The organism is Ruegeria sp. CG8 (assembly GCF_056537165.1).
Window position 1 is genome coordinate 55897 of record NZ_JBQFRA010000004.1, and the last position, 57671, is coordinate 113567.

Here is a 57671-nt window from a genome sequence, read left to right on the forward strand (position 1 = left end):
CGTTCCCCCACCGTTGATGGCCCAGGCCCTGGCCGCCGGTGAGATCGATGCTTTCTGCGTGGGTGAGCCCTGGGGGTCGTTTTCCGTCGATGACCGGGTGGGTGCGCTTCTGCTGCCGGGGAACGCGATCTGGTCCTGTGCCCCGGAAAAGGTACTGGCCGTGCGAACGGATTGGGCACAGACGGAACCACATCTGACGGGCGCGCTGCTGCGGGCGATCTGGCGGGCGGGCCGATGGCTTTCAAATTCCGAAAGCCTGACCACGGCGTCGGAGATGCTGGCGCAAAGGCTCTATCTTGATGTTCCCGCGGACCTGGTCGACCGGGCATTGACCGGCCAATTTGCGATTTCAGCGCGCGGCGACCAGCGTCAGGTCGACCGTTTTGTCACTTTTCATGAAGGCGCGACGGGTTTTCCGTGGCGCAGTCAGGCCAAATGGATCGCGCACCACATGGCGCGAAGATATGGACTGGATCCGTCAGATGCCGAGCGTACGGCAGCCGATGTGTTCCAAAGTGACCTGTATCGGCGCGAGCTGCAGGGAATCGGTGTTGTCATGCCCGCCGATTCTGAAAAGCCCGAGGGTGCCGGCAACGACCCGACGCTAGTGTCCGGCCCGGGTGGAAAGTTGATGTTGCCGCAAAACGTCTTTTTCGACAGTCGGATTTTTGAGCCTTCCCAGTAAGTGCGCCTAATTTTTTTGCACTGCAGCGTCAAATTATGCTGCGTTGCAGAATTTTCACCTGATGGCCGTCAATTTCGGATGACTCATCTGCTCACCGGTGCCTTTATCAGGACAACGGCAGGCAACGTCGCCCACCGTAGGAATTCGCCCGATGTCTTGGGCAAAACTTCTGAGCAAAGCCGCTCGACCAACCGCCTTCTCCTTCCGGCGGTGTGTGTCGGCGGCTTTTTTTTGGCCCGAACGTTGCTCGGGTCGCCACCCAGCCCGGTTTGGGCCGGACCGAAAGGAACAAAGATGAAAAAACTCATTCTGAGTCTTGTTGCGACGACAGCCCTTGTTGCGCCGGCCACCGCAGAAATGCTGGAGCTGGAAAAGGACGAACTGACCTTCGGCTTCATCAAGCTGACCGACATGGCGCCGCTGGCCGTTGCCTATGAGCAGGGGTATTTCCTGGACGAGGGCCTGTTCGTGACGCTCGAGGCGCAGGCCAACTGGAAGGTTCTGCTGGACGGCGTGATCGGCGGCCAGCTGGACGGTGCGCATATGCTGGCCGGTCAACCGCTGGCGGCGACCATTGGTTATGGAACCGAGGCGCATATCATCACGCCCTTCTCGATGGACCTGAACGGCAACGGCATCACGGTATCCAACGAGGTCTGGGCGGAGATGAAACCCAACATCCCGGTGATGGACGACGGCCGCCCGCAGCATCCGATCAGCGCCGAGGCACTGGCTCCGGTGGTCGAGAAGTACAAGGCCGAGGGCAAGCCTTTCAACATGGGCATGGTGTTCCCGGTTTCGACCCACAATTACGAACTGCGCTACTGGCTGGCCGCCGGGGGGCTGAACCCGGGCTATTACAGCCCTGAAAACGTGACCGGTCAGATCGGCGCGGACGTGTTCCTGTCGGTCACCCCGCCACCGCAGATGCCCGCGACGCTCGAGGCCGGCACGATCCATGGCTATTGCGTGGGCGAGCCTTGGAACCAGCAGGCGGTGTTCAAGGGCATCGGCGTTCCGGTCATCACCGACTACGAGCTGTGGAAGAACAACCCTGAAAAGGTGTTCGGCATCACCGCCGAATTCGCCGAGGAATACCCGAACACTACCTTGGCCGTGACCAAGGCGCTGATCCGTGCGGCGATGTGGCTGGACGAGAACGACAATGCCAACCGTCCCGAGGCGGTCGAGATCCTCAGCCGCCCGGAATATGTAGGGGCCGATTACGAGGTGATCGCCAACTCGATGACCGGCACGTTCGAATACGAAAAGGGCGACAAGCGCGAGGTGCCCGATTTCAACGTGTTCTTCCGCTACAACGCGACCTATCCGTTCTATTCCGACGCGGTCTGGTACCTGACCCAGATGCGCCGCTGGGGGCAGATCCCCGAAGCCAAGGCAGACAGCTGGTATGACGAGGTCGCCAAGTCGGTCTACAAGCCCGAGATCTATCTGCAGGCCGCGCGCCTTCTGGTCGAAGAAGGCCTGGCGGACGAGGCCGATTTCCCCTGGGACAGCGACGGCTACAAGGCGCCCACCCCAGCCGAGGACATCATCGACGGCATTCCCTTCGATGGCCGCGCGCCGAACGCCTATCTCGAAAGCCTGCCGATCGGCCTGAAGGGCGACCAGAAGGTCGTCGGGACCGAAATCCAAGGCTGACCCCGAACCGCCCTGCCCGGCTGCGGTCGGGCAGGACCCCTGAAACGCCCCGCCATCGCAAGGACGCATCAGATGACAACGGTCGATCCGGAATTCAACGCAGACGCCGCACGGGACGCGCGCCGCGCCCGTCTATTCACCCGCATCAACGCCGCCGACAAATGGTTCCAGGTGCTGGGCCTCAGCTGGGCCACCCCGGTTCTGAAGGCCGCCGCCGGCGACAATCCCCGCGCCCAGATGGCCGAGATCTGGCGGCTGCTGATCGTACCGATCCTGTCGATTTGCGCCTTCCTGCTGCTGTGGGCGACGCTGGCCCCCAAGGTACAGACCTCGCTTGGGGCGGTGCCCGGCCCGGCGCAGGTCTGGGAGGAAATGGTCAACCTGAATCAGGACGCTCAGGCCAAGGCCGCCAAACGCGCCAAGTTCGAGGCGATGGTCGAAAAGCGGAACCAGAAGCTAATCGAGGCCGGCCGCGCAGACGAGGTCAAGCAGGTCGCCTATACCGGCGCGCCGTCTTACTACCAGCAGATCTGGACCTCGATCAAAACCGTGTTCTTCGGGTTCCTGATCGCCACGGTCGTGGCGGTGCCGCTGGGCATCGCGGCGGGGCTGTCGCCCACCGCAAACGCGGCGCTGAACCCGCTGATCCAGGTGTTCAAACCTGTATCGCCGCTGGCCTGGCTGCCGATCGTGACGATGATCGTCTCGGCCGTCTATGTCACCAATGACGGCTGGTTCGCGAAATCCTTCCTGATCTCGGCCATCACGGTGACGCTGTGTTCGCTGTGGCCCACGCTGATCAACACCTCGTTGGGCGTGGCCTCGATCGACAAGGATCTGGTGAACGTGTCCAAGGTTCTGAAGATGAACACCTGGACCAAGATCACCAAGCTGGTGCTGCCCTCGGCGCTGCCGCTGATCTTCACCGGCCTGCGCCTGTCGCTGGGCGTGGGCTGGATGGTTCTGATCGCGGCCGAGATGTTGGCGCAGAACCCGGGCCTGGGCAAATTCGTCTGGGACGAGTTCCAGAACGGCTCGTCCAGCTCGCTGGCCCGGATCATGGTGGCAGTCTTCACCATCGGCATCATCGGCTTCCTGCTGGACCGGGTGATGTACGCGCTGCAGTCCCTGTTTACCTTTACCAACAACCGGTGAGTGTGATGAGCATCCTCAGCTTCGAAAACGTCTCGAAATCCTTCGGTGAAGGCACCGGGCGCACCGATGTTCTGAACGGCATCGACCTGCAGGTGCAGGAGGGCGAGTTCCTGGTGATCCTGGGCTTTTCCGGCACCGGCAAGACCACGCTGATCAACCTGATGGCCGGGCTGGACATGCCTAGCCGCGGGCAGGTCACCTTCAAGGGCGCGCCGATCAAGGGGCCGGGGCCGGAACGCGGCGTGATCTTTCAGAACTACTCGCTGATGCCGTGGCTGACGGTCAGCGGCAATGTCGGGCTGGCGGTCGATACGGTCTTTCCGGGCCTGCCCAAGGCCGAGAAGGCCGCGAAGGTAGCCCATTTCGTCAAGATGGTCGGCCTCAGCCACGCGGCGTCGCGCCGGCCGGCCGAATTGTCGGGGGGGATGCGCCAGCGGGTCAACGTGGCCCGGGCGCTGGCTATGAACCCCGAGGTCTTGTTGCTGGACGAGCCGTTGTCGGCGCTGGACGCGCTGACCCGCGCCAACCTGGCCGACGAGATCGAGCGCATCTGGGAAGCTGACCGCAAGACCTGCGTGCTGATCACCAATGACGTGGACGAGGCAATCATCCTGGCCGACCGGATCATCGCCCTGAACCCCGACGGCACGCTGGGGCAGGAGTTCCGCGTCACGATCCCGCGCCCGCGCGACCGGGCGGCGATGAACACCGATGAAACCTTCAAGCGCCTGCGCGCCGAGGTCACCAAATACCTGATGGATGTGGGGATCGAGGCCAAGGTCGAAGGCACCCGCATCCTGCCCGAGGTCACGCCGATCCACGGCGTGCCCGCCGCCGTGACCGAGGCACAGAAGGGCATGATCGACAGCCGTTTTTTAGATTTCTCGCAACTGCACAAGGTCTATCCCACGCCCAAGGGGCCGCTGACCGTGGTCGAGGATTTCGACCTGAAGATCGACAAGGGCGAGTTCATCTCGCTGATCGGCCATTCGGGCTGTGGCAAATCCACGGTGCTGACCATGGCGGCGGGGCTGAACGAGATTTCCAAGGGCGCGATCAAGCTGGATGGCCGCCACGTCGAAGGCGCCGACCCTGAACGCGCGGTGGTGTTCCAGTCGCCCAACCTGTTCCCGTGGCTGTCCGCGAAAGAGAACGTGGCGATCGGGGTCGACAAGGTCTATCCGAACGCCAGCCAGGCCGAGCGGCAGGACGTGGTGGAATACTACCTGGAACGCGTCGGTCTGGCCGATGCGATGGACAAGCAGGCCAGCGACCTGTCAAACGGCATGAGACAGCGCGTCGGCATCGCCCGCGCCTTTGCCCTGTCGCCCAAGCTGCTGCTGCTGGATGAACCTTTCGGGATGCTCGACAGCCTGACCCGCTGGGAGCTGCAGGAGGTGCTGATGGAGGTCTGGTCGCGCACCAAGGTCACCGCGATCTGCGTCACCCATGACGTGGACGAGGCGATCCTGCTGGCCGACCGGGTGGTGATGATGACCAACGGCCCGCAGGCCACGATCGGCAAGATCACCCGCGTGGACCTGCCCCGCCCGCGCACCCGCAAGGCGTTGCTCGAACATCCCGACTATTACGCCTACCGGCAGGAAGTGCTGGATTTCCTCGAAGAATACGAACACGGCGCCAAGCCGAAATCGCCCGCCCCCAAGGCCATTGCAGCGGAGTGACCCCATGAAACAGAAACTTGTCGTGATCGGTGCCGGGATGGCGTCGGGCCGCGTGCTGGAACATCTGACCGAGATCGCGCCCGATGCGTTCGACATCACCCTGTTCAACGCTGAACCGCGCGGAAACTACAACCGCATCATGCTCAGCCCGGTTCTGTCGGGCGAGAAGACCTATGAGGACATCGTCACCCATGACGGCGACTGGTACGCGCAGCGGGGCATCTCCTGCCGCTTTGGCGAGCATGTGGTGAAGATCGACCGCGAGATTAAAGTGGTCGAGGGCGAAAACGGTCATGTGCCCTATGACAAGCTGCTGATCGCCACCGGCTCGGCCCCGTTCATCATTCCGGTTCCGGGCAAGGACCTGCCCGGCGTCATCACCTATCGCGATCTGGACGACACCAACGCGATGATCGACGCGGCCGCCAAGGGTGGCAACGCGGTGGTTATCGGCGGCGGGCTTCTGGGGCTCGAGGCCGCGGCGGGGCTGGCCGAGCGCGGCATGACCGTCACCGTGGTGCACCTGATGGGCCACCTGATGGAACGGCAGCTGGACGAGGCCGCCGGATACCTGCTGCGCAAGGATCTGGAAAGGCGGGGGATCACCGTGCGGACCCAGGCCTCGACCAAGGCCATTCTGGGCGAAGGGCGTGCCGAGGCGGTGCTGCTGGAAAGCGGCGAGACGCTGCCCGCCGATCTGGTGGTGATGGCCGTCGGCATCCGCCCCGAAACCCGGCTGGCCACCGATGCCGGGCTGGACGTGGCCCGCGGGATCGAGGTGAACGCGCAGATGCAGAGCTCGGATCCGGATGTGCTGGCCGTGGGCGAATGCGTCGAATTCGACGGCCACCTGTTCGGCCTGGTGGCGCCGCTTTACGATCAGGCCAAGGTCGTGGCCAATACCCTGCTGGGCCAGCCCGATGCCTTCGTGGTCAAGGAACTGGCCACCAAGCTGAAGGTCACCGGCTGCGATCTGTTCAGCGCCGGAGACTTCGCCGAGGGCGAGGGACGCGAGGACATCGTGTTCCGCGATCCGGCGCGCGGGGTCTACAAGCGGCTGGTGATCGAAGACGACCGCCTGATCGGCGCGGTCATGTATGGCGACACCGCCGATGGCAGCTGGTTTTTCGGCCTGATCAAGGACGGCACCGACATCGACGAGATGCGTGACACGCTGATCTTTGGCCCGGCCTACCAGGGGGGCGACACCGCGGACCCTCTCTCAGCCGTTGCAGCATTGCCGCCTGAGGCGGAGATCTGCGGCTGCAACGGCGTATGCAAGGGCACCATCGTCGAGGCGATCGCCGCCGGGGCCACCGATCTGGCCGCCGTGCGCGCCAGCACCAAGGCCAGCGCATCCTGCGGAACGTGCACGGGTCTGGTCGAACAGGTCCTGCGGGTCACGCTTGGCGATGAGTTCCAGATGCCGGCGGCGCAACCGATCTGCGGGTGCACTGACCTGACCCACGAGGACGTGCGCCGCCTGATCAAGGCGCAAGAGCTGAAAAGCCAGGCCGCAGTCTGGCAGGAGCTGGGCTGGGAAACGCCCAATGGCTGCCATGTCTGCCGGCCGGCGATCAACTATTATCTGCTGGCCGACTGGCCGCTGGAATACCGTGATGACCCGCAAAGCCGGTTCGTCAACGAACGCAAACACGCCAACATCCAGAAGGACGGCACCTTCAGCGTCGTGCCCCGCATGTGGGGCGGCATCACCAACCCGGCCGAGCTGCGCGCCATCGCCGACGCGGCCGAGAAATTTGACGTGCCCACCGTCAAGGTCACCGGCGGTCAGCGCATCGACCTGCTGGGCGTCAAGGGCGAGGACCTGCCCGCCATCTGGGCCGACCTGAACAAGGCCGGCCTGGTCTCGGGGCACGCTTATTCCAAGGGTTTGCGTACGGTCAAAACCTGTGTCGGCACCGATCACTGCCGCTTCGGAACCCAGGACAGCACCGGCCTTGGCATCAAGCTGGAACAGATCCTGTGGGGCTCGTGGACACCGCACAAGCTCAAGCTCGCGGTCTCGGGTTGCCCGCGCAACTGTGCCGAGGCGACCTGCAAGGATATCGGCGTAGTCTGCGTGGACTCGGGCTATCAGATCGGTATCGGCGGGGCGGCCGGGATGGACGTCAAGGAAACCGAGCTGCTCTGCCAGGTCCCGACCGAGGACGAGGCGATCGAGGTTGTGATGGCCGTCACCCAGGCCTATCGCGAGGGCGGCAAGTATCTGGACCGGTTGTACAAATGGCTGGCCAAGGTCGGCATGGACTGGGTCAGGGCCAATGTGGTCGACGACCTCGAAAACCGTCGGGCATTGGTCGAGCGGTTCGAACTGTCGCAGAGCATCTATCGCAAGGATCCCTGGGCCGAGCATGTGCGCGACAAGGTGCCGAGCTATGCCCCGATTGCAGATTTCACCCTGGAGGCCGCGGAATGAGCTGGATCGACATCGGACATATCGACGACGTGCCGCTGCGGGGCGCCCGTCTGGTGAAAACCCGTCTTGGCTGCATCGCCATCTTCCGCACGGCCGAGGCGGAACTGTTCGCGGCCAGCAATGCCTGCCCCCACAAGGGAGGGCCGCTGTCCGAAGGCATCGTGCATGGCCAGTCGGTGACCTGCCCGCTGCACAATTGGGTGTTCGACCTGAATACGGGCGAGGCCCAAGGCGCGGATGAAGGCCGGATCACCACCTATCCGGTTCGGCTGGAGGGCGGGCGCATCCTGCTGGACGCCCGCGCCGTCACCGAGCGGAGCGCCGCGTGATGGACGGCTCGAACCTGCCCGAGGTGCGATCCACCTGCGCCTATTGCGGCGTGGGCTGCGGCGTGCTGCTGCGCCCGGACGGGGCGGGAGGTCTGACCGTGCGGGGCGACCCGGACCACCCGGCGAATTTCGGACGGTTGTGTTCCAAGGGCACAGCTTTGGGAGAAACGGTCGGGCTGGAGCACCGCCTGCTGACCCCGTGCGCCTTTGGCCGGGACGTGGGCTGGGACGAGGCGCTGCAACTGGTGGCCGACCGGTTCCGCGAAACGATCGCGGCGCATGGTCCCGACAGCGTGGCCTTCTATGTCTCGGGGCAGTTGCTGACCGAGGATTACTACGTGGCCAACAAGCTGATTAAGGGCTTCATCGGATCGGCCAATATCGACACCAATTCGCGGCTGTGCATGGCCTCGACCGTGGCCGGGCACAAGCGGGCCTTTGGCACCGACACCGTGCCGGGCACCTACGAGGATCTGGACCAGGCCGATCTGGTGGTGCTGGTAGGGTCGAACCTGGCGTGGTGCCACCCGGTTCTGTATCAGCGGGTTCTGGCGGCCCGGCAGGCGCGCGGGACCCGGATCGTGGTGATCGACCCACGGCGCACCGCCAGCTGCGATCAGGCCGATCTGCATCTGGCGCTGAATCCGGGCAGCGACGTGGCGCTGTTCAACGGGCTGCTGACCGAGATTCATCGGCTAGGGGCCGTAGACCCGGGCTTTGTCAAGCAAACCTCGGGTCTGGAAGCCGCTCTGGAAACGGCCGGAAACGACCAGATCTCGGAAACCGGCCTGCCTGCCGAAAAACTCGCCGCATTTTTCGATCTATGGATCAATACCCCCCGCGTCGTGACGGTCTTCAGCCAGGGAGTGAACCAGTCTTCCAGCGGGACCGACAAAGTCAACGCCATTCTGAACTGCCATCTGGCCACCGGTCGGATCGGGCGGCCGGGAATGGGCCCGTTCTCGGTCACCGGCCAACCCAACGCGATGGGTGGGCGCGAAGTGGGTGGTCTGGCCAACACGCTGGCTTGCCATCTGGACATCGAAAACGCCGATCATCGCGCCGCGGTTCAGGCGTTTTGGCAATCCCCTTCAATACCGCAGTCTCCGGGGCTGAAGGCCGTGGACATGTTCCGCGCGGTCGAAGATGGGCAGATCAAGGCCCTTTGGATCATCCACACCAACCCGGCGGCAACCATGCCCGAAGTTGACAGGGTCAGCCGCGCAATCGCCGCCTGCCCGTTCACGGTCGTCAGTGACCTGACGTTGCACACCGATACGGCACGTCTGGCCGACGTCGTGCTGCCTGCCGCCGGGTGGGCCGAAAAGAACGGAACGGTCACGAATTCCGACCGAACCATCAGCCGGCAACGCGCCGTTCTGCGGCCACCGGGCCAAGCGCGTCCGGATTGGGACATCCTGGCCGAAGTTGGCCGCCGCATGGGATGGAAAACCGCGTTCGACTACGCTTCACCGGCCGAGATACTCCGTGAATACGCCGCCATGTCCCAAATCGCCGCGCGGTTCGGGAAAGACTTCGACATTTCGGGCTTCTCCGAAATTGACGAGGAAGGCTATGCCGAACTGGAACCCACCCGCTGGCCATTGGGTCGCAGGCGTGCAGGTGGGAGATTTTTTGGTGACGGACACTTCTTTCACTCCGACAGGAAGGCCCGGATCGTTCCCGTTGCCCATCGACCTCCGGCAGCCCTACCCGGACAGCAATATCCCTTTGTGATGAACACCGGACGCACACGGGATCAATGGCACACCATGACCCGGACCGGTCTTTCAGCCCGCCTGTCCGCCCATCTTGCCGAGCCGTTTGTGGACATTCATCCCCAGGACGCCGCCCGCGAGGGGATATCCAGCGCAGACCTTGTCGAGGTCACCAGTCCCGCTGGGCGGGGCATTTTTCGCGCGCGCATCACCCAAGATGTTCGCATCGGTCACGTCTTTGCTCCCATCCATTGGACTGCGGAAACGGCCCCTTCGGGCCGGGTGGACATGCTGGTTCCCGGCACTACTGATCCGATTTCCGGACAACCCGAAAGCAAGGCAACACCCGTTTCGATCTCGGTCATGCAGGCGGCGTGGTACGCCTTTGCAGTCTCCAGGAACCCCCTGATCCCCTCGGTCGCTTACCGGGCGACGGTCCGAACGGACAACGGTTACAGGACAGAGCTGGCTGATCATGCCCGGATACTGAATTGGGAAAAAACCGCCCGCGAATGGTTTGCGCTGACCGATGCGGACGCGGTCACGGCAGGTGACCCCGCCCGCGGTTCATTTCGCATTGCGTTGTCGCAGAACGGATGCCTGCAAGCGGCACTGTTCGTGTCGCCGCGCCCGCTGCCCCTGATGCGGGACTATCTTGCGTCGATGCCGGACATACCACCCGCACAGTTTCTGACCGGCCGCGCACCCGCAGATGCCAAGGACACCGGACCGATCATCTGCGCCTGTTTTGGCGTCGGGTTGAAGACGATCGTTGACGCGATCTCGTGCGGGAAAGCGATCAGTGTCGACGCTATCGGCGCGGCGTTGAGCGCCGGAACAAATTGCGGGTCTTGCCGGCCTGAATTGGGTGCCCTGATCGACCGGTATGCCCCGGATGCCGCCGACAACCTGAGCCGACAATTGCAGGGAGACGTCGCCTAACCCGGTCGCATTTCTGTTGACAGGTGATCCCGCGATGGGCAGCATTTTTCCATCGGATCGACAATCAGAGTGACCCAGCCGTGATTGACTGCACCAAAGATACCCAAGGCCGCCGGGCAACCGGTTGCGACCTCGTCGTCTGACGAGGGACGGGTTTTTTCGCAGTCTCCGGATGCTGAACCAACAGCCCGGTACGATCTGAAACTTCTGCCCATGGCTTCGTTTTATGCACAATCACGCTGGGCTTCGGCTGGCCGTCGATATTGGCGGCACGTTTACCGATACCGTTCTGATGGACGGGCAATCCAATATCCTCGCAACGACGAAAACTCCGACGACACCGGACATCCCAACCGTCGGTGCATTGACTGGTGCAAAGCGCGTTCTGGATGACGCCAATGCCGGTTTCTCGCAGGTTTCCGGGTTCATTCACGGCACCACTCTGGCCACCAATGCCCTGATCGAGCGGCGCGGTGCCCCGGTTGCTACAATAACCACCGACGGGTTTCGGGACATACTCGAGATTGGGTATGAACGTCGTTACAGCCAGTATGACATCAATCTGGTCAAGCCCGACCTGCTGGTCCCACGCGCTCGTGCCTTCACGATCGGCGGGCGAATGGATGCACGTGGTGACGAGCTGACACCGCTGGATGTCGCCGGAATGAGCGATCTGGTGCGCCGGATTGAGGATAGCGACGCCCAGGCCGTGGCGGTATGCCTGATGCATTCTTATGCCAACCCAAAGCACGAGCTTGCCCTGCGGGACCAGTTGCTCAGGGCGCTCCCCGACCTAGCCATCTCGCTCTCGCACGAAGTCAGCCCCGAGGCGCGCGAATTTGACCGCCTGTGCACCACCATCGCCAACGCCTATATCCAGCCTCAGATGGCAGGGTATCTGGCCGAGTTCCAATCCCGCTTCGCCGCAGAGGGGCTGACCTGTCCCATTCTCATGATGACGGCCGGCGGTGGCATGACAACCCTGGAAACGGCCGCCCGCCTGCCTATCCGGTTGGTCGAATCCGGCCCGGCCGGCGGGGCCATCCTTGCCGCGCGGATCGCGGCTGAAACCGGTGCGCGCGCCGTAACCAGCTTTGACATGGGGGGGACGACGGCCAAGCTGTGCCTGATTGATGCTTTCCGCCCGCAGACCGCACGCAGGTTCGAAATCGCAAGGGCCGCGCGCTTCATCAAGGGCTCGGGCATGCCGGTGCGCATCCCCGTGATCGAGATGATCGAAATCGGCGCAGGCGGCGGCTCGATTGCCAGAGTCGACCGGCTGGGTCGCCTGCAGGTTGGCCCCGAAAGTGCCGGCGCGCAGCCAGGCCCTGCCGCCTTCGGCAATGGCGGCAGGGCGGCGACCGTGACAGACGCCGATGTGGTGCAGGGCCTGATCGAACCCGGCCGGTTTGCCGAAGGCCGCCTGACGATTGACACGGCAGCCGCCGAACGGGCCATCACCGTGGAAATCGGGAGCGCGCTGGACCTGCCACCGGACCTGGCCGCACGTGGTCTCAGCGAAATCGTCGACGAAAGCATGGCCGCCGCAGGTCGGATGCACGCGGTCGAGTCCGGAAAAGAGTTGGCAACCCGAGTGATGATCGCCTTTGGCGGCAATGGGCCATTGCACGCAACGCGAGTGGCCCGGCGGTGTCAGGTCGACCAAATCGTGATCCCGAAGGACCCGGGCGTGGGGTCAGCGGTCGGATTTCTGTATGCGCCGGTCGCCTTCGAAATCGTCCGGTCGCGCTATGCCACGCTGGACCAGCCGGATCTCGACGGCCTCAACGCCTTTTTTGACGAAATGACAGCCGAGGCGCTGGCCGTGGTCCGTGCCGGTGCACCTGAAGCCGAGTTGTCGATCCGAAAACAGGCTTTCATGCGGTACCACGGCCAAGGTCATGAGATCGAGATCGCGCTTCCGGATCGGGCACTTGGGCCTGCAGACATCGAAACCCTGCGCCGGGATTTCGAATCCGAGTACAGCCGGTTGTTCCGCCGCGCGGTACCGGGAATGGCGATCGAGGTTCTCAACTGGTCCGTCGAGGTGTCGTCGCCCGCTCCTGCCCTCAGCCGGGTTCCTGACGCAGTCCACCAGCGCACGGTGCGCCCGTGCGGCCATCGACGCATTCTCTGTGATGTCAGCGGGCATTGGTGCGACGCCGGTATCTACGATCGATCCGGGCTTGAACCCGGCGATAGCTTGCGCGGACCGGCGCTGATTACCGAGCCTCAAACCACCACATTCGTCAGCGCGGATTTTCAGGCCAGCGTCGATGGCGGCGGCAATCTCTGGCTCAACCGGATACTGGAGGACGCCGAATGAACACGACGAATACCCGCCTGCAGGTCATGTGGAACCGGCTGCTAGCGGTGGTCGAAGAACAGGGCCAGGCGCTGATCCGCGCCGCCTTTTCTCCGATCGTTCGTGAATGCGGCGACATATCCGCCGGCATTTTTGATGTACGCGGCCGTATGTTGGCCCAGGCCGTTACCGGAACGCCGGGCCACATCAACACGATGGCCGAAGCGGTTGAGACCCTGTGCGGGCGATACTCCAGCTCCGAAATGAAGCCGGGCGATATTTTTCTGACCAATGATCCTTGGATCGCATCCGGCCATTTGAACGATTTCCTGCTGATGATGCCGGTTTTTCATCGTGGCAATGTGGTTGGGTTTACGGCCTGCACCTCGCATCTGGTCGACCTTGGCGGTTTGGGCATGGGTCCCGAAGGCTCGGATATCTTTGATGAGGGGCTTCGAATCCCGCCGTGCAAACTGGTCGACCAAGGTCAGTTGAACGCGCTGCTGATGGATATCGTCAAAGCCAACTCGCGCGAGCCCATCGCCAACGAGGGCGACATCTACGCATTGATCGCATGCTGCGAAACGGGCGCAGCGCGTCTGGCCGACATGATGGTCGAGTTTGGCATCGATACTCTGGACAGTCTGGCCGATTACATCATCGAAACCTCGCGCCGCGGCACGATCGAGGCCATTTCGGCGCTGCCGAAGGGCACGTGGCACAATGTGCTGACCGTCGATGGATACGAGTGCGAGATCGATTTGCACGCAGCCCTGACCATCAAGGATGACCGGGTTCTGGTCGACTTTTCGGGCACATCGGGCCTGTCGCGCAAAGGCATCAACGTGCCGCTCAACTATGCAACGGCCTATACGGTATTTGCCCTGCGCTGCATCATCGGCCCAGACATCCCCAACAACGCAGGCTCTTTGGCGCCATTCCACGTGACGGGACCGGCGGATTGCATCCTGAATGCGCAGCCACCCGCTCCGGTGGCCATGCGCCATACGTTGGGACAGATGACCCCGGATCTGGTCTATGGCTGCCTGTCGCAGGCTCTGCCGGGCGCCGTGCCGGCCGAAGGCGCATCATGCATGTACGACCTGCCTCTGCGCCACGCACCCGAGGCGGTTTCCCGCGGTGGCACGCAGTTTGCTCTGGAATTGGTGTTCAGCGGCGGAACCGGCGCAAGGCCAAGCCTGGATGGCCTGTCGGCGACGGCCTTCCCCTCGGGTGTCTGGGGCAGCCAGATCGAGACAACCGAGGCTGTCGCGCCTGTCCTGATCACGCGTCGCGAATTGCGCCAGGACAGCGGTGGCCCCGGTCGCCTCCGCGGCGGATTGGGGCAGAACATCGAAATACGCTCCTCCACCGGCGAGGATTTTATGCTGTTCCTTTCGGTCGAACGCATCGCAAACCCAGCCAAGGGACGGCACGGCGGACTGGCGGGCGCGCCCGGTCGCATCCGTCTCGGCCCCGACGGCCCGGACTTGCCGGGCAAGGGCGAGGTGCGAATTGGCGGCGGCGAAACGCTGATCTTCCAAACTCCGGGCGGCGGCGGATTTGGGCCACCCGATGAAAGGTCACCCTTGGCTGTTCGACAGGATGTGCGGGACGAGCTTGTGAGCGCCCGGGCCGCGCAGCATGTCTATGGAGTAAAGCCATGATCCGTCCCGTTTCCCATGTCGCTGCCATGTCACCTTACGCGTTGGCTCAGCTGGATCCGCCGGCAGGACAGCGCCTTGTGTCGCTGTCGCAGAACGAAAGCCTGCGCCCGCCGAGTCCCTTGGTCGGACAGGCCGTCGCCGAGGCGGCCGCAAACGGGCACCTCTACCCGGACCCAGACTGGACGGCATTGCGTGCGCGACTGGCCGAGCTTCATAATCTGCCCGGGCAAGGTGTGTTGTGCGGGAACGGGTCGATGGAGTTGATTGCGGGTCTGGCGCTTGCCTTTGCCGGACTAGACGCCGCCGTTCTTGCCCCTGCGAACGCATACCCGTTTTTTCGTACCGTGGCTCAGTTGGCTCGCGCCCGTTTCGACACCGCCGCCGAGGTGGACGGATTCGTATCCGTCGACGCGCTTCTGGCAGCCGTGCAGCAGGATACTAGGGTGGTATTTGTAGCCAATCCCGGCAACCCGACAGGCACCCGTATCTGCCGCCGCGATCTGCTGCGGCTTCGGGAGGGGTTGCGGGACAACACCCTGCTTGTGATCGACGAGGCCTATGGCGAGTTCGCCGATGATTTGAACGAGCCGATGTTCGACCTTGTCGCGCGGGGGGACACGGTCGTTCTTCGAACTCTGTCCAAGGCCTACGGGCTGGCCGGATTTCGCGTGGGCTGGGGCCTGTTCCCACCGCAGATCGCGGTCCAGATACGCAAGGTGATGAACCCAAACAATGTGTCGGTGTGCGGACAGGCCGCCGCCTTGGCCGCTCTGAACGATCAGGACTACATGCTCGAGACATGTGACCTCACGGCCGAGCTGCGCGACCGGTTTGCCAATCGCCTTCGGTCCGCCGGGTACGACGTTCCCAAAAGCCATACCAACTTTCTGCTGATCCGCTTTGCGGACCAATCCACCGCGACCAGAGCCGACAAAGCCCTACGGGAAAAAGGCATATTCCTGAGACCGCAATCCAGCGCGGGACTGGCCAATTGCCTACGTGCCACCATCGGTCAGACTGCCGACCTCGAACTCATGGCCGCGGTTCTGGAACATCGGGCCGAGGAGCTTCAGCCATGACACAGCCAAATTTCCACCCATCCAGAGGCCGGTCCCGTTTCGGCATTCTCGTGCCGTTCACGAACACCAATCTCGAACCCGACATGACGATGCTACGGCCCGAGGGCGTTTCACTGCACTTTGCCCGGATGGGTGGCTATGATCAGGAAGAAATCCCCGATGCAGCCCAAATGCACGGTCTTGGCGCCGCCGATCTGGATGAGCCGCTCAGGTTTTTGCTCGGTGTCCGGCCGGATGTCATTCTTTACGGGTGTACCTCGGCAACGCTGACCCATGGCCCGGCCTTCGATCGCGAACTTGCCGACCGTATCAGGACCAGCAGCGGGGCGCAGACCGTTACGGCCGCGGGCGCCCTGGTGCATGCGCTGCGTACGCTGGGGGCGACACGCATCGGCTTCGCCTCTCCCTATGTCGCAGACATCAATGACTTGGCAATCCGGTTCTTGGTCGAGACGGGCATTTCAACCGTGTCGCGGTCCGAAGTAGCAGGCCAGCTGGACAATTACGGCCAAGGAGCTCTGACCCCACAGGCAGTGTTTGACCTGGGATTGGCTGCAGACTGCCCCGAGGCCGAGGTGTTGGTTTTGTCCTGTACGGACATGCGCAGCGTGGAAATCATCGACCGGCTTGAAAAAACTGTTGGCAAGCCCGTTGTCACTTCAAATCAGGCGATGGCATTTCAGGCAATGCAAATGGCCGGGATCACTACGCCGCCGGCCGGATTTGGCCGGCTGATGCTGAACCTGCAACGCTGAAGTCGTAGCGCCAGAATGCGCAGTCGTTTCAGCCGAGACTTTTTGGGGTGTTCAAATCTTAAATGCCCTCAATGCCTTGGATTGCTCGTGCTGGAAATACCCGTTGCGGTCACACAGGTCGTTCAAATCGGATTGCAGTTCCATGGCCTCCTTCGTTCTGCCTTCCTGCGCCAGAACCTGCACTTCGGCCGACAGCAGCCAGGCGACGAAGGCCTCCATCTCCATGTCCCGCGCCAGTTCGAGACCTCGGTTCAGGACCAGCCGGGCATCCGGAAGCTCACCCAAAACCGACTGCACCCGAGCCAAGGGAGCTGCTGCGAAACAGCACAGAACATCGATTCCAGCATCGTCCGATACGCGCAAGGCGCGGCGCAACGCGATGGCAGCGTCGGCCGGTTCATTGCGTTGCCAGCACCAGATCCCCCGCGCGATCAGCGCAAAACTCAAGTCATAGGCCTTGCCGGTTTCTTCGGCGATCGACAGCACCTCGCGGATACCTGCATCCGCTTCGTCAAACCGATGCATCATGCTGTTGGCGTTGGCACGGGTTGCAAGCCCAAGCACCGAAATCGACCCGGTGGTGCCCGCTTCGGCCACACGGAACACCGTCTGGAACAGGTCCGCATGTTGATCAATCGCCGACCGTGCGGCCGCGAAGTTACCGTGAAACCACGCAGCCTGGGCCAGCGCAAAGGCCGCGTTTGCCTGCAGTCGCGGATCTTCGGCGACGGTTGCGGTCCGCAGCGCGCGCTCTGACACCTCCATCGCTTGCCGCACATCCGCCAGGATCGTCAGCATGATCGCCTGGTCGACCTGAAACGCAACGCGCGCGGATGTGTCCCCCAACGCGTCGGACAAGGCTTCCGCCTCGCGTGAGATGGTCAGGATACGGTTGAAGTTCCCGCTGGCCACCAGCGACACACGCAGACCGCGCCGGGCGCGTAGCCCAAGGTCAACAGCCACCTGAGTGCCGGTCCGCTTTTGAACTTGGTCGATGCACCGCAGGGCGTTTTCGAAATATGAGACGGCGGCCTCGAATGAAAACAGCTTGATCGACATCTCGCCGCACCGCGTATAAGCCTCGGCAGCCTCCAGCCATAACTCGCCCTTGTCCGCGTGACGGGCGATGGACTGTGCCACGTCCAGATCGTCGGATGTTCCGCGGCTCAGCAGAGTTTCATAAATCGCACGGTGCAGCCTTGCACGGCGCTGGCGTGGAATACTGCGATACCCGACCTTCTGCACCAACGCATGGCTGAACCGCAGCTGCTGGCCGTCCTGAGATTCCGGCAGTTCAAGAAAACCGCGTTCAACCAAGGTCGAAATCTGGGTTTTGGCGTCGAAGCCCAGCCGTTGAAGCGTGTCGGCCAGAACGCCCCACGTCCACTGCAACCCGCCGACGGCAACCAGCTGCAGAGCTTTGCGGTCCTCGCTTTGCAGGGCATCAATCCGGGATGCGATCAACGGTTGAACTCGGGCGGGGATCTCGATGTCGCCCAGGCTGTCCATCGCTCCGTCCTTGAACCCGGCTTGCGACATGCGGTCCCGCATGTGGTGAGCGAATTCTTCAACGAAAAGCGGTGTGCGGCCGCTCATGGCTTCGATGTATGAGCCCAGCTGACCATCGATGTCGCTCTGACCCAGCAAGCGCGTGATCAGGTCCTTGCAGGCCGCCTCGCCCAGCGGGGCGACCGGAACGACCTTGAGCAAGCCCACCGGGTCATTCGTGAACAGGTTCGCGTTGCGCGATGTCAGGAGGATCAGAACATTCGTTCCCCGCACCTGCCCCAGCAGGTTGTCGATGACGTCCAGAGTCCCCTGGTCGGCCCAATGCAAATCCTCGAACAACAGAAGCAGGGGCTTGTCCTGCTTCATCGACAGAACCAGCCGCGACAGCATCTGGTTCAATTGCCTCCGTCGGCGAGACGGATCTACAGCCGAAAGCGCCGGTTCCGTTTGGAAACGGCTGAACAGTGAATACAGGGCCGATCGGGTATGCGCATCCAGGAACTTGGTCCCGCCCAGAACCTCGGACAGCTTTTGGTCCAGTTCGGCATCGGATTTGGTGTCCGACAGTCCCAAACGGGCATTGATCACGCGGGTGATCGGCAGATACGCAGCTTCCTGATCCAGCGAAAAGCAGTTGAACTCCAGAACCTGGTGCGCGCCCAGGGACCAGTTCTCGACCAGTTCATGCAGCAGCCTGGATTTGCCGACGCCAGCCGCCCCCAACAACAGAACCGAGTTTCCTTTGCCGTCACGCGCCTGGTTCCACGCCGCAACAAGCTCGGCCAGTTCCCTTTCGCGCCCGACAAATGGCGAACGTTCGCGGCGCGCCCGCGCCATCCAGCGCGACACCTGTTCTTTGCGGCCGGTTATTTCGAACAGCTTGATCGGACCCGCACCCCCATCCAGCTCGAGATCGCCCACATGGGTATGGTCGAAAAGATCACCGGCATTCTCCAAAACCTGACCGGAAACCGTGACCACGTTCTTTCTGGCGGCGGCCTCAATCTTGCTGGCGATGTTCATGACCGGTCCTAGAAAGGCCTGCTCTTCCCCGAGGGTGTGTTGCAACTGGCCCACCAGTAGTTCGCCGGAATGAACGCCAACCCGCACATCCAACTGCCGATCGTCCAGCTTGCCGATGCGGTCGATGATCCGCTGGGCACTGGCTATTGCCTTGACCGCGTGATCCTCATCCGCGTTCGGTGATCCAAAAACCGCGAGCGCGCCATCGCCTGTGAACAACGTGGTTGCGCCAAACTTTTCGCAGATCGACATGATCAGTTCGATGGCAGGGCCCAGATGGCTGACGGCGTCTTCGGGATCCAAACTGCCGATCATCATGGTCGAACGAACAATGTCGGCGAACAGAACCGTGCACATTCTGCGCTCGGTCGGTTCGATCTGGACCTGTTTCCTCATGTTCAAGCGCCCCCCGACTGCCCGAGTTCAGTATGTCGCTGATCAAGGCCTTTTTCCAGACACTACGCAAGGGTGGCGCGGACCATCCACGGCATTGATATTGAGTAAAAAAACTATTAACAATTGGCCTTGTATTGCGAAAGGAACAATTATGAGTGACCACCATACTCGGGGTTTGACCCTGGAAGATGTTCAGCAGATCATTGGCCGCGGCATCCTTGACGAGGCCTTTCGAAAAGAATTCATCGACAACCCCGAAGGCGTAGTAAACCGCTTGGGAATCTCGCTCGATCAGGATGGCGAGGCGCGCAAGCTGTTGGCCGCGATTGGGAACGTCTTTTCCGGTGAATCCGACCTGAAGTCGGCGATGCAAGACATCAAGAATGCCTACGAAGATACTTCCGACGGTGTGATCCGGCCCCGCTGCGCGTAACTTCGCATGAGCGAAAGCGCGGTCGTCTCCAGTCAGGACCAAGGCGCAGCTCTGCACAAGCTGTGTCTGGTGTCCATGCCGTTTTCTTCGCTGCAACATCCCGGGCTTGGGATGTCTCTTCTTGCGCAGCTGGCGCGGGACAACGGCTTTGCGACGACCGAGAAGTACTTCAGCTTCGACTATGCCGAGGCGATCGGCCTCGATGAGTATTTCATGCTGTCTGATGGCCGCTGCTATCAGGCGCTGCTGGGTGAATGGATATTCAGCGATCTGATCTACCCGCGCAGCGATCTGGACGCGATGGACTACCTGACCACGGTGCTTGGTGACTATGTATCCGGAGTCGAGTGGCTGGCGTTCATGCAAAACGCCATCGCAGCCCGAAAGCAAGCCGGAGCGTTTGTCGAACGTTGCGCCGATGCGGTGATGGAACAGAACCCGACCGTGATCGGGATTACGTCGTCGTTCCAACAGGTCATGGCCTCGATCGCACTGGCCCGGGCTGTGCGGAAACGGTCAACCGACGTGATCATAGTGATGGGCGGCGCTAATTGCGAGGGGTCGCTGGGGCGCGCGCTTATACAGGCACATCCTGAACTGGACGCGGTTTGCATAGGCGAAGGCGACCATGCCTTTCCCGAGTTTCTGAAAGCCCTGGGGCCAAGCAGACCCTTGCCCGTGGTCGAGGGGTTTCTGAACCGGAGCCAATTGGATAACCCGCTGGAGGAGGCTCGACCGCGCCTGACCACGGATCTGGACAAGCTGCCCATACCGGACTTCAACGCCTTCTTTGATCAATTTCAAAACACTGCGGGACTATCAGAGCGCCTTGTGCCATCTGCTACGATCGAAACATCGCGTGGCTGCTGGTGGGGAGCGAAACACCATTGCACTTTCTGCGGGCTGAACGGCCAATCGATGACCTATCGGAGCAAGTCAGCCGAGCGGGCTTATGCCGAATTCTGCACGCTTGCCGATCTCTATGGCCCGGATCTTGTCGTGGTCGACAACATTCTGGATCACCGCTACCTCAAGACCCTGATCCCGAAACTTGCGCAGGACACGAGACCATTCCTGATGCATTACGAGGTCAAATCAAACCTTTCGCCGACCGTGATCGCCCGTCTGGCCGACGCCGGCGTTCGAAAGATCCAGCCGGGGATCGAGACCTTCGATACTCCGACCCTTGCGCATATGAGGAAAGGGGTCAGCGGAATTCAGAACATCCAGACGCTGAAGCTGTGTGCCGAGGCCGGAGTTTTTGTCGAGTGGTGTTTCCTCTACGGGTTTCCCGGAGAAAGCCCCGAAGCCTTCGAACGGATGGCAAAGCTCATTCCGCTGCTGCATCACCTGCAACCACCCGGCTCGATTGGACCGGTGCGAGCGGATCGGTTCAGCCCGTATTTTGAACACCCCGAGGCATTTGGGGTCGAGGTCGAACCAGCGAAGCCGTATTCCTTCATATTCGACCTGCCGCCCGAAGAAGTCTGGAATTTCGCCTACCATTTCGACATCGTCGACAACGGTCCCAGCCCGCCAGCGCAGCGCGCGGCGTCGACGCTGGATGCTCTTTCTGCATGGCAAGTCGAGGCCGGTACGTCAGCCCTCTACGTCGAGGGCGACGCGGTGATCGACCGGCGAGCGTCAGGACAACGCGTTGTTCACCAATTGGACGAGGCGGCTCGGGCCATCCTTGACCTGAGTCCAGTGATCATCGGCAGGGCGCTTCTTGGCGATCAGGTATCCAACTTGTGCGGGGTGGACGCTTTTGAAGCCGCGATGGACCGCCTTGAGAAGCTTGGGCTGATTTATGTCGAGGACAAATCCGTGCTGTCCCTGGCCCTCAGATCGCCAGGCTTCCAGCGGGCGCCGACCTGGTCCGAGATCCGCAATGAGCCAGAACGTGCTTTCGCCGCTAAATTTTCAGCAACATTCACAAGTACACAGGTAGCGGGACCACAACCCGCGGAATGAGACCGGACCCGGAGCCTATGAATTCCCCGGATCCTACTAATACTTAAAGAGCGACCCTGAACAATCCGGTCAGGTTTTCCTCGGTCAACTCGATTGGGTTGCCACCGCACGAGGGGTCGATGATTGCACCCTTGACCAACTCCAGGATCGCATCCTCGGTCACGCCCAGATCGGACAGCTTGCGCGGGATACCCAGCGAGTCGTTGAATTCCTGCACGAAGGCCCTGAACCCGTCGAACCCGCCCGAAATGCCCAGATAGGCTGCGGCTGCTTCGAACCGGTCGGCGATCACAGGCGCGTTGAACTCCAGAACCGCGGGCATGCAGACCGCGTTGGTGGTGCCGTGATGGGTGTTGAACACCGCGCCGATCGGGTGGCTCATGGCGTGAATCGCACCCAGCCCCTTTTGGAAAGCCGTCGCACCCATGGCGGCCGCGCTCATCATCTGGGCGCGGGCCTCGATGTCGGTGCCATCGGCATAGGCGCGCGGAAGGTACTCCTTGACCAGCCGCATCCCCTCCAGCGCGATGCCCTGGCTCATCGGGTGGTAATGCGGGCTGGAATAGGCCTCAACGCAATGCGCAAAGGCATCCAGCCCGGTCCCTGCGGTGATGAATTTCGGCATGCCCACGGTCAATTCAGGGTCGCAGATCACCACGGTCGGCAGCACCTTGGGGTGGAAGATGATCTTCTTGGCATGGGTTTCCGAATTGGTGATGACACTGGCGCGGCCCACTTCGGAGCCGGTGCCGGCCGTCGTCGGCACCGCGATGATCGGCGCGATCGCTTCGGCATCCGCACGGGTCCACCAATCGCCAATGTCCTCGAAATCCCAGACCGGCCGCGTCTGACCCGCCATGAAAGCAACCATCTTGCCCAGATCCAGCCCCGAGCCGCCGCCAAATGCGATCACACCGTCATGTTCACCCGCCTTGTAGGCGGCCACACCGGCCTCGAGGTTCTTTTCATTCGGGTTGGGATCGACCTCGCTGAACAGGCCCCGGCCCAGCCCGGCAGCCTCGAGAATGTCCAGCGTCGCGGCGGTGATCGGCAGATCGGCAAGGCCGCGGTCGGTCACCAGCAGCGGGCGTTTGATCCCCGCCGCCGCGCAGGCCGCGGGCAGTTCCTTGATGCGGCCCGCGCCGAATTTGATCGTGGTCGGATAGGACCAGTTTCCAACAAGATTCATGTCAGCTTTCCTTGTGTCTAAGGTCTGCCCCGGCGAGGGGGTCGGTCCGGGGCAGGCAAATCGTCCTCAGCCCGTCACCTTCTTCAGGTGATAGGATTTGGGACGTGTCAGGTTGTGATATCCGATGATCGACAGGCCGCCACCACGGCCGGTATTCTTGCACCCGGTCCAGCACAGGCCCGGGTCAAGATAGTCGGCCCGGTTCATGAATACGGTTCCGGTCTCGATCCGGTCTCCGATGCGTTCGGCCCGCGCCACATCGCGCGTCCACAGCGAGGCGGTCAGGCCAAACTCGCTGTCGTTCATCAAGGCAATGGCCTCTTCATCCGAGGACACCTTCATGATCCCCACGACTGGGCCAAAGCTTTCGTCGCGCATCACGCGCATGTCGTGTGTGACGTTGGTCAGGATCTGCGGCGTGAGATAGGCGCCGCCGTCATCCTCGGCAAAGGTCTCGATATGCGCCACTGCACCGGCGGCCACGGCCTCGGCGATCTGGGCGCGCACCTCGTCGGCAAAACGCACGTTGGCCATCGGCCCCAGCGTCGTCTCCGGATCCAGCGGGTTGCCCAGCTTGTAGCCCCTGACGATCTCGACCGCCTTGGCGACGAAATCGTCATACAGGCTTTCATGCACATAGATCCGCTCGATCCCGCAGCAGCACTGGCCCGAGTTGAACATGGCCCCGTCGATCAGCGTGTCGACCGCCGCGTCCAGATCGGCGTCCTCCATGACATAGCCCGGGTCCTTGCCCCCCAACTCGGTGCTGACGGGGGTAAAGGTACCGGCCGCCGCCCGCTCCATCGCCTGCCCTCCGGCGACCGAGCCGGTGAAATTCACGAAATCGAACGCCTTGCCGGCAATAAGATCGTTGGTCACGTCATGGCTCAGGAACAGGTTCTGGAACACGTCCTCGGGCACGCCAGCCGAGTGGAAGGCCCGCGCCATCCGCTCGCCCACCAACAAGGTCTGCGTGGCATGTTTCAGCACAACCGTATTGCCCGCGATCAAGGCCGGCGCCACAGTGTTGATCGCCGTCATGTACGGATAGTTCCAGGGCGCCACGACGAACACCACGCCATGCGGCACGCGCTTGATGTATCGCTTGAACGTCTCGTCCTCGCCCACGGCAATATCAGCCAGCGCATCGAGCGCGATGCCCGCCATATAGGTCGCGCGTTCGCTGAAACCGCCGAACTCGCCGCCATAACGCACCGGCCGCCCCATCATCCGGGCCAGTTCCGGCACGATCTCGTCATTCATCGCGCCCACGGCGGCAACGCCGGCCATCACCAGATCGATGCGCTCCTGCAAGGGCCGCGCTGCCCAATCCGCCTGCGCCGCCCGCGCCTGGCCCGCTGCGGCAAATGCCGCGTCACGATCCAGCGTGTTCCGCTCGGCAAACACCGATCCGTCGATCGGCGAGATACATTTCAACACCTGACCCATTGGTCACTCCATCCTCAAGCAAAGCAGACCCGCTGCTTCATCTGGCCAAAAATATTCCGGGGAGCGTGAGGGGCTGGCCCCTCACATCCGCCCTCTACGCCCGCTCGAACCCGCGGGCAATCTCCCAATCGGTCACCACGCGCTCGAATTCCTCGATCTCGACCTCGGCGGCGCGGACATAGTGATCCACCACGTCATCGCCCATGGCCGCCCTCAGCATGGACGACCCATGCAACGCATCCCGCGCCGCGCGCAGGTTGCCCGGAATCATGCCCGTATCCCCCTGATAGACATCGCCCTTGGTCGGCGGCTGCAGCTCGAGCCCCTCCTCGATGCCCGCGATCCCTGCGGCCAGCATGCCCGCGATGGCCAGATAGGGGTTCATGTCCGAACCCGGAATCCGGCACTCCACCCGCACCGCCTTGGTGCCATCCCCGCACAGCCGGAACCCCGCGGTGCGGTTGTCCACCGACCAGATGATCCGCGTCGGCGCAAAGGTGCCCTTCATGAACCGCTTGTAGCTGTTGATGTAGGGTGCCATGAAACAGGTATAGTCGGGCGCGTATTTCAACAGGCCCGCCATGTAGTTTTTCATCAGGTCCGACATGCCCAGCGGATCGGCCGGGTCATAGAAGGCCGGTTGCCCGTCCGTCCACAGCGACTGATGCACATGTGACGAACTCCCGACCCGGTCATGATGCCATTTCGGCAGGAAGGTCGCTGCATGGCCGTACTGCCACGCGATCTCCTTGACCGCGTTCTTGGCGATCGAGTGATACTCGGCCGTTTGCATGGCCGGGGCATATTTGATGTTCAGTTCTTCCTGCCCGGCCTCGGCCTCGCCCTTGGAATTTTCGACCGGAATGCCCGCATCCCACAGGTGATTGCGGATCGGCCGCATCACATGCTCTTCTTTGGTGGTCTGCAGGATGTGGTAATCCTCGTTATAGCCCGAGATCGGTTCCAGACCGCGGAAACCTTCCTTGCGTATCTGGTCAAAGCTCTTCTCAAAGAGGAAAAACTCCAGCTCGGTGGCGCACATCGCGTCATAGCCCATGGCCTTCAGCCGGTTGACCTGCTCCTTTAAAATTGACCGAGGCGCGTGCGGCACCTCCTCGTGCGTGTGGTGATCCAGCACGTCGCACATCACCATCACCGTGCCCTCCAGCCACGGCACCGGGCGCAGGGTGCTGAGGTCGGGCTTCATGACATAGTCGCCATAGCCGCGCTCCCAGCTGGTCGAGGCATAGCCGTCCGGCGTCGCCATCTCGAGATCGGTGGCCAGCAGGTAGTTGCAGCAATGGGTTTCTTCCCAGGCCCCGGCCACGAAATGACCCGCGTGGAATCGTTTGCCCATCAAGCGGCCCTGCATGTCCACCATGCAGACCAGAACCGTATCGACCGAGCCTTCGGCAACCTGGGTCTTGAGCGTGTCGAAGTTGAGCATGAAGCACCTATTTCTGCGCCGGCGCCACCTGCCGGACTGACGTTTTCAACGGCCTGCCCCCGGTATGAGGGCAGGCCGGTTTCACCTTAGCCGTACCGGTAGGGACGGCCAGCCTTTTGCATGTCGGCATTGTACTTCTTGATGATCTCGACAACCTTGGCCTTGGTCTCGGACTCGGCTGCAATCTCATCCCAGAAGGCCACTGCGGCGGCTTCGACCTGCGCCCATTCTTCATCGGGGATCGAAGTCAGCTTCATCTTGTCGCCATTCACGCGCAGCGATGCCTCGCCGCCCCAATACCACCACTGACGGTAGTAATGCGACTGGTCGGTGCAGACGCGGAACAGGGTCTGCAGATCTTCGGGCAGTTCGTTCCAACGGTCCATGTTGGCGAAGAACGACCCGGCCCAAGCGCCCGAGATGTTGTTGGTCAGGAAGTAGTTGGTCACATCCGCCCAGCCGACGGTGTAGTCCTCGGTGATGCCCGACCAGGCGATGCCGTCCAACTCGCCGGTCTGCACGGCGACCTCGATGTCTTCCCAAGGCAGGGTCACGGGGACCACACCAAACTGAGACAGGAACCGGCCCGCCGTCGGGAAGGTGAACACCCGCTTGCCCTGAAGGTCCGCCAGGCTGTTGATCGGGTCCTTGGTGGCGAAATGGCACGGGTCCCAGGCGCCGGCCGAGATGTGCTTGACGCCCACCTTGGAATATTCTTCGTCCCAGATCTCGTTCAGACCGTATTGGTTGAACAGGACCGGCACGTCCAGCGAATAGCGCGAGGCAAACGGGAAATAGCCGCCGAACACGGTCACCTCGGTGGGCGAGGCCATCGAGTCGTCATCCGACTGCACCGCGTCGATCGTGCCGCGCTGCATGGCGCGGAACAACTCGCCCGTGGGCACCAGCTGGTCGGCATAGAACAGCTCGATCTGCATCCGGTCGCCGGCGATCTGGTTAAACATCTTGATGGCCGGGTCGATCACATGCTCAGCCAATGCCGGGCCGGCATAGGTCTGCATGCGCCAGCGGATCGTGGATTGCGCAAGCGCCGGGGTGGCCAGCGCGGCTGCCGGGGCCGCGGCGGCCCCTTTCAGGAATGTGCGTCTGTTCGTCATCTTCTCTCTCCGTTGTCGGTTTCGATGGGCGAGAGACCAACCTCTCGCATGTGCCCCGGTATGTCCGGGGTCATTTGTTGTAGATGTAGTCGGGCAGCCACAGCGCGATCTGCGGGAAGGTCATGATGATGGCCAGCGCCAGCGTCATCACCATCACGAAGGGCAGGATCGAGCCGTAGATGTCTCGCAGCGAAATCTCGGGCGGGGCCATGGCCCGCATCAGGAACAGGTTATAGCCGAAGGGCGGTGTCATATAAGCGATCTGCGTGGTGATCGTGTACAGCACCCCGTACCAGATCAGGTCAAAGCCCAGTTCCCCCACCAGCGGCACGTATAGCGGCGCCACGATCACCAGCATCGCGGTGTCGTCGAGGAAGGTGCCCATGACGATGAAGCTCAGCTGCATCAGGATCAGGATCAGCCAGGGGTTCAGGCCAAGGCGCTCGGTGAACAGGGTCTCGATCGCGCGCACGGCGCCCAGCCCGTCGAACACCGCGCCAAAGGCCAGCGCAGCCAGGATGATCCACATGAACATGCAGGTGATGCCCAGGGTCGAGCGCACCGAGACCTCGAACACCTTGCGCGTCATCCGCCCTTTCAGCACGGCGGCGGCAAAAGCCGTCAGCGCGCCGATGGCAGAGCTTTCGACCAGCGAGGTCCAGCCATTGACGAAGGGCACCATCATCGCCGCGAAAATCGCCAGCGGCAGCAGTCCCGCGCGCAGCAGCCGCAACTTTTCCGCCATCGGCACGTCGCGCTCTTCCTTCGACAGGGCCGGGCCGAGTTCCGGGTTTATCCGGCAGCGGATCACGATGTACAGGATGAACATCCCCGCCATCATCAGGCCCGGCAGGATGCCCGCCAACCACAGCTGCCCCACCGGCTGACGCGCGATCATCGCATAAAGAACCAGCACCACCGACGGCGGCACGAGAATGCCCAGCGATGACCCGGCCTGGATCACTCCGGTCACCATCTTCTTATCATAGCCGCGTTTAAGAAGCTCGGGCAGCGCGATGGTGGCCCCGATCGCCATGCCTGCCACGCTCAGCCCGTTCATCGCCGAAATCAACACCATCAGCCCGATCGTTCCGATGGCCAGCCCGCCATTCAGTCCACCCATCCAGACATGAAACATCTTGTACAGGTCGTCAGCGATTTTGGACTCGGCCAGAACATATCCCATGAAGATGAACATCGGCAGCGTCAGCAGCGGGTACCATTTCATCAGCTTCATCGCGGCCGAAAACCCGATGTCATAGCCGCCGCGGTCGCCCCATAGCAGCAGCGCCGCCACCACGGCCACGAAACCGATGGCACCGAACACGCGCTGACCGGTCAGCAGCATCAGCATCATGGTCGAGAACATCAGGATGGCGATCAACTCATACGACATCAGATCACCTCGCGCGGGATGTCATCGCCCTTGAGGCGCAGAATATCTTTGAACAGTTCGGAAATGGCCTGCAGCAGCATCAGGATCAGCCCCACGACCATGATCACCTTGATCGGCCACAGATAGGGGCGCCACGCGGTCGGGCTGCGCTCGCCATATTGCAGGGAATAGCTGAGCGAGTCGAAGCCGCCATAGATCATCACGCCGAGGTAGAAGATCAGAAACAGAACGGTGATCGCATCGGTCCAGGCCCGCCGCCGGTGCGACCATTCGCTGTACAGCAGGTCCATCCGCACGTTCGAACCCATCTGGATCGAATACGGCCCGCCCAGGATGTAATAGGCGACCATCGCAAACTGCGCGACTTCGAGCGTCCAGAGCGACGGAAGGAAAAAGGTCTTCGAGATCGACGACCACAGCAGGATGCCCATCATCACGAAGATGCCGTACATGACGACCCGCCCGATCCAGCGGTTCATGCGGTCAATGACCGCAATATATCCCCGCATGAAGCTCATACCTGCACCCCTGTCCTCATGTGTTCTGCCCTGCGTCGGAAAAGGTTTCGACCGTGGCGGCCAGTATTGGCGTCAATAGCCCCACGATCCGATTGACCCCGGTCGGCGTGTCGATCAGATCATTGCGGATCTCGATCATCACGTTGGGCAAGCCCCGCACGATACCGTGCTCGCGCAGGGTGTGCGTGACACCATCCTCTGGCGAATAGGGTTCGTTCAACGCCACTCTCAGCCCGCAATGCGCTGCATGGTTCAGCATGACCTGAGCCGCACGGTCATCAGAGTCATGCAAAATCCCCAGTTCGACCGCCCGGGTCTTGCCGTTGTAGATTGGTGTAAAACTGTGGATCGTAATCAGAACAGGCGGTTCTGGGCGGCGGTCCAGCGTTTGCGACAAGAGACCCCGGAACGGTTTATAAATGTCGCGAACTCGCTGGGCGCGCTGTTCCGCGGTCAGACCATGATTGCCTGGCACCGCGAACACCTCGCTGCGCGGCGGCATCGAGTCTTCCCGTTCGGGCGGACGATTGCAGTCATAGACCAGCCGACTGACCCGCGAGTGTACGAGAGGCGCATCCAGGGCGCCGGCCAGTTCAACTGCAACCTCCAGTGCCCCGATATCCCAGGCCGCGTGTGAACGGGCCGCCACGTCGTCCAACCCCAGCCCATCCAAAGCCGCAGGAATGAACCGGCTTGCGTGTTCGCACACCAGAACCGCGCGCGCCACGCCACGCGCGTTCAACACACGTGCGGCGGGCGCTTCCAGCGGGGACAACAGAGATGACTCGGTCTTGGACTGCATGCGTAGCATTTGTTACAGCGGCCTTGAGCCTGTCAAGAAAATTTCTGTAGACAAAATTACAATCGCTCATATCCTGTAGCAAATTGAATAATATGAGGGCACCGATGGCCTCTGTCGCCAAAACGGTCAAACAACGCATTCAGGACGAACTTGAAGGCCTGACCCGCTCGGAACGGCAGCTGGGATCGGTCCTGTTGCAGGATTATCCGATGGGTGGGCTACAATCGATCACCAAGCTGGCAGCGGCGGCACAAGTGTCCACCCCGACGGTCATTCGCATGGCGCGAAAACTGGGTTTCGATGGGTTTCCGGCGTTGCAGGAGGCCTTGCGCGAAGAAGTCGCGGCACAGATCCAAAAGCCGATCTCGAAACGCGACGCCTGGATCGTGGATGATGAAACCGAACATCCGATCACGCGTTTTGCCCAAGCCGTATGGACCAATATGCGCCACACGCTGGAGCGGCTGGACAAGTCGATGTTCGACGCGGTTGCCCAGTTGCTGGCCGATACCGAGCGCCATTTGTATGTCGTGGGCGGCCGCATCACCCGCTCGAACGCCGACTATCTTTTCAACCACATGCAGATCATCCGGCCCAACGTGACCATGCTGGGCAACTCGGCCAACGTATGGCCGCAATACCTGCTGGACATGGACGAAAGCTCGGTTCTGGTCATCTTCGACATCCGCCGCTACGAGGCGCATCTGGAAAAGCTGGCACAAGTTGCGTCCGATCGCGGGGTGACCGTCGTGCTGTTCACCGACCAATGGGGGTCGCCCATCGGCAAATCGGCCAACTATACCTTTCACGCTCTGGTCGAAGCTCCATCAAGCTGGGATTCAACGATCGCACTTCAACTCATTTCGGAAACCCTGATCGCCGAGGTTCAGGAAGCCCGCTGGGAAGAAAGCAAAGAGCGTATCGAGGAGTTGGAACGCTATTTCTCGACCACACGGATTTTCCGCAGCCACGAGGCGTGAGCCTTGGCTGCCTTCAATCCCATTGTTCCATTGGACCGCGACCTGTAGGGTGTCGGCCAACGCGAGTCTGAAACCTGCTTTCAACCCTTGATGACTCTTTGTCTGGTGGGTTGGGTCCGACAGTGACGGACATCGCGGCGAAACGACCCGGGCAAGTGGTCGAAAAACCAAGAGGCCGAGCCAGTGGAACGCCGCAATTCAATGGATGCATTGCGCACCGACGAAGTCAGGGATGCACGGAACCGAGGGGTTACGTTTCTCGGGATTGCGTTCCTGTTCAGCATCTTCGTCAACCTGCTGATGCTGACGGGGCCGTTGTTCATGCTCCAGGTCTATGACCGCGTTTTGGGGTCTCGCGCCGTTGAAACGTTGACCGCACTATTTTTGCTGGTTGCGCTGCTGTACGCTCTGATGGCCATGCTGGATTTTGCGCGCGGTCGCATTGTCGCGCGATTTGGTGCCCGGTTTCAGTCGACTCTGGACCAACGTGTGTTCGATGCAACCTTGCGCGATGCACTGGTGCCGCAAATCCGTGCAGCTCCGGCAAGAGCGCTGCGCGATTTGGAAGCCATTCAAACGCTGTGCTCCTCGCCCGTTTTGCTAGCGGCCATGGATATCCCGTGGACACCCGTTTTCCTCGCGGCGATCTTTCTTTTTCATCCACTGCTCGGATGGTTGGCCGTAACAGGCGGAGCGGTGCTGATCGTGATCGCAATCCTGAACCAGATGATGACCCATCGCAAAGTGGCTCAGGCCCAGGCTGCGTCCGCGTTGGCGAATTCAATGTCCGAAAATGCACGCCAGGCAGCCGAGGTCATTCGCGCCCAAGGCATGCGAAAGGACATAACGCGGCGTTGGTTGACACAAAGATCGGCCGCGCTGTCCCAGAGTATTGCCGCCAGCGACTGGACTGGCAGCTTCACCTCACTGACCAAATCGCTCAGGCTGTTTCTGCAATCGGCTATGCTCGCCTTGGGAGCCTGGCTTGTACTGCAAAACGAAATGACCGCCGGTGCGATGATCGCAGGCTCTATCCTTTTGGGCCGCGCACTCGCGCCGATTGAGCAGGTCGTTGGACAATGGGGCGCGATCGAGCGGGCCCGTAGCGCCTGGTCATCGCTTAGCCACTATTTGGCCCATGTCCCTGTCGAACCCTCCAGAACCCGCCTGCCCACACCGGAAGCCCGTTTGTCGGTCCGGAACCTGACGATCATACCCCCTGGATCCGAAACCCCCACTATCCAAAACGCCTCGTTCGTGTTGGAGCCCGGCCGTGCCCTTGGAGTGATCGGCAAAAGCGGTTCGGGAAAAACCACGCTCGCCAAAGCGCTGTTGGGCCTTTGGACACCTGCTGCCGGAGAGATCAGATTGGGCGGCGCAACTCTGGATCAATACGACCCTGATGAGTTGGGGCGCCACATCGGCTATCTTCCGCAGCATGTCACACTTTTCAACGGAACGGTGGCCGAGAATATCGCTCGCATGTCGCTGAACCCTGATGAACTGGCCGTTGTTGCGGCAGCGAAAAAGGCCAATGCACATGACCTGATCCTCTCACTTGAAAAAGGCTATGACACCGTTTTGGAAGGGACCAACAGTCAGCTATCCGGAGGTCAGCAGCAAAGGATCGGGCTGGCCCGGGCATTGTACGGCGATCCTGTCCTGCTGGTACTGGATGAACCGAACTCGGCGTTGGACACCGAGGGCACCGATGCCCTGAACGCGGCAGTCCGGGAGTTCAAAGCGGCCGAGCGCGCCGTGATCATCATGACGCACAGACCGATGGCGATTTCAGAGTGCGACCACCTGGCCGTAGTCGAAGTGGGTCGGATCGCCAATTTCGGCAGCCGTGACGAAGTGTTGAACGCCATGGTCCAAAATGCGGGTGCAATCCAGAAACAGTTTCGCAAAGCGGGTGAAGCATGACCGAGGTTTCAAGCCCTCCGCCATGGCGGATCACTTTCCCCGCTCTTGTTGGATTCGCCGCGTTGGCCATTCTGGTCGGCGGGCTTGGGGTTTGGAGCGTCAGGACCCATCTGGCAGGTGCAATCGTGACCCAAGCCGTTGTCGAGGTGCAAAGCAATCGGCAAGTTGTGGAACATCCGGATGGCGGTGTCGTAGGCGATATTCTGGTTCGTGATGGCGACCGGGTCGAGCAGGGTGATTTGCTGCTCAGGTTCGATGACACGTTTCTCAAGTCGGAAAAAGTCATCGTGGAATCGCAGTTGTTCGAACTCTTGGCGCGGAAGGTTCGGCTGGAGGCCGAAAGAGACGGGGCAGACGCGAACGCGCTTGCCGACAGGATGCAAAAGCTGGCCGCCGCGGAACCCATCGATCGTGAATTGATTGATGGACAGACCCGGTTGTATTCCGCTCGGTTGGAAACCCTGTCCAAGAAGATCGATCAACTGGGCAAACAAAGGGTTCAGATCGAAAGCGAAATCGACGGGACGAAAGCGCAGCTGGTGGCCCTGCGCAGGCAGCTTGAGCTGATTGGAAACGAGTTGGAGGATCAGCAGAACCTTTTGACACGCGGGTTGACCCAAGCCAGCCGAGTGTCAGCCCTTCAACGTGAAGAAGCCAGCCTGACCGGCGAAATTGGGCGCCTGGAAGCTGCAGTTGCTCGCTTGAATGGACAGATTGCCACTACGGAATTGCAAGTCGTCGAATTGGCCGCCGCTCGTCGGGAAGAGGCCATTGCCGAGTTGCGGCAGGTGCAGTCCGAGGTCGTCGAACTGGCCCAACGCAGGTTATCCTTGAATGAGAGGTTGGCGCGTCTCGACATCCGGGCCCCGGTCTCAGGAACCGTTTTCGGCAGCCAGGTCTTTGCGGTGCAGTCGGTCGTCCAGCCAGCGGAACCTATGATGTATGTCGTCCCCCAAAACACGCCGCTTGTGGTGGCCGCCCGCGTCGGAGCAATACACGTGGACCAGTTGCACGTCGGCCAACCTGTCGCCCTGCGCTTTCCGGCCTTCAATCAGCGTGAGACACCGGAAATCGAAGGTCGGGTCATCAATGTTTCGGCAGACACGCTCAAGGATGAACAAACCGGATTCACCTATTATCGCGCCGATGTTGTTCCCGTTGAGGGCGAGTTAGAGCGTCTGAACGGACAGGTACTCCTGCCCGGCATGCCAGTTGAGGCCCTGATTAAGACCGACGAGCGTACGCCGCTTTCATACCTGATCAAACCGATGGCGGACTATTTCAACCGGTCGTTCCGCGAATAGCCAGCTTACACCGCCTCGAGATTCCCAAGCAGGATTGACGTCATGTCCACACTGAACACCCCATCCATGGCGGTAACCGCAGCGCCGGTTTGATAGTCGACATTCGTGGGTGTGATTGAGGAAAGATCGGCGGTCTGGTCCAGGTAGACCCATTCCGGCTCATGTGCGGTGGGCAACCCAACGGCAATCTGCAGGATCGCCAGGGCATCCAGTGCATTGACGGTGCCATCCTGGGTGATATCGGCCGCGATGAGGTTTTCGGGGGCTGCAGGTCCCCAGGTTGGTCCCAAACCGACCGCTATCCGCAAAACCTGCAGCGCATCGAGGGCCGTGATCTCTCCGCTGGCATTTGAATAGGACTTGATGATGTCCACATGACCCGGCAACGAACCTGATGGCAAATCAAGATCGAATTGGCCCTGATCGTCGGCCTGTACCGATATCGGGCTGTTTCCAACTGGCGTGAACACGATCTCAGCATCGCTCAGCGCGGGGTTTGAACCGGAAGACTCTACCGTGATTGGACCCGTCACACCGGCCGAGGCCTCGGGCCCCGTGAGCACGCCAAAGTCAACGGGGATATGATCCGGCCCCTCAAAACCGGACCCGAAAATTTCGGCGCTGGTGAGTGTGCCACCGTCGGTCGAAAATAACTCAACGGTTTCATCCATGAACTCAATCCGAGCCCCTTGTGCCGTTGACGTCACGGTCAGCTGGCCGGGGTTGCGCAACATCGGGTAGTCGAACAGATCCAACCGATCAGTTCCGGCCTCGAAATCCGTGATCGTCGTCAATCCACTGCCGAACCGCATAACGAAGATGTCCGCGCCGGAACCGCCCTGCATGGTGGTTTCACTGCGACCGGCAATCAGAATGTCGTCACCGGCACCGCCCTGCAAATCAGTGTCCAGGACGCCTGCGCTCAGCATGTCGTCCTGAGCGGTTCCGGTTACGATTCCATTCCCCTCGATGACATTGCCCAAGGAGTCCAAAGACACTGTCAGCTGGGTTAGCCCTGCATCCTGCTGCGATGCCACAAAGATCTGAAGGTCGCCGCCAACATGGGCCACCTCGATGGTCTCAACATTCTGAATACCGCTATCCACGGTATCAGCAAAGCTGTCCAGGTAGATCAGCTTGCCATCAGGGGTCATTGTCAGCAGGGTCACTCCGTTGTCTCCGCCGCCGGCAACGACAAAGACACGTCCATCGACTTCGACGACCTTCATGTCCTGAACTGCGCCAAAACGGGTACCCAACGTGTCCAACGCATGATCCTTTGGAACCAGTGTTCCGTCTGCGCGCAGCTCTATCACACTGATGGAGTTGCTGCTGGACCCGGCCACTAGAACCCAGCTGTGTCCATACGCATCAACCGTCTCCAGCGTTGTCGGAGAACTGATCCCAAGCGTTTGGGTCGTCGTGTTGTCCACTTCGATCAGCGTCCCGCTTCCTTGATCGGCGCTGAACACCCGGATCGCATTGTCGGTGGCATTGGCGGTGACGACATACTGGTTGCCGCCCACCGCCGCGGTCTGCATCGCCCCGGCATTACCCGCGACCGAGCCCACATGACTGAGCGAACCATTCGAGTTCACCACGTAGGTGCCGATGAGCTCACTGTCCTGATGGGCCACCGCCAGGTAGTCGACCGCCCCCACAGAGTACTGGACCAATGCGGTGACATCACCGCCTCCGGGAATCGCCGCCGTTTCCTGCAGCGCCCCGATCGTGCCATCCGTATTCAACTCGTACCCGACAAGGCCTGAGGCGTTGTCGACGTCCAGTGCCAACAGGTCGCTTGCGCCCAATACGACCAGAGCACCAAGGCTGCCGACCTGCAACGATATAGTGCCGCTGAAATACTGATCGTCGTGGAATTGCGGAGCCCCACCATCCACAAGCTGCCAGACCACGATGCCGCCGCCAGCCCGGGTCGTGCTGTACAGATACGTAACACCGTTAAACGTTTTTAAAGCCGTATCGCCGATACCTGAATCGAGCGCCGGACTCCCCGTTGCAACCACTCTTTCGAACTGAAGCATCAACTCAGATCACCCCCAATGCCATCGCTGGCAGTCCTTTCAAGGGTGACGCGGTGCCAAGGCAGAGACGAGAACGAAATTGTGGTGAAAACGAGGAATTTGGCTCCAGATTAACTCAATTTTTCAAGGTCCGACCGCATGAAAACCTCGGCAGCAGGAAAGAAGAACAGAACTTGGCTTCTTCGGTCTTGCCGCGCGGGTATCCGCGGCCACCAATTGTGAGGACATGATGACGATGAAACCTGTTTCGCACGAAGTCTCCATCCAGAAGGACTCACCAGATGCAGGGCATGAGAAGCATGTCCGCAAATGGGTCAAAGCGCGTCTGCGCCGATGGGCCGGATCGGGCGTCGGCGGTGGTTTGGCCTCTGCCCTTCTGGCCTTGCCGGCGCTGGCCCAAGCCACTGAGGAGGAGTTGAGCACATTTCAGTTTGCCGATGTCCTGCCCGGTGTCCAGTCGGTCAAACTGCTGCCCAACGGTGACGTCCAACTGAAGCTTTTGGACGGTCGCACAGTCCTAGTTTCCGCGGAAAACGTGCACGTTCTGGACAACGGTTCGATCATGATTGCCGAAGACGTGGCCGTTGAAGTCGCGCAGCTTGCAGTGGCCGCTGAAGCCGCCGGGGCAGCGGCAGCTGGTGGTGGCGGCATGGGAGCCGCAGGCGCGGTGCTGGGTGGTTTGGGTCTGGCCGGTGCGGCCGCCGCTGGCGGCGGTGGCGGCGAAGATGCCGCGACGCCCGCGGAATCGCCACGCCCGCCCAGTCTGAACCTGTCACAGTTGCAGGGAAATTCGCTCAATAGCACCACCGCCAAGGCCACAGCACCTGATGGCACCGTTTCGGTCGAGGTAACCATCGGGTCGGTCACCAAAACCGTATCAGCGGGGCCTGACGGCAGTTGGAGCGTTTCGCTGAGCCAAGTCGAGGCGGCAGGTTTGCCTCAGGGGGTCACATCCGTGACGATCCGACACCTGGATGGAGCCGGAAGTGAGATCGCTGTCGAAACAGCCACGTACAACATCGACACCATCGCTCCGAACATCGCGGTAACAGGATTTTCCCACGGGGCGGTCATGAATGCGGCCGAGAGCGCGTCAGATCTGGAAATCAGTGGTATGACCGATGCGGAAAACGGTCAGATGGTGACTGTGGGGTTGAACGGTCAGATCTATACCGCAACAGTGTCCGGCGGCACTTGGAGCGTCACGGTTCCGGCCGCCGATCTGGCGTCTCTTCCCGATGGCGCGACCGTCAATGTGACCGCTGATGTGGTGGATCGGGCAGGCAATCCAGCGGCGCAAGCCACCAACAGCTTTGATACTGACTTTTCCGCCCCAGCCATAACAATAGACCCTGTCGCAGGCGGCCAGATTGATCTTGTAGACGTCGGATCGGACCTGACGATTACCGGCACGACGACCGGCGAAGATGGCCAACCGATTGTGCTGACCTTCAATGGCCAGACTTACAGCGGCATCGATTCAGGCGGTGTTTGGAATGTGACAGTTCCCGCAGCCGACCTCGGCGTTCTGGTCAGTGGTAGCCCGATCAGCATCAGTGCCGCGATCAGCGATGCCGCCGGAAACCCGGCCACGCCTGCTGCGGTTTCGGTACCCGTGGATCTGAGCGGACCGTCCATCTCGATTTCGCATCTATCCGTCGGTGCGGTGTTGAACGCAGCCGAAGTCGGGGCGGATCTGACGATCAGCGGCACGACCGGAAATGTCACCGATGGCCAGACAGTCACCGTAACTTTGGACGGTCAGACATACACGGGTCTTGTGTCCGGAGGGACGTGGAGCGTGACCGTGCCGAGTGCGGATTTGATTGCCCTGACCGACGGCGCAACTTTCACCATCACCGCCGACGTGACGGATGCTGATGGCCTCGTGGCCCCGCAGGCGAGTGCAGGAGTTTCCAAAGACGCGACCGCCCCAACGATCAGCATCGACACGTTTTCGCACGGCGTGGTCATGAACGCGGTCGAACAGGGAACCAACCTCAGTATATCCGGAACGACGACCGCCGAAGACGGCCAGGCCGTGACCATAGGAATGAACGGCCAAACCTACAGCGCCACCGTTTCAGGTGGAAACTGGAGTGTCAGCGTTCCCGCAGCCGATCTGGCCGGCCTCTCCGACGGTGCCACCGTCACCGTGACCGCCGATGTTTCGGACCTTGCTGGGAACCCGGCCGCACAAGCCACTGGCAGCTTCGACACGGACTTTACGGCCCCCACTCTGTCAATCTCGACGGTATCGGCCGGGGGCACCATGAACCTGGCAGAGCAATCCGGCGGAATGACGGTCTATGGCATTTCCGACGCGCCTGATGGCACGATCGTTTCGATCCAGGTTCAACGAGCGGACGGGACTGTGGATGTCTCAGGCACCGCTACAGTGACGAGTGGCGCGTGGATCTACACCGCTTCACCCCTCGACCTGAGCGGCCTGCAAGATGCCGAATCCTACACGATTTCCGCGTCAGTCAGCGACGCAGCCGGAAATGCACAGACGACTTCGACTGGGTTCAACACCGATTTCAGCGCCCCGACCATCTCACTGAACCCCCTGGGAACTGGATCGGTTCTAGACGTCACCGAGAAGGACAGCGACCTGACAGTATCGGGGACAACGACAGCCGAAGATGGGCAAACCATTACTGTCGGGCTGAACGGGCAGACCTATACAGCCACCGCTTCGGGTGGGGTCTGGTCGACCACCATTCCTAGAGCTGATCTGAACGCGCTTTCCGACGGAACAACCTATTCTATCACCGGATCGGTTTCGGACATGGCTGGCAACCCCGCTTCTCAGGCGGCGGCCTCGGTGACCACCGACTACCGACCCATCCTGACCTTGAATGAGGTCGGAACCAACGACGCGGTTTCGCTGAGTGACGCGCAATCCAGCGGCCTGACGGTCAGCGGTTCATCCATAGGTCTCGGCGCGGGACAAACCGTTGAGGTGATGCTGAACTCGGTCGCTGTCGGCACAGCCACGGTCGCGGCCAACGGCACGTGGAGCCTGAACGTACCTGCCACGGCGTTTTCGGGCACAACGGCGGGTGACCTTTTGGATTTTTCGGTTTCAGCGACGGTTGCCGGAGGACCGAACCCCCTACCCGCGACAGACGTGGCGACGGCTCACGTTCCAGCGGCCTATTTCATCTCCGAGGCAGGTCGCAGCGGGTCGACGATAACTTTCGAAATACATGCCGATGCGGACCGAGACATATCCAGTGGGTTGGCTTTCACGGCCAACTTGGGTTTTGACCCCGCGGTCGTGACCTATGACACGGGATCCGAGGTCGAAAACACCGATTTTGATCTGTTTCTGGCAAACCCGAACGGGGCGGCGGAAATCAGTTTTGGCGGAGCTGCGACAAGCTTCAGCGACCTGACCCAGCCTGTCGTGACTTTCACGATGACGGTGCTGGACCCGACGAAGCTGATCGAGCTGACGATCAACACGCCCGACGGTGGCCCGACCCATTGGGTATTGGGAACAGACGGCGCAGACACATTGGCGGCCACGGGTATCGACGATGTCATCCGCGGTGGGGACGGCGACGATGTGATCGATCTGGCCGGCGCTGGCCGAGATCTTATCGTTTTCGAAGCGGACCCGACGGCCAACGGCACCGACATCGTAACGGGTTTCACCCTGGGGCCTGCAGCCGACATGGCCGACGCCATTATGTTCAGCGAGTTGGATGTCTCATCGCTTCGCGGTGATGGAACAGGTGTCGAAACACTGGCGATTGGCGACATGATCGCGACCGACACAGGTTTTGTAGGGCTGACAACCACACTCACCGATCTGACAACCGATACTCTGGAAGCCGCTGCCGAAACGCTTACTGGGGCTCAAGCCGGAGATGAGATCTATCTGCTGGCCAGCGATGGAACTGACAGTGTGCTGGTCAAGGTGGACTATTCCGCCCCAACCTCTGCCACGGTCAGCACGGTCGCGCAGTTTGACGGCCTGGGTGATCTGAGCGGTCTGAGCAGCGACAACATACTGCATACCGATCCGACAGGCGCGTCAAGTTGATCCTGACAAACATGAAAAGGTGGGGCCGCCCCGGCCCTTTCTTAACGGACCAGCGGAGACCTCAATGGCAAAGAACGGCCCAGTACCCGTCACTCTCGACAGACATTCCGATCGCTCGTGGCACAGATTTACATCCTACGATTTCGCGCGCTGCAGATTGGAGTGCGAGATCGTAAGTGCGGAAGTCTCAGAAGCAGCCGCCTCATTTCCAATTGCGTTTCGATCCTCTGGGGGCGGGGTATCGCCACATGCAATTCTGGCGACCGCAGCTTCTCCGGAAACACCATTTGTTTCGTACCAAGGACGCTGGCGGGCCACCTATGTTCCTTCCTTGCTGAGATGCCATCCGTTCTCAATCGAAATGGTCGGTGGCGAAGATGGATCGCGCACCAACTCAGGCAAGCTTGTTGTAGATGAAACCACCGGACTCGTGTCCTGTGACCAATCCGGCAGCCCGTTCTTTGCAAAGGACGGCTCGATCTCCTCTGAACTGGAAACGCTGAAGGGCTTCTTCAAGAGCTTTCTGGCCGATCGCAACGCAACCCGACGTGCCTGCGCGCTGATAAAGGAATTGGGCCTATTCGTCGAATTGACCCGTTTTCGGGATGCGGAGTTGCTCGACGGTTGGATGAGCGTGGACTTTCGACGCTTCAACCAACTTGGACCGGCGCAGACAGCGGTTCTGCAATCTAGCGGAGCGATGCAGTTGATTTACGCTCATCAAGTCTCGCTCAACCATCTTCTGTGGATGCACCACTGCCAGACGCATTCTCCCAAGGTGATCAGCACTCCTGCAAACGGCAGGGACCCCGACCTTATGAGGTTCTTGGATGCCATTGCCGCGGAACGAGACTTGTCGGACGCGGAGGCCAAATATGCCTACCTTTGATCGACTCATCTTACCTCTACTGGTCGGTTCGGTGGCCGTGCTCACTGCGGCTTGTGAGCCGGTTCCGGATCTTGCCCCGATTGAGATGGCTTTTTCAGAAGGATCAACGGGCGCTGGCGCGACAAAGCCGTCGGGTCATCTGACTCGCAGTTCATTCGGCCAGAGAATACGGCGCGCGGTAGAAACCAGCCCGAACCTGGCGCAGAGCGAGACCGGCGTTGACGCCGCCTTTGCCGATATGGACGCGGCAAAAGGAGCCTTTCTTCCGCAGGTGTCACTTGGCGTGAATGCCCGATCGGAACGGGTGGACTCGGATATTGCGGATGTATCGCCATATCTGCGGGTATCACAGCTTGTATACGACGGGGGAGCTGCCGCCGGAGACTTGGCAGCGGCGCGGGCCCGTGTCCTCGAAAGCCGCGGCGATCAGCTTCAAACCGCAGCCGCGACGGCCCTTGCCGCAATTGAAACCTATGTGTTGGTCATCGACCGGCGGAAAATCGTTGAAATCGCTTGGAAAAACGTCCGCCTCCATGAGGAGATCGAGAAGCAGATCTCCGACCGCGCCGCGCAAGGGGCCGGTTCCGCTGCCGACGTTCTGACGGCGCGTTCTCGGGTCGCGGATGCCAGGACCAAGTTGGCGGATGCCCGGGCTCAGGCTGATCGTGCCAATGCGCGATTCCAAGAGGTGTTCGGTACCCCACCAGGCAAACTGGATCCCCCTGTCCCAGCGCCCAACCTGTCGAGAAGCGACGCCGTCATCGTGATGGACAGCCCGCAGGTTCGACGCGCAGACGCTGCGGTTCTGGCGGCACAGGCAGACCGCTCTGCCGCAACTGCGAGGCGTCAGCCGGACGTGCGGGTTTCGGCATTTGCCAACCAGGACGACAGCAGGGACGCTAATTTCGGCGTAGACCTCTCGGTAAACTACGAGCTGGACAGCACCGGTCAACGGCGGGCTGCAATTGCCGCCGCCGAAGCGCGGGTCAAACAAGCGGAATATGCCCGTGAGGTTCTTGTTCGGGAAATCCAGCGCGAGCTAGGTTTCATTCGATCCGCCCAAAAGGCCGGCGCCCAGCGTCTGCGCGAGGCCCGCATCGCAGTTGCCGCAAATGCCGACAGCGTTGCCGCCACTCAAGAGCAATTCCAGATCGGGCGCAGCAGCCTAATCGAAATACTGGACGCGCAGCGCGATTTTGTGAACGCCCAAGAGCGACTGATCCTGGCGGAGCAGAATTTCTTCCTAACGAACTATGCCGCGCTCAGCCTTACGGGCGACATCATTGATCTGCTCGGCATCCAGCTCAGAACATGGGGCAACTGACCATGACCCAACGCAGCCAGCCTCCTACATCCCTGCCCCTCACCAACTTTGAGGAATGTCTGCTGCATGTGGCGGCAGAGCTTGGCCGGCCATTGACCAAAGCCAGCCTTTTGGCGGCCCAATCCTCGGTCTCTGGTGGGTTGAAGGTGCAGGACGCGATCGCACTGGCCCATGACCACGGATTGCAGGCGGGCTTCGGGCCGCGCCGGCTGTCGGAGTTTGATCCCAGCCTCGCACCGGCGATACTGTTGCTCGAGGACCAGCGGGCCGTGGTCTACCATGGCCGTTCGAAGTCTGGCCGTCTGTTGATCCACGACCCAGAGCTTGGAGACAGCATTGGTGAGATGGATGAATGCCAGCTCGACGCCGTCTATTCCGGCTATGCGATGTTGTTTCGTCGAGCATACTCCGCGGAAATCAAAAACAACCCAAGCCAACCAAGCCGTCACTGGTTCCGATCAGCGCTTGTGGCCAATCGGTGGTCGTACTTGCAGGTTGCTCTGGCCGCGGCTCTGACGAATATTCTGGGGCTTTCAACCTCGGTTTTCATCATGACCGTTTATGACCGGGTTCTGCCAAATGAAGCCGTGGAATCTCTGGTCGCATTGACCATCGGTGTCGGCATCGCGCTGTTTTTTGATTTTGTGCTGAAGATCCTGCGCGCCAGTTTCATCGACCGGGCAGGACAGAATGCGGACATGTTGATGGGTCGGCGTGTTTTCGATCAACTTCTGAATATCCAGATGAAGTCCCGAACCGGATCAACCGGCGCCATGGCGAACACGGTGCGTGAGTTCGAAACACTCCGCGAGTTCTTCACGTCGGCTACGCTGGTCATGGTGGTTGATTTGCCGTTCATCGGTCTGTTTTTGCTTACGATCTACATGGTCGGCGGACCGCTGGTTCTGATCCCAGCTCTCGCCGTACCAGTCGTGCTGGTCGCCGGGCTCGCCATTCAGCCGCTCTTGTCCCGCTTGGCGGAACGCAGTTTTTTTGATGGCCAGTCAAAGCAATCCGTGCTGATCGAAACTCTGGCCGGTCTGGAAACGATCAAGACGACCACTGCGGCCGGTACTATGCGGCGACGCTGGGAAGAGGCGATCGAACGACAATCCGGCAACAGTGTTCGGTCGCGTGCCATCACTCAATTCGCCTTGAACCTGACCGGTTTCACTCAGCAGGCGGCCCAGGTCTTGATCGTGTTTTATGGTGTTTTTCTGATAGCGGACGGCCTGACCAGCATGGGCGCTTTGGTCGCCTCAGTGATGCTGACCGGACGGGCTTTGGCACCCCTTGGCCAGCTGTCACAAACCCTGACTCGGTTCAACCAAGCGCGCAGTGCTTACAGGAATCTTGACGCAATGATGCAAGCTGACAGTGAGCGGCCATCGGGGCGCACCTGGATCAGCCGCTCCAACTTCAAAGGGCGTATCACGTTCAACAACGTGTATTTCGCCTACCCAGACCACGATGAGGACACACTGAAAGGCGTGTCCTTCGACATCAAACCGGGGGAAAAAGTTGCGATTCTTGGGCGGATCGGATCAGGAAAAAGCACCATCGCACGACTGCTTCTGGGATTGTACCAGCCCCGTGTCGGTTCGGTTCTTTTGGATGGGATTGACATCCGCCAGATTGATCCAGGGGACCTTCGGCGCAACATTGGGTCGGTCCTGCAGGATATTTGGCTGTTTTCGGGCTCGGTCCGCGAAAACATTATGGCCGGCGCGGTCCGCCCGCGCGACGAAGATCTAATCCGGGCCGGGCGCATTTCCGGCGTCGAACACTTTGTATCGCGGCATCCCAGCGGGTACGATCTTATGCTGGCCGAACGTGGCGAGGGGCTCTCGGGCGGGCAACGTCAGACCATCGCCCTAGCCCGGGCACTGATCGGGCAGCCGCCCGTCCTGTTGCTGGACGAACCCACCAGCGCGATGGATCTCAAGAACGAGGCAAACATCATTCAGCAGCTGAAGGCAGCGGCTGCGGACACGACTATGGTCATCGTTACCCATCGGGCCAGTCTGCTGGAACTGGTCGACCGGGTCATCGTGATCGAAAACGGCAAAGTGGGCGTTGACGCCGTCAAGTCAGTTCTCACCAAACGAGCCAAAGACGCGCGGGGGCACATGAATGTCGCGGCATCCTGACCTTGCAACATTGGCCCGCGAGATGAACGGCGGCTCGGGGTTTCGCGGTTCGGTATTGCTGCTGGCCATAATGGGCTGCATGCTGACGGCCGGCGTCTGGGCTTTCGTCACCGAACTGGACGACGTGGTCCGCGCGGACGGTCGCGTCGTACCGTCAGGCGACGTTCAGGTGATCGAAGCAACCGAACCTGGGGTTCTTCAAGCTGTTCATGTTCAAGAGGGTCAAATCGTCGACAAGAACGCTTTGCTGATGGAATTGGACGCGACACAAGTCGGCAGCGAGTTGGACACAGAGCGGCAACGGGCATTGGGACTAAGGTCGCGTATTAAGCGATTGCAGGCCGAAATTGACGGATCCGATTTGCGGTTTGAGCCCGAGCTTGTGCAACAAGCACCGGACGTCGTTCGCTCGGAAACGGCTCTTTATCTCGGCCGAAAATCGGAGTTGGCCGACGAGATCGCCATTCTGGAACGCCAACGTGAGCAGAGGCAGCGCGAATTGGAAGAGGGGTTGGTGGACCAGGTCACTGCAGAAGAAACACTCAAGGTCCTGTCCGAAGAGCGCGCTTTGATGGAGCCTCTGGTCCGCCGCAAGATGGAACCTGCGACAACTCTGCTGGCCCTGCGACGCAGCGAGGCGGAATGGAAGGGGCGCAAGGTAAGGGCCGAGGCCGCTGCAAACCGTCTGGAAACCGGGCTGAGTGAAATCGATGACCGCATCACGGCTACCAAAAGCCGGTTTCGCAGCGCGGCACTGACCGATCTTGCCATTGCCACTGCACAGCTTGCTGCGCTTGAGCCCGCCCTGCCCGCGTTGGAGAACCGCGCGGCGCGCGCGCAGGTTCGTGCGCCAGTCCGGGGCATCGTAAACCGAATCCACCGCACGACTTTGGGCGGTTTGGCTCGCAGCGGCGAGGATCTGGTCGAAATCGTTCCGCTGGACGACAACCTGCTGGTCGAAGCCTACGTCCGTCCTGACGACATCGCATTCCTGCGCGCGGGTCAGCAGGTCAAGGTCAAGATCACCGCATATGATTTTGCCAGATACGGCGCGCTGGATGGCGAAATTGTTCGCATCGGTGCGGATACGATTACACGGTCAGAGCGGCAGGACGAGGAAGTCTTCGTGGTCGAAATCCGAACCAGCGGAACCTTGTTGGACGCCGATGGCTTGGCGGTAGAAATCATACCGGGGATGATCGCACAAGTTGACATTCTGGCCGGCCGGAAGACCGTTCTCGACTACCTCATCCAGCCTGTTCTCAAGGTAAAGAACCAGGCTTTGCGGGATTGATTATGCGGCCGGTGTCTTGAATTGCTGATCAAACAGGCGGCGGAAGCTGCCATTCTGTTCCATCAACTCATCCAACTTGCCCTGTTCGATCACCTGACCGTCCTGAACAACCATGATCTTGTCTGCCTCAAGCACGGTCGACAGCCGGTGAGCGATGACGATCGTGGTCACGTTCTCCGTCAGCTTATCCAACGCCTGCTTCACCAGAGCCTCGGACTCGGCATCCAGCGCGCTGGTGGCTTCGTCGAGCAGCAGAATTTCAGCCTTCCGAAGAATGGCGCGGGCAATGGCCAGACGCTGTTTCTGCCCTCCCGACAGAAACGCACCGTTCTCTCCGACTTCGGTGTCGTATCCCTTGGGCAGCGACATGATGAAGTCATGCGCATGCGCGGCTTTGGCCGCATCGCGAATCTCGTCCTCGGTCGCATCGGGACGGGCGTATCGGAGGTTTTCCATGACCGTCGCGGAGAACAAAAACGTATCCTGGCCAACATAAGAAATCTTGCGCCGCAACGAGGCAAAGCTGACATCCTGCAAATTCTGTCCGTCGATCTCGACATAGCCTTGGTCAGGATCGTAGAACCGCATGATGAGGCCAAAGATCGTGGACTTGCCTCCACCCGACTGCCCCACCAGAGCGGTTGTCTTTCCAGCCTCGAAGGTCAGGTTCATTCCATTGATCACCGGCATGCCGCCGCTGTAGCCAAAGGTGACGTTCCGCAAGCGTACCTCGCCCGGACCGGACCGCAGCTCTTGCGGTTGCGGGCTTTCGCGCATTGGGTCTTCCTGATCCAGCAGTTCGAACATCATCTCGATCGGAACCAACGTGGATTCGATGGTCACCCGCATCCGGGACAGCCGCTTGGCCGGTTCATAGGCCATCAGAAGCGCCGTGATGAAGGACATCAGCTGACCCGCGGTCGGCGGTTCAGTTCCGGCAATTCCCATTGTGCTGACGACCAACACGCCGGCAACGGCTACACCGGCCAGAAATTCCATCATTGGGCTGGCGATGGACTGCAGCTTGGCAATTTCGTTCGAGCGTTTTTCAACGCTTCTTATGGCCGAGTTCATCCGCTCGGTCATTCGATCTTCGAGTGCGAAGACCTTGATGATTTTGATCCCGGCCGATGTTTCCTGCAGAACCCGGATGATTTCGGCCAGTGATTTGAGCTCGGATTGCATGATCGAGCGGACGCTTTTCAAAAGATAGCGCACGCTCAGCAGCGCGACCGGCCCAACAATGAAAAACAGCCCCGAAAGCACAGGCTGCTGGTAAACCATCACAAAAATGAGACCCACGAGCGTCAGCGCATCCCGAACGAACGTGGTCACGATCACGTCGACCAGCGTCCGCGCTGCCCCCGCGCCCCGGGTCACACGCATCAGAAGGTCTGAAGACTCGCTTTTGGAAAAGAAATCCACCCCACGCCGAAGCAGTTTTTTGTACAACTTCTCCTGCTGCTCGGCGATGATGCGGTTGCCGGCGCGCGCCAGAAACACGGACTGGACGTAAGATGCCAGCGCCTTGACCAGGAACAGCACGATTACTGCCGACGCGATGATATGAACCTGAGACCGCATGTCAGGCGACGTCATGGCATCGACGATGTTTTCCATCATCCAGGCCGTCCCTGCGGTGGTCGCGGCAACGATCATCATGGCAAACATGGCAACCGCATATTTCTTGCCTTGCGCCCGTAGGCTGTCACCCACCAGCCGACCGATATGGCCGGATCGCCACTTGGCCCAGGTTTTCCTGATCATAAGGGTCTCCAAATCAAGCTGACGCTTTCTTGCGCGTCAGCGCAGAGTTTGCAAGCTGCCATAGTTACGCGCTTCAATACCGCACCGCAAAGTGTAGCCGGCAGAAGTTAAGGTCACTTCAGCCAGATTTCCAGAGGCAGCCCAAGAAACAAGACCGCGTCACCAGTGGTCTGGTTCGTCGTCGTGCAGGTCAAATCCAGCCCGCGGAATTGGTCAATCCCATGCGACATCCCCCAGAAAGATATACCCCGCGCCGTATATCGTCTTGATAAGGCGCGGGTTTTTCGGGTCTTCACCAAGCTTCGTGCGCAGGCGGGAAATCCGCACGTCCATCGCCCTGTCAAAGCTTTCACCGGCTGCGCCACCCAGTGTTTCCTGCATCTGCGCGCGGCTGATCAAGCGTTTGGGACTTTCCAGAAACAACCGCAACACTTCGCCTTCGGCATGGCTGAACGGCGTTTCAGCGCCGGTATCGGACTCCAACACATAGCGATCGAAATAGGCGGTCCAGCCGTTGAACCGGGCCACATCCGAATGGTGTTGCTGTGCCTTGGGCGCACGCAGACGGGCGCGGATGCGGGCCACCACTTCAGCCGGGTCGAAGGGTTTGGTGATGTAGTCATCGGCCCCCAACTCCAGCCCCGTCACCCGGTCTTGCACCTGTGCCCGACCCGAAATGATGATGACCGCCGCCCCCTGTTCCAGCGCCAGCCGGTGCACCAGCGCCAGCCCGTCGGTGTCGGGCAGAGACAGGTCGACCAGGCAGACATCCGGCGTTACCCGTTTCAGAGAAGCTTCGAATTCACGGGCGCGGGCAAAGCTCTGCGTTCTAAACCCGGCATCCTCAAGCGCCTCAGTCAGAATCCGGCGGATTTCGGGTTCGTCGTCCAGAATGGTCACCAGGGGTTGAGTCATCAGGCGGCCTCGGTTTGGATCAGCGCGGACAATTGCGCGCGGGTGAAGGGTTTGCGCAGAACCGGCGCCTTGGCAAGAGCCTGACGGTGCAGCGGGTCATCATAGGGCAACGAGGTCATCAAGATCACCGGAATTGGCAGAGCGAGTCGTTCGATCAGATCGATGCCGGTGGCTGCGCCCTCCAGTCGAATATCGGACAGGATCAGCGAGATGTCATCCAGGCTGGTGGCCAGGGCCAGCGCCTCGTCCGCCGAAGTCGCCTCGATCACCGACAGCCCGAGATCGACCAGCATGTCGCGGAACTGGTGGCGCAGATCGTCGCTGTCTTCGACCAGCAAAGCCAGGCCCGACTGGACGGGCGGCGCGGGCCGGTAGGGCAACCGCAGGACGACCGACGCGCCCGAGGGCGTGTTGCGCAGCTGCAGGTCTCCACCCGCCAGTTTCACAGTGTCATAGACCATCGGCAGGCCCAGCCCCGACCCCTTGCTGCCCTTGGTGGTGAAGAACGGGTTCAGCGCCTTGTCCAGCGCATCCGGCGAAAACCCCGGACCGGTATCGGATACGGTGATTTCCACCCAGATCCGGCCGATCGCATGGGCACTGATGGTAATCTGCCCGCTGCTGCCGCAGGCGTCGCGGGCGTTCAGCACCAGGTTCAACAACGCGTCCTGAACCATGCCCGGGTCCAGCATCAGCGCCTCGTCCGGCAGGGTGTTGACCACCGACAGCCCCACCCCACGCGGAAGCGAAGGCGAGGCCAGCACCCGCAGATCCTCAAGCAAGCCGCGCATGTCGGTGGCCTGTGGCTGCGGAGTGCGATTGCCGGTCATGTCGGCGATGCGGTTCAGCAATTGCCCGCCGCGCCGCGCGGTCTGCTGGGTTGCTGCGACAAGCTCGGCGGCGTCTTCGGGTAGGTCCATCTTCTCCAGTTTGGCCTGCATGCCCAGGATGATGGTCAGCAGGTTCGAGAAATCATGCGCCAGCCCGCTGGTCATTTGCGCGGCCATCGCCCGGCGCCGGGTCTGCTGCAGGGCCACGCGGGCCTGTGTTTCCTCGGTGATGTCCACCGACATGATATAGACGCCGCCCGTGCCATCGGGCGTGAACGAAACACGGATACGGCGCGAATCTTGATCCTCGGTGAATTCGAACACCGAGGCCTGCCCGCCATAGGCCTGTTGCAGATGCGGCCGGACCCGCTCGTAGGCATGCGCGCCGAGCGCCTGCGAGATGTGCAGCCCCAGGATGTCCGACGGCCGCCCCGGCAGGACCGAACTGAGCCGCCGGTTGGAATAGTCGTACCGCCCCTCAGCATCCAGATGCGCGATATGGGCCGGCATCATCTCGGTGGTCATGCGGGTGCGCGCTTCGATCTCGGTCAGCTGGCGCTTGGCCTCTTCCAGCGCGCTGATCGTGGCCGCCAGTTGCCGGTTGGTCGCCGAAAGCTCTTCGGCATGGCTCAGCAACTGGTCCGACAGCTCCTCAGACCGGCTGCGCAGCAGCTCTTCGACCCGCTTGGTGCTGGTGATGTCGGTATAGACGGCAACCCAGCCACCGGTGGGCAGCGGCGCGCCCTCAATCGAGATCACCTGTCCGTTGGGGCGCACGCGCTCCATGTAGTGCGGCTCGAACGCCAAGGCCTGTTCGACCCGGACGCTGACCAGATCCTCGACCGATTGATCGTGGCCATATTCGCCCCGGCTGGCCAGAAAATGGATCGTGTCGCTGAACAGCGCACCGGGCTGCACCAGGGCTTCGGGCAGGTCGAACATTTCCTGAAAGCGCTTGTTGCTGACCACAAGGCGCAGCTTGTCGTCATAGATCGACAGGGCCTGACCGATCAGGTTCAGCCCTGCGGTGGTCATCTCTTTGATGCGCTGTTCGGAAATGTCCAAGCCGATCCTCCCCTGGGCACAGGCCTATCACCAGTTTTCGGGCAGGTGTAGGGGGGCCGGATGCGACCGGTTGGCCCCTAACCGGGTTTGCGGGCGATAATCCAGACGGGGTGATAGGTCAGGCGCACGCCTTCGGGGCCGGAAAACGCGGCGCGATAGCGTGTGCTGAAATCGGTCAGGTCGGCGCGGGTCCAGACCTGCGCCGCACGGCCGTTCACCCCGGTCTCACGCAGGTGGCGCAGCACGTCCAACGGCGTGTCGAACCACAGCGGTTGCCGATCCTGCCACAGGTCAAGGATTTCAACCTCGGGGCCGATGCCTGCGGCCAGATCATCAGGGGCGCACAAGCCGGGCGCGCGGGCGGCCGACCCCAGCGCGGAAAGCTCGGCGTACTGGTCCGGGCCGAATCCCGAAATGGCCACCCAGCCTTCGGGTGCGACCTCGTGCATCGCGCGGCGAACCACCGCCGCCGGATCGTCCAGCCATTGGACCGTCGAGGCCGAGGCGATCAGGTCGGGCAGCGCAGGCCATGTCACATTTCGGATATCGCCTTGCAGGAAATCCGCGCCCCATCGCCGCGCGGTGTCCCGGGCCTCGGCCATCAGGTCGTTGAGCGTGGACCGGGTGAACGAAAACTGCTGGTGCAGCGCCTCGGTCAGATGGCCGGTGCCGCAGCCGATTTCGAACAGGGTGCCAAACTGGCGGGGTGCCCCGAGATCGACCAGCCGCTGCGCCAACGCGCGGGCGATCCGGGCCTGCGGGCCAGCGGCGCAGTGATAGCTGCCGAAGCTGCGGCTGAAACTGCGCCGGATGCGGTCCGTCGGCATGGCGTTCATGCGAACCACTCCGCCCAGGTCTGCCCCGCCGCGAAAGGCTGGTGCGGGCCGGGGATGCGGCGCACGGTGTCCGATTGGCCCCAGGCCATTTCCTGCGCGGCCGTCGGCACGATGCGGTCCGAGGCGGAAATCCAGACCCGGTCGAACCCGGGATCGGGCGCAGGTCCGCGCGCCGCGATGGCCCGCAGTTCCTCGGCCGCCGCGGCGAAACCGATCCCGGGCGCGGGGCCATCCAGCCCGGCCCGGCGGCAGAACCGGGCAAAGCTGGCCGCGCTCAGACCATCGGCCGTGGCTGCTACCGTCTCGGGCGCGATGCCCCGGTCCGCATCCGCCGGAAACAGCGTACCGTTGACCGCAACCTTGCGGACACAGGTCAGCCCGTGACCCGCCAGCCAATGCGCGGCCGACGCGACGCCGAAGGAATAGGCCAGCAGGCGGACCGTGTCATAGTCGCCGGTTTCGGGCAACGCGTCGTCGAGGCTGCGATAGTCGTCAACCACAAGAACGTCCGCCGCCCCGGTCAGGCGCGCAAACGGCGCAGGCCCCAGCGCCCACCCGCCGAACACCAGCGTCAACTGCGCTCCACCGTCACGGGTTAACCAGTGCCGCCTCATGCGTCGCCCCGCGCCAGTTCGACCATGGCCGCCGTCACCCGGCTCAGCTCGTCGCCCGAGATCACATAGGGCGGCATACAGTAGATGTTGCGCGCGAAGGGACGCAGCCAGACACCGGTTTCCGGCGCCCGCCGATGCGCGATGCGCGGATCGACCGTGTGCTCCATCTCGATCACGCCTATGGCGCCCAGCACCCGCACATCGGCGACGCCGGGCAGGCCGCGCGCCGATGCCAGCTCGGCCTTCATCTGCGCCTCGATGGCCCGCACTCGAGCCTGCCAGCCGCCGTCTTCCAGCAGCCCCAGGCTGGCGATGCCGGCAGCGCAGGCCAGCGGATTGGCCATGTAGGTGGGCCCATGCATGAACACGCCAGCCTCGCTGTTGCCGATGCCATGGGCGACCTGTTCGGTGGTTACCGTTGCGGCGAACGAGATGTGCCCCCCCGTCAACGCCTTGCCCAGGCAGATGATGTCCGGCGTCACGCCCGCATGGGTGGTGGCAAACAGCTCTCCGGTACGGCCGAATCCGGTGGCGATTTCATCGAAGATCACCAGAACGTCATGGGCCTGACACAGAGCTTTGGCCCGGCGCAGCCACTCGGGGTGATAGAAATACATGCCGCCCGCGCCCTGCACGACCGGTTCAAGCACCAGCGCAGCCAGCCGGTGCGCTTTGTCCCGCAGCAACTGTCCCAGAGCGTCGAGCCCGTTCTGCGCCGGGTTTTCGGGCCAATCGCAGCTCAGGCGAACGGACGGGCGCGGCAGAAAGTGCTGGATCGACAGCGCGCCGCGGAACAGCCCGTGCATGCCGTTGACGGGGTCGCAGACGCTCATCGCCTTCCAGGTGTCGCCGTGATAGCCACCGCGGATCGTGGCGAACTCGACCTTGTCGGTGCGGCCATGGGCCATCTGGAACTGCACCGCCATCTTCATCGCCACCTCGATCGAGACCGAGCCGCTGTCGCAATAGAAGATCCGGTCCAGCCCGTCGGGCAGCAGGGCCACCATCTTGCGGCCCAAATCAATGGCGGGCCGGTGGGTCAGACCGCCGAACATGACATGGGGCATCCGGTCCAGCTGCTGCTGCATGGCGGCGGTGATCGCAGGGTGACGGTGCCCATGGATGGCGCACCACCACGAGGACATGGCGTCGATCATCTTCACCCCATCCTCGCGGTACAGATACACGCCCTCGGCCCGGTCGATCAGATGCATCGGGCCCGGGTCGGCCACGTTCGTGTAGGGGTGCCACAGGTGGCGGGCGTCAAATTCCAGCGGGGTCACAGGGCACCTCGGATCGTGTCCATGTCGATCGCCTCGAAGGCGTGAAGCAGGGTGTCGGGTGTCAGAGTCTCGATCCGGCCGAGGCGTCCCAGGTGGGGCACCTGCGACATCTGGATGATGGTTTGTTCGACCGCGGGCTCGGGGTCGCCGATAAAGGCCACGCCGACCACCGGGCAACCGGCGCCACGCAGCGCCATCAGAGACAGGGTCGTGTGGTTGATCGTGCCCAGGGCCGTCCGGGCCACCAGGATCACCGGCGCCTGCCAGCGGGCGAACAGGTCAAGGTAATAGGCCTGCCAGGTCAGCGGCACCATGACGCCCCCTGCCCCTTCGACCACCAGCGGGCGATCGGTCTGCGGCAGGGTCAGCCGGTCGAGGTCGATCTCGACCCCCTCGGCCTCGGCCGACAGGTGCGGCGAGGCGGGTAGGTTCAGCAGATAGGCCTCGGGCAAGACCGGTTGGCCGGACAGGCGCGCCACGATCTGGCTGTCGGTCTCCTCCTCAAGCCCCGATTGCACGGGTTTCCAGTACTGCGCCCCAAGGGCCGCGGTCAGCCCGGCGGAAAACACGGTTTTGCCGACGCCGGTGTCGGTTCCGGTCACGATCACTGTGGTCATGCGGGTCCTGCCTGTTGTTCGGCGATGGCCTGAAACACCGCCGTGATGTCCTGTGCGTCCACGTTGCCGGTGATCGAGACCCGCAGCCGCGAGCTGCCGCGCGGCACGGTGGGCGGGCGGATGCCGCGCACGTCAAACCCCAGCTGCTGGAGTTTCGCCGCGCGATCCATCGTGGCCGCGTCCTCGCCCACGATGACGGGCATGATCTGGCTGTGAAATCCGGTCAGACCGCACAAACGCGCGGCCTCGGCGTGGGTATGAGCCATCCGGTCGCGCGCGGCCAAAGTCAGGCCCGGGTTCTGCCCCACGGCCCGCAGCGCGCCCCGCACGATTGCGGCGTCCAACGGCGACGGAGCCGTCGCAAAGATGAACGGCCGTGCCCGGTTGATCAGGGTGTCGATCATTTCACGCGGTCCGCAGATCAGCCCGCCGCTGGCGCCCAGCCCCTTGCCGCAGGTGTGCAGGGTCAACACCTCGGCGTCCAACCCATGGGCCAGCCCTTGCCCGTTCGGGCCGAAGACGCCCGTGGCGTGGGCCTCGTCCACCACCAGAACCGCCTGCTCGGCTCGGGCCAGCTTGGCCAAGGCGGTCAACGGGGCCAAATCGCCCTCCATCGAATAGACGCTTTCGACCGCGATCCAGACCTGGCCCGTGCCGCCTTGCGCACGCCAGTCGGCCAACACCGCGCGAGCCGCCGAAATGTCGTTATGCGCAAAGCCACGGGTCTCGGCCCGACCCAGGCGCATGCCTTCATGCGCGCTGGCATGGACCAACTCGTCATGCAGGATCAGATCCCCAGCGCCGGGCAGGGTCGAGAAAATGGCTTGATTGGCCTGAAACCCGCCGCCCATGTACAGCGCCGCCTCGGCGCCGAAAAAGGCGGCGGCTTCGGCTTCCAGCGCCTCGTGCTCGGGGTGGTTGCCACGCAGCAGGCGCGACCCGCCCGAGCCCAGCGGAACGCCCCGGTCCAGCGCGTCCTGCGCCGCGCGCTTCAGAACGTCGGACCCGGCCAGACCCAGATAGTCGTTGGATGCGAAATCCAGCCCCGTGCGGGGCGCAAGCCTGCGCAGCCGATGGCGCGTTTCCAGCACCTTCAGCGCATTGCCCAGCCTTGCGGTCGCTGTCATTCGGCCGCGTCCACGCGGGCCTGGGACTCCGCCTCCATCGGCTGGATGCCCAGCTTGGCGAACAGGATCGCGTCCTTGCTTTCCTCGGGGTTTTCGGCGGTCAGCAGCGTGTCGCCGGCAAAGATCGAGTTGGCACCGGCAAAGAAGCACATGGCCTGCATCTCGTCGCTCATGTCGCTGCGGCCAGCGGACAGGCGGACATGGGATTTCGGCATCATGATCCGAGCCAGCGCGATGATGCGCACGAAATCGATCGGGTCGATCGGCTTGGCGTCAGCCAGCGGGGTGTCGGCCTGCGGCATCAGCATGTTGATCGGAACCGAGTCCGGCGCCTCGGGCAGGTTGGCCAGCGTCACCAGCATGTCGATCCGGTCCTCGCCGTTTTCGCCCATGCCCAGAATGCCACCCGAGCAGACCTTCATCCCCGCCTCGCGCACGCGGTTCAGCGTGTCGATCCGGTCGGCGAAGGTGCGGGTGGTGATGACCTCGGGGTAATAACGCTCGGACGTGTCGATGTTGTGGTTGTAATAATCCAGCCCGGCATCGCGCAGCTGCACCACCTGGGTGTCGTCCAGCATGCCCAGCGTCATACAGGTTTCCATGCCCATTTCCTTGACGCCCTGAATCATCGCCACCAGTGCATCCATGTCGCGCGCCTTCGGCTCTCGCCAGGCGGCGCCCATGCAGAACCGGGTCGAGCCGGACTCGCGCGCCTTGCGGGCCTCGGCCAGAACGCGCTCGACCTCGATCAGTTTCGAGGCGCTCAGCTTGGAGCCGTTGCGCGCGGATTGCGAGCAATAGGCGCAATCCTCGGCGCAGCCGCCGGTCTTGATAGACAGAAGCCGCGACATCTGCACCTTGTTGGGGTCAAAATTCTCGCGATGTACGGTCTGCGCCCGATACAGAAGATCCATCAGCGGCAGGTCATAGATGGCCTGAGCGGTTTCGCGGGTCCAGGTGTTCGATGTAGCCGACATTTTATAGATAATTTTTCCCGATGATTCAGATTTACCCGGGTTTATCAATAAAGCCAAAAAACGCAACATCCGCGATGTCACAGGCGCAGAAAATGACCGTGACCGCTAACGGCGATTCAACCGTGAAGTGGCTTCTTGTTCGCCGCCCGATAGGCCTGCACATAACCGCGCGCGACCGAACGGACAGCGCGACCGATCTGGGTGTATGCCTCATCCGGCAAATTGGCGAAAGATACTCGCGCGGACCAGTTCGGCGCATCGAAACCGCTGCCGTTCAGCAGCACGATCCCATAGTCCTCGGCCAGTTTGAACGCGATGTCCAACGGGTGGACGTTCTTCTTGATCCAGTCCACGACCTCTTCGCCGACGTATTTTCGCAGCCAGAATTCGAAGTCGATGATGCCGTAGTAGGCATCGTAGTGATCGCCCGGCTGGACCTCGATCCCCAATGCTTCGGTCAGCAGGTGGAACCGTCGATGCACCAGTTCGATACAGGCGGTCTGATAGGCTTTCTTTGTGTCGACCAGCTCGCAGAGCGAGAACAACGTCATCATGACCTGCTGCGGCAGGGACAATCCGGCAGTGTGGTTCAGAGCCACATCCCGGCTGTCGGCCACCAGCCTGTCGACGAATTTGATCTCGCTGGGGTGCAGGCTGAGCGTGCCGTAACGCTTCTCGAGCTTCTGCTTGATCTCGGCCGGGTGCGCGGCGAGCTTTTCGTCGAAGATATTATCCTGCGCGACGGCGATCACGCCGAGCCGCCAACCGGTGCAGCCGAAATATTTCGAATAGGAATAAACACCGATCGTGTTGCGGGGCATGTAGCCCATGACCGAGGTGAAATCATGTACGAAAGTGCCGTACACATCATCGGTCAGGATAATCAGGTCCGGCCTGTGGTTCTCGACCAAATCCGCGAGTTTGCGCAGAGAAGCATCGTTAAGGGCCACCGACGACGGATTGCCCGGATTGACCAGAAAGAAGGCCTTGACCTTGGGGTCCTTCAGCTTTTCGACTGCAGCATCGGTCAGTTGGAACCCATCTTCCTCGTCTGTTTCCACGTGAACGGACTCGAGGCTGTAATCCTCAAGTTCGGGCATTTCGAGGTAGGGCGTGAAGATCGGCGTGCACAGGGCGATCGTGTCGCCCGGGTTCAACAGCCGGTTGGCCTTGAGCGATTTGAAGATATAGCACATGGCCGCCGTGCCGCCTTCCACCGCAAACAGGTCGAACTGCGCATCGGGACGGTGCCCGGCACACATGGCCCACATCAGGTATTCGTGGGCGATGGCGGCGTTGTGCTTAAGAATACGGTCGGGAACAGGGTAGTTGTCGCCGATGATCGAGTCCGTCAGTTCGTGCACGAATTCGTCAGCGTCGAAACCAAAGGCCCGGATGGCGTGGTCGACCACATCCAAAAGCGTGTCGGCGCCCGGCATCTCGGAATTGGCCCGGCCCCACTCCAACAGACGGTCATGGCAACCTGCCATTGCCGGCATCCCCCCCAGACCCGCCGGATGATTCATGACGCGGCGCGACTCGGTCACCGCAAACTGGCCAAGCGCAAAGAACGCTTCACGCGGGCGGGTGGCGACCCAATTGGGATTGCCCCGGCCGGCATTCAAAAAGGCGCTGTTGGATTTACGCGCCTCGACCGAGGCCAGCTTGATCAACTCGTCCTTGATCTGAAAGGGGCTGAGGGCTTCGTAATCGTGCAGCTTCAATCTGTCCATGTCTCAAGACCTTTCCAAATCAACTCAGGATCAAAACGACGACCATCCCAAATATCGTCAGCAGTGTGTTTCCGATCGCGTAGGGCATGCCGTAGCCCAGGGCTGGAATCCGGCTTTGCGCGGCCTCCTGGATCATGCCGAGCGCAGCCGTCGTGGTCCGGGCGCCCGCGCAGGCGCCAAACAGGATGGCGGGATGAAACTTGAATATGTAATGCCCGACATAAACCGAGAAAATCATCGGCAAAGACGTGGCCACAATACCCCA

General features: G+C 61.5%; 41 protein-coding genes (2 of these 41 only partly in view). 21 read left to right on the forward strand and 20 right to left on the reverse strand.

Features of this window, described 5'->3' with window-relative positions; genetic code table 11:
* The 11 genes from ACR0EF_RS13415 to ACR0EF_RS13465 form a co-directional block, all read left to right on the forward strand.
* Nucleotides 1–685, forward strand: the 3' portion of a protein-coding gene (locus ACR0EF_RS13415) for an ABC transporter substrate-binding protein (protein ID WP_170372551.1). 485 nt of this gene lie to the left of the window's left edge; 685 of the gene's 1170 nt are visible here — the last part of the coding sequence; its start codon lies off the left edge, out of view; it ends in the stop codon at nucleotides 683–685.
* Nucleotides 686–979: 294 nt separating this feature from the next.
* Nucleotides 980–2347, forward strand: a complete 1368-nt coding sequence (locus tag ACR0EF_RS13420) for a CmpA/NrtA family ABC transporter substrate-binding protein (RefSeq protein ID WP_170365868.1) — start codon at nucleotides 980–982, stop codon at nucleotides 2345–2347.
* A 72-nt stretch (nucleotides 2348–2419) separates the two neighbouring features.
* A complete protein-coding gene (locus ACR0EF_RS13425; protein ID WP_068345377.1) occupies nucleotides 2420–3502 on the forward strand; it encodes an ABC transporter permease in 1083 nt (360 codons plus the stop codon).
* 5 nt (nucleotides 3503–3507) lie between these two features.
* Nucleotides 3508–5187 (forward strand): ABC transporter ATP-binding protein, encoded by a 1680-nt coding sequence (locus ACR0EF_RS13430; protein ID WP_170341417.1) that lies wholly within the window; start codon nucleotides 3508–3510, stop codon nucleotides 5185–5187.
* 4 nt (nucleotides 5188–5191) lie between these two features.
* A complete protein-coding gene (nirB, locus tag ACR0EF_RS13435; RefSeq protein ID WP_170372549.1) occupies nucleotides 5192–7627 on the forward strand; it encodes a nitrite reductase large subunit NirB in 2436 nt (811 codons plus the stop codon).
* On the forward strand, nucleotides 7624–7956 hold the full coding sequence (nirD, locus tag ACR0EF_RS13440) for a nitrite reductase small subunit NirD (protein ID WP_093963084.1): 333 nt from the start codon (nucleotides 7624–7626) through the stop codon (nucleotides 7954–7956). The genes nirB and nirD overlap by 4 nt, the downstream gene beginning before the upstream one ends.
* Complete coding sequence (locus ACR0EF_RS13445; RefSeq protein WP_170372547.1) at nucleotides 7956–10616, forward strand: nitrate reductase; 2661 nt, start codon at nucleotides 7956–7958, stop codon at nucleotides 10614–10616. Before nirD ends, ACR0EF_RS13445 begins: the two co-directional genes overlap by 1 nt.
* A gap of 226 nt (nucleotides 10617–10842) precedes the next feature.
* Nucleotides 10843–12942, forward strand: coding sequence for a hydantoinase/oxoprolinase family protein (locus tag ACR0EF_RS13450; protein WP_170372545.1), 2100 nt, complete (start codon nucleotides 10843–10845; stop codon nucleotides 12940–12942).
* On the forward strand, nucleotides 12939–14588 hold the full coding sequence (locus ACR0EF_RS13455; RefSeq protein WP_170372543.1) for a hydantoinase B/oxoprolinase family protein: 1650 nt from the start codon (nucleotides 12939–12941) through the stop codon (nucleotides 14586–14588). The genes ACR0EF_RS13450 and ACR0EF_RS13455 overlap by 4 nt, the downstream gene beginning before the upstream one ends.
* Nucleotides 14585–15667 (forward strand): pyridoxal phosphate-dependent aminotransferase, encoded by a 1083-nt coding sequence (locus tag ACR0EF_RS13460; RefSeq protein WP_170372541.1) that lies wholly within the window; start codon nucleotides 14585–14587, stop codon nucleotides 15665–15667. The genes ACR0EF_RS13455 and ACR0EF_RS13460 overlap by 4 nt, the downstream gene beginning before the upstream one ends.
* Nucleotides 15664–16422, forward strand: a complete 759-nt coding sequence (locus ACR0EF_RS13465; protein WP_170372539.1) for a maleate cis-trans isomerase family protein — start codon at nucleotides 15664–15666, stop codon at nucleotides 16420–16422. The genes ACR0EF_RS13460 and ACR0EF_RS13465 overlap by 4 nt, the downstream gene beginning before the upstream one ends.
* Before the next feature lie 51 nt (nucleotides 16423–16473).
* On the opposite strand, the gene ACR0EF_RS13470 is transcribed toward ACR0EF_RS13465, so the two are convergent.
* The gene (locus ACR0EF_RS13470) at nucleotides 16474–19350 is read right to left on the reverse strand and encodes an ATP-binding protein (protein ID WP_170372537.1); all 2877 of its coding nucleotides are present in this window, start codon (nucleotides 19348–19350) and stop codon (nucleotides 16474–16476) included.
* A gap of 151 nt (nucleotides 19351–19501) precedes the next feature.
* Here ACR0EF_RS13470 and ACR0EF_RS13475 point away from each other — a divergent pair, with 151 nt between their 5' ends.
* Both ACR0EF_RS13475 and ACR0EF_RS13480 read left to right on the forward strand, forming a co-directional pair.
* The gene (locus ACR0EF_RS13475; protein ID WP_170341400.1) at nucleotides 19502–19783 is read left to right on the forward strand and encodes an Os1348 family NHLP clan protein; all 282 of its coding nucleotides are present in this window, start codon (nucleotides 19502–19504) and stop codon (nucleotides 19781–19783) included.
* A 6-nt stretch (nucleotides 19784–19789) separates the two neighbouring features.
* Nucleotides 19790–21757 (forward strand): RiPP maturation radical SAM C-methyltransferase, encoded by a 1968-nt coding sequence (locus tag ACR0EF_RS13480; RefSeq protein ID WP_170372535.1) that lies wholly within the window; start codon nucleotides 19790–19792, stop codon nucleotides 21755–21757.
* Between the two features lie 43 nt (nucleotides 21758–21800).
* Here ACR0EF_RS13480 and ACR0EF_RS13485 read toward each other — a convergent pair whose 3' ends face one another.
* The 7 genes from ACR0EF_RS13485 to ACR0EF_RS13515 form a co-directional block, all read right to left on the reverse strand.
* Nucleotides 21801–22946: an iron-containing alcohol dehydrogenase gene (locus tag ACR0EF_RS13485; protein WP_170371631.1), complete on the reverse strand. Its 1146-nt coding sequence runs from the start codon at nucleotides 22944–22946 to the stop codon at nucleotides 21801–21803.
* A gap of 66 nt (nucleotides 22947–23012) precedes the next feature.
* Nucleotides 23013–24395: an aldehyde dehydrogenase family protein gene (locus ACR0EF_RS13490; RefSeq protein WP_170372533.1), complete on the reverse strand. Its 1383-nt coding sequence runs from the start codon at nucleotides 24393–24395 to the stop codon at nucleotides 23013–23015.
* Between the two features lie 94 nt (nucleotides 24396–24489).
* On the reverse strand, nucleotides 24490–25842 hold the full coding sequence (locus tag ACR0EF_RS13495; RefSeq protein ID WP_170372531.1) for a glutamine synthetase family protein: 1353 nt from the start codon (nucleotides 25840–25842) through the stop codon (nucleotides 24490–24492).
* A gap of 86 nt (nucleotides 25843–25928) precedes the next feature.
* On the reverse strand, nucleotides 25929–26960 hold the full coding sequence (locus ACR0EF_RS13500) for a TRAP transporter substrate-binding protein (RefSeq protein ID WP_093963096.1): 1032 nt from the start codon (nucleotides 26958–26960) through the stop codon (nucleotides 25929–25931).
* 70 nt (nucleotides 26961–27030) lie between these two features.
* A complete protein-coding gene (locus ACR0EF_RS13505; RefSeq protein WP_170372529.1) occupies nucleotides 27031–28356 on the reverse strand; it encodes a TRAP transporter large permease in 1326 nt (441 codons plus the stop codon).
* Nucleotides 28356–28874, reverse strand: coding sequence for a TRAP transporter small permease subunit (locus tag ACR0EF_RS13510; RefSeq protein ID WP_170365895.1), 519 nt, complete (start codon nucleotides 28872–28874; stop codon nucleotides 28356–28358). The genes ACR0EF_RS13505 and ACR0EF_RS13510 overlap by 1 nt, the downstream gene beginning before the upstream one ends.
* 16 nt (nucleotides 28875–28890) lie before the next feature.
* Nucleotides 28891–29676, reverse strand: coding sequence for an N-formylglutamate amidohydrolase (locus ACR0EF_RS13515; RefSeq protein WP_170365896.1), 786 nt, complete (start codon nucleotides 29674–29676; stop codon nucleotides 28891–28893).
* Between the two features lie 92 nt (nucleotides 29677–29768).
* Between ACR0EF_RS13515 and ACR0EF_RS13520 the strand changes: the two genes are divergently transcribed.
* The 3 genes from ACR0EF_RS13520 (at nucleotide 29769) to ACR0EF_RS13530 (ending at nucleotide 33886) form a co-directional block, all read left to right on the forward strand.
* Entirely contained in the window at nucleotides 29769–30656 is an 888-nt protein-coding gene (locus tag ACR0EF_RS13520; protein ID WP_480771326.1) for a MurR/RpiR family transcriptional regulator, read from the forward strand.
* A 201-nt stretch (nucleotides 30657–30857) separates the two neighbouring features.
* Nucleotides 30858–32582: a type I secretion system permease/ATPase gene (locus ACR0EF_RS13525; protein ID WP_170372053.1), complete on the forward strand. Its 1725-nt coding sequence runs from the start codon at nucleotides 30858–30860 to the stop codon at nucleotides 32580–32582.
* Complete coding sequence (locus tag ACR0EF_RS13530) at nucleotides 32579–33886, forward strand: HlyD family type I secretion periplasmic adaptor subunit (RefSeq protein WP_170341382.1); 1308 nt, start codon at nucleotides 32579–32581, stop codon at nucleotides 33884–33886. The genes ACR0EF_RS13525 and ACR0EF_RS13530 overlap by 4 nt, the downstream gene beginning before the upstream one ends.
* Nucleotides 33887–33891: 5 nt before the next feature.
* Here the strand turns inward: ACR0EF_RS13530 and ACR0EF_RS13535 are convergent, their stop codons facing one another.
* The gene (locus tag ACR0EF_RS13535; RefSeq protein ID WP_254433983.1) at nucleotides 33892–35931 is read right to left on the reverse strand and encodes a dockerin type I domain-containing protein; all 2040 of its coding nucleotides are present in this window, start codon (nucleotides 35929–35931) and stop codon (nucleotides 33892–33894) included.
* A gap of 235 nt (nucleotides 35932–36166) precedes the next feature.
* Here ACR0EF_RS13535 and ACR0EF_RS13540 point away from each other — a divergent pair, with 235 nt between their 5' ends.
* The 5 genes from ACR0EF_RS13540 to ACR0EF_RS13560 all read left to right on the forward strand — a co-directional run bounded on the left by ACR0EF_RS13540 (nucleotide 36167) and on the right by ACR0EF_RS13560 (nucleotide 45642).
* Nucleotides 36167–39985, forward strand: coding sequence for an Ig-like domain-containing protein (locus ACR0EF_RS13540; RefSeq protein WP_254438870.1), 3819 nt, complete (start codon nucleotides 36167–36169; stop codon nucleotides 39983–39985).
* A gap of 64 nt (nucleotides 39986–40049) precedes the next feature.
* Nucleotides 40050–40874 (forward strand): SapC family protein, encoded by an 825-nt coding sequence (locus ACR0EF_RS13545; protein WP_170341376.1) that lies wholly within the window; start codon nucleotides 40050–40052, stop codon nucleotides 40872–40874.
* Between the two features lie 85 nt (nucleotides 40875–40959).
* A complete protein-coding gene (locus tag ACR0EF_RS13550; protein WP_170372786.1) occupies nucleotides 40960–42198 on the forward strand; it encodes a TolC family protein in 1239 nt (412 codons plus the stop codon).
* The gene (locus tag ACR0EF_RS13555) at nucleotides 42186–44348 is read left to right on the forward strand and encodes a type I secretion system permease/ATPase (protein ID WP_254438869.1); all 2163 of its coding nucleotides are present in this window, start codon (nucleotides 42186–42188) and stop codon (nucleotides 44346–44348) included. Before ACR0EF_RS13550 ends, ACR0EF_RS13555 begins: the two co-directional genes overlap by 13 nt.
* Nucleotides 44332–45642, forward strand: coding sequence for an HlyD family type I secretion periplasmic adaptor subunit (locus ACR0EF_RS13560; RefSeq protein ID WP_170372045.1), 1311 nt, complete (start codon nucleotides 44332–44334; stop codon nucleotides 45640–45642). Before ACR0EF_RS13555 ends, ACR0EF_RS13560 begins: the two co-directional genes overlap by 17 nt.
* Here the strand turns inward: ACR0EF_RS13560 and ACR0EF_RS13565 are convergent, their stop codons facing one another.
* The 11 genes from ACR0EF_RS13565 to aspT all read right to left on the reverse strand — a co-directional run.
* Nucleotides 45643–47409 (reverse strand): ABC transporter ATP-binding protein, encoded by a 1767-nt coding sequence (locus tag ACR0EF_RS13565; protein ID WP_170365910.1) that lies wholly within the window; start codon nucleotides 47407–47409, stop codon nucleotides 45643–45645.
* 213 nt (nucleotides 47410–47622) lie between these two features.
* Complete coding sequence (locus ACR0EF_RS13570) at nucleotides 47623–48324, reverse strand: response regulator transcription factor (protein ID WP_170341365.1); 702 nt, start codon at nucleotides 48322–48324, stop codon at nucleotides 47623–47625.
* Complete coding sequence (locus ACR0EF_RS13575) at nucleotides 48324–50189, reverse strand: PAS-domain containing protein (RefSeq protein WP_437342712.1); 1866 nt, start codon at nucleotides 50187–50189, stop codon at nucleotides 48324–48326. Before ACR0EF_RS13575 ends, ACR0EF_RS13570 begins: the two co-directional genes overlap by 1 nt.
* Nucleotides 50190–50296: 107 nt before the next feature.
* The gene (locus ACR0EF_RS13580) at nucleotides 50297–51055 is read right to left on the reverse strand and encodes a methyltransferase domain-containing protein (RefSeq protein ID WP_170372041.1); all 759 of its coding nucleotides are present in this window, start codon (nucleotides 51053–51055) and stop codon (nucleotides 50297–50299) included.
* A complete protein-coding gene (locus tag ACR0EF_RS13585) occupies nucleotides 51052–51669 on the reverse strand; it encodes a pimeloyl-ACP methyl esterase BioG family protein (RefSeq protein ID WP_170372783.1) in 618 nt (205 codons plus the stop codon). Before ACR0EF_RS13585 ends, ACR0EF_RS13580 begins: the two co-directional genes overlap by 4 nt.
* A complete protein-coding gene (gene bioA / locus ACR0EF_RS13590; protein ID WP_170372781.1) occupies nucleotides 51666–52952 on the reverse strand; it encodes an adenosylmethionine--8-amino-7-oxononanoate transaminase in 1287 nt (428 codons plus the stop codon). Before bioA ends, ACR0EF_RS13585 begins: the two co-directional genes overlap by 4 nt.
* Complete coding sequence (bioD, locus tag ACR0EF_RS13595) at nucleotides 52949–53569, reverse strand: dethiobiotin synthase (RefSeq protein ID WP_170372035.1); 621 nt, start codon at nucleotides 53567–53569, stop codon at nucleotides 52949–52951. The genes bioA and bioD overlap by 4 nt, the downstream gene beginning before the upstream one ends.
* Nucleotides 53566–54696 (reverse strand): 8-amino-7-oxononanoate synthase, encoded by a 1131-nt coding sequence (locus ACR0EF_RS13600; RefSeq protein ID WP_170372033.1) that lies wholly within the window; start codon nucleotides 54694–54696, stop codon nucleotides 53566–53568. Before ACR0EF_RS13600 ends, bioD begins: the two co-directional genes overlap by 4 nt.
* The gene (gene bioB, locus ACR0EF_RS13605) at nucleotides 54693–55673 is read right to left on the reverse strand and encodes a biotin synthase BioB (protein WP_170367362.1); all 981 of its coding nucleotides are present in this window, start codon (nucleotides 55671–55673) and stop codon (nucleotides 54693–54695) included. The genes ACR0EF_RS13600 and bioB overlap by 4 nt, the downstream gene beginning before the upstream one ends.
* Before the next feature lie 116 nt (nucleotides 55674–55789).
* Nucleotides 55790–57406, reverse strand: a complete 1617-nt coding sequence (locus tag ACR0EF_RS13610; protein ID WP_170372779.1) for a bifunctional aspartate transaminase/aspartate 4-decarboxylase — start codon at nucleotides 57404–57406, stop codon at nucleotides 55790–55792.
* A 19-nt stretch (nucleotides 57407–57425) separates the two neighbouring features.
* Nucleotides 57426–57671, reverse strand: the final stretch of a protein-coding gene (gene aspT, locus ACR0EF_RS13615) for an aspartate-alanine antiporter (RefSeq protein WP_170372778.1). 1440 nt of this gene lie beyond the right edge of the window; only the last 246 of its 1686 coding nucleotides appear in the window; the start codon falls outside the window, past its right edge; its stop codon occupies nucleotides 57426–57428.

What these genes read in the sequence shown, in the direction of transcription:
- ACR0EF_RS13420 (WP_170365868.1), top strand. Translation starts at nt 980, where the DNA reads ATGAAAAAACTCATTCTGAGTCTTGTTGCGACGACAGCCCTTGTTGCG.
- ACR0EF_RS13425 (WP_068345377.1), top strand. Translation starts at nt 2,420, where the DNA reads ATGACAACGGTCGATCCGGAATTCAACGCAGACGCCGCACGGGACGCG.
- ACR0EF_RS13430 (WP_170341417.1), top strand. Translation starts at nt 3,508, where the DNA reads ATGAGCATCCTCAGCTTCGAAAACGTCTCGAAATCCTTCGGTGAAGGC.
- nirB (WP_170372549.1), top strand. Translation starts at nt 5,192, where the DNA reads ATGAAACAGAAACTTGTCGTGATCGGTGCCGGGATGGCGTCGGGCCGC.
- nirD (WP_093963084.1), top strand. Translation starts at nt 7,624, where the DNA reads ATGAGCTGGATCGACATCGGACATATCGACGACGTGCCGCTGCGGGGC.
- ACR0EF_RS13445 (WP_170372547.1), top strand. Translation starts at nt 7,956, where the DNA reads ATGGACGGCTCGAACCTGCCCGAGGTGCGATCCACCTGCGCCTATTGC.
- ACR0EF_RS13450 (WP_170372545.1), top strand. Translation starts at nt 10,843, where the DNA reads ATGCACAATCACGCTGGGCTTCGGCTGGCCGTCGATATTGGCGGCACG.
- ACR0EF_RS13455 (WP_170372543.1), top strand. Translation starts at nt 12,939, where the DNA reads ATGAACACGACGAATACCCGCCTGCAGGTCATGTGGAACCGGCTGCTA.
- ACR0EF_RS13460 (WP_170372541.1), top strand. Translation starts at nt 14,585, where the DNA reads ATGATCCGTCCCGTTTCCCATGTCGCTGCCATGTCACCTTACGCGTTG.
- ACR0EF_RS13465 (WP_170372539.1), top strand. Translation starts at nt 15,664, where the DNA reads ATGACACAGCCAAATTTCCACCCATCCAGAGGCCGGTCCCGTTTCGGC.
- ACR0EF_RS13470 (WP_170372537.1), bottom strand. Translation starts at nt 19,350, where the DNA reads ATGAGGAAACAGGTCCAGATCGAACCGACCGAGCGCAGAATGTGCACG.
- ACR0EF_RS13475 (WP_170341400.1), top strand. Translation starts at nt 19,502, where the DNA reads ATGAGTGACCACCATACTCGGGGTTTGACCCTGGAAGATGTTCAGCAG.
- ACR0EF_RS13480 (WP_170372535.1), top strand. Translation starts at nt 19,790, where the DNA reads ATGAGCGAAAGCGCGGTCGTCTCCAGTCAGGACCAAGGCGCAGCTCTG.
- ACR0EF_RS13485 (WP_170371631.1), bottom strand. Translation starts at nt 22,946, where the DNA reads ATGAATCTTGTTGGAAACTGGTCCTATCCGACCACGATCAAATTCGGC.
- ACR0EF_RS13490 (WP_170372533.1), bottom strand. Translation starts at nt 24,395, where the DNA reads ATGGGTCAGGTGTTGAAATGTATCTCGCCGATCGACGGATCGGTGTTT.
- ACR0EF_RS13495 (WP_170372531.1), bottom strand. Translation starts at nt 25,842, where the DNA reads ATGCTCAACTTCGACACGCTCAAGACCCAGGTTGCCGAAGGCTCGGTC.
- ACR0EF_RS13500 (WP_093963096.1), bottom strand. Translation starts at nt 26,960, where the DNA reads ATGACGAACAGACGCACATTCCTGAAAGGGGCCGCCGCGGCCCCGGCA.
- ACR0EF_RS13505 (WP_170372529.1), bottom strand. Translation starts at nt 28,356, where the DNA reads ATGTCGTATGAGTTGATCGCCATCCTGATGTTCTCGACCATGATGCTG.
- ACR0EF_RS13510 (WP_170365895.1), bottom strand. Translation starts at nt 28,874, where the DNA reads ATGAGCTTCATGCGGGGATATATTGCGGTCATTGACCGCATGAACCGC.
- ACR0EF_RS13515 (WP_170365896.1), bottom strand. Translation starts at nt 29,676, where the DNA reads ATGCAGTCCAAGACCGAGTCATCTCTGTTGTCCCCGCTGGAAGCGCCC.
- ACR0EF_RS13520 (WP_480771326.1), top strand. Translation starts at nt 29,769, where the DNA reads ATGAGGGCACCGATGGCCTCTGTCGCCAAAACGGTCAAACAACGCATT.
- ACR0EF_RS13525 (WP_170372053.1), top strand. Translation starts at nt 30,858, where the DNA reads ATGGATGCATTGCGCACCGACGAAGTCAGGGATGCACGGAACCGAGGG.
- ACR0EF_RS13530 (WP_170341382.1), top strand. Translation starts at nt 32,579, where the DNA reads ATGACCGAGGTTTCAAGCCCTCCGCCATGGCGGATCACTTTCCCCGCT.
- ACR0EF_RS13535 (WP_254433983.1), bottom strand. Translation starts at nt 35,931, where the DNA reads ATGCTTCAGTTCGAAAGAGTGGTTGCAACGGGGAGTCCGGCGCTCGAT.
- ACR0EF_RS13540 (WP_254438870.1), top strand. Translation starts at nt 36,167, where the DNA reads ATGAAACCTGTTTCGCACGAAGTCTCCATCCAGAAGGACTCACCAGAT.
- ACR0EF_RS13545 (WP_170341376.1), top strand. Translation starts at nt 40,050, where the DNA reads ATGGCAAAGAACGGCCCAGTACCCGTCACTCTCGACAGACATTCCGAT.
- ACR0EF_RS13550 (WP_170372786.1), top strand. Translation starts at nt 40,960, where the DNA reads ATGGCTTTTTCAGAAGGATCAACGGGCGCTGGCGCGACAAAGCCGTCG.
- ACR0EF_RS13555 (WP_254438869.1), top strand. Translation starts at nt 42,186, where the DNA reads ATGGGGCAACTGACCATGACCCAACGCAGCCAGCCTCCTACATCCCTG.
- ACR0EF_RS13560 (WP_170372045.1), top strand. Translation starts at nt 44,332, where the DNA reads ATGTCGCGGCATCCTGACCTTGCAACATTGGCCCGCGAGATGAACGGC.
- ACR0EF_RS13565 (WP_170365910.1), bottom strand. Translation starts at nt 47,409, where the DNA reads ATGATCAGGAAAACCTGGGCCAAGTGGCGATCCGGCCATATCGGTCGG.
- ACR0EF_RS13570 (WP_170341365.1), bottom strand. Translation starts at nt 48,324, where the DNA reads ATGACTCAACCCCTGGTGACCATTCTGGACGACGAACCCGAAATCCGC.
- ACR0EF_RS13575 (WP_437342712.1), bottom strand. Translation starts at nt 50,189, where the DNA reads ATGACCACCGCAGGGCTGAACCTGATCGGTCAGGCCCTGTCGATCTAT.
- ACR0EF_RS13580 (WP_170372041.1), bottom strand. Translation starts at nt 51,055, where the DNA reads ATGAACGCCATGCCGACGGACCGCATCCGGCGCAGTTTCAGCCGCAGC.
- ACR0EF_RS13585 (WP_170372783.1), bottom strand. Translation starts at nt 51,669, where the DNA reads ATGAGGCGGCACTGGTTAACCCGTGACGGTGGAGCGCAGTTGACGCTG.
- bioD (WP_170372035.1), bottom strand. Translation starts at nt 53,569, where the DNA reads ATGACCACAGTGATCGTGACCGGAACCGACACCGGCGTCGGCAAAACC.
- ACR0EF_RS13600 (WP_170372033.1), bottom strand. Translation starts at nt 54,696, where the DNA reads ATGACAGCGACCGCAAGGCTGGGCAATGCGCTGAAGGTGCTGGAAACG.
- bioB (WP_170367362.1), bottom strand. Translation starts at nt 55,673, where the DNA reads ATGTCGGCTACATCGAACACCTGGACCCGCGAAACCGCTCAGGCCATC.
- ACR0EF_RS13610 (WP_170372779.1), bottom strand. Translation starts at nt 57,406, where the DNA reads ATGGACAGATTGAAGCTGCACGATTACGAAGCCCTCAGCCCCTTTCAG.